General features: G+C 41.6%; 54 protein-coding genes and 1 other RNA gene. 28 read left to right on the top strand and 27 right to left on the bottom strand.

Translation table 11 applies throughout. The features are described from left to right. The 3 genes from FTU09_RS06100 to rimI form a co-directional block, all read left to right on the top strand. Positions 1-689: EF-Tu/IF-2/RF-3 family GTPase (locus FTU09_RS06100; protein WP_257226852.1), on the top strand; the 689-nt coding region annotated here is incomplete at its 5' end. 502 nt (positions 690-1191) lie between these two features. Then, entirely contained in the window at positions 1192-2073 is an 882-nt protein-coding gene (locus FTU09_RS06105) for a metal-dependent hydrolase (protein WP_180079819.1), read from the top strand. Between the two features lie 106 nt (positions 2074-2179). Further along, entirely contained in the window at positions 2180-2638 is a 459-nt protein-coding gene (gene rimI, locus FTU09_RS06110; RefSeq protein ID WP_004975283.1) for a ribosomal protein S18-alanine N-acetyltransferase, read from the top strand. 40 nt (positions 2639-2678) lie between these two features. Here the strand turns inward: rimI and FTU09_RS06115 are convergent, their stop codons facing one another. The 3 genes from FTU09_RS06115 to trxB all read right to left on the bottom strand — a co-directional run bounded on the left by FTU09_RS06115 (position 2679) and on the right by trxB (position 5311). Continuing rightward, on the bottom strand, positions 2679-3494 hold the full coding sequence (locus FTU09_RS06115) for an arginyltransferase (RefSeq protein WP_131261724.1): 816 nt from the start codon (positions 3492-3494) through the stop codon (positions 2679-2681). 24 nt (positions 3495-3518) lie between these two features. Next, complete coding sequence (aat, locus tag FTU09_RS06120) at positions 3519-4250, bottom strand: leucyl/phenylalanyl-tRNA--protein transferase (protein ID WP_131261723.1); 732 nt, start codon at positions 4248-4250, stop codon at positions 3519-3521. Positions 4251-4357: 107 nt separating this feature from the next. Further along, positions 4358-5311 carry a thioredoxin-disulfide reductase gene (gene trxB, locus FTU09_RS06125; RefSeq protein ID WP_180079821.1) on the bottom strand — a complete coding sequence of 318 codons (954 nt, stop codon included), beginning with the start codon at positions 5309-5311 and terminating at the stop codon, positions 4358-4360. Positions 5312-5652: 341 nt separating this feature from the next. On the opposite strand from trxB, the gene FTU09_RS06130 reads away from it, so the two are divergent. Next, positions 5653-8841, top strand: coding sequence for a DNA translocase FtsK (locus FTU09_RS06130; protein WP_104853253.1), 3189 nt, complete (start codon positions 5653-5655; stop codon positions 8839-8841). A gap of 130 nt (positions 8842-8971) precedes the next feature. On the opposite strand, the gene FTU09_RS06135 is transcribed toward FTU09_RS06130, so the two are convergent. The 6 genes from FTU09_RS06135 to FTU09_RS06160 all read right to left on the bottom strand — a co-directional run bounded on the left by FTU09_RS06135 (position 8972) and on the right by FTU09_RS06160 (position 13380). Further along, positions 8972-9259 (bottom strand): PA4642 family protein, encoded by a 288-nt coding sequence (locus tag FTU09_RS06135; protein WP_004975291.1) that lies wholly within the window; start codon positions 9257-9259, stop codon positions 8972-8974. Positions 9260-9353: 94 nt separating this feature from the next. After that, on the bottom strand, positions 9354-9626 hold the full coding sequence (minE, locus tag FTU09_RS06140) for a cell division topological specificity factor MinE (RefSeq protein ID WP_096902698.1): 273 nt from the start codon (positions 9624-9626) through the stop codon (positions 9354-9356). Between the two features lie 2 nt (positions 9627-9628). Further along, the gene (gene minD, locus FTU09_RS06145; RefSeq protein ID WP_004975294.1) at positions 9629-10441 is read right to left on the bottom strand and encodes a septum site-determining protein MinD; all 813 of its coding nucleotides are present in this window, start codon (positions 10439-10441) and stop codon (positions 9629-9631) included. Positions 10442-10510: 69 nt separating this feature from the next. After that, positions 10511-11236, bottom strand: a complete 726-nt coding sequence (gene minC / locus FTU09_RS06150) for a septum site-determining protein MinC (protein WP_096902696.1) — start codon at positions 11234-11236, stop codon at positions 10511-10513. A gap of 143 nt (positions 11237-11379) precedes the next feature. Further along, positions 11380-12438, bottom strand: coding sequence for a preprotein translocase subunit SecA (locus FTU09_RS06155; RefSeq protein ID WP_131261721.1), 1059 nt, complete (start codon positions 12436-12438; stop codon positions 11380-11382). A gap of 15 nt (positions 12439-12453) precedes the next feature. Continuing rightward, positions 12454-13380, bottom strand: coding sequence for an acyltransferase (locus FTU09_RS06160; RefSeq protein ID WP_180079823.1), 927 nt, complete (start codon positions 13378-13380; stop codon positions 12454-12456). A 256-nt stretch (positions 13381-13636) separates the two neighbouring features. Between FTU09_RS06160 and FTU09_RS06165 the strand changes: the two genes are divergently transcribed. The 10 genes from FTU09_RS06165 to FTU09_RS06210 all read left to right on the top strand — a co-directional run bounded on the left by FTU09_RS06165 (position 13637) and on the right by FTU09_RS06210 (position 23896). Further along, positions 13637-14290 carry an OmpA family protein gene (locus FTU09_RS06165; RefSeq protein WP_104852412.1) on the top strand — a complete coding sequence of 218 codons (654 nt, stop codon included), beginning with the start codon at positions 13637-13639 and terminating at the stop codon, positions 14288-14290. Between the two features lie 169 nt (positions 14291-14459). Beyond that, a complete protein-coding gene (locus FTU09_RS06170) occupies positions 14460-16499 on the top strand; it encodes a UvrD-helicase domain-containing protein (RefSeq protein ID WP_154320416.1) in 2040 nt (679 codons plus the stop codon). A gap of 91 nt (positions 16500-16590) precedes the next feature. Continuing rightward, complete coding sequence (gene dut / locus FTU09_RS06175; protein WP_004975307.1) at positions 16591-17043, top strand: dUTP diphosphatase; 453 nt, start codon at positions 16591-16593, stop codon at positions 17041-17043. A gap of 219 nt (positions 17044-17262) precedes the next feature. Then, positions 17263-18705: a phosphomannomutase/phosphoglucomutase gene (locus tag FTU09_RS06180; protein ID WP_004975308.1), complete on the top strand. Its 1443-nt coding sequence runs from the start codon at positions 17263-17265 to the stop codon at positions 18703-18705. Positions 18706-18715: 10 nt separating this feature from the next. Beyond that, positions 18716-19621, top strand: a complete 906-nt coding sequence (gene argB, locus FTU09_RS06185; protein WP_004975310.1) for an acetylglutamate kinase — start codon at positions 18716-18718, stop codon at positions 19619-19621. A gap of 209 nt (positions 19622-19830) precedes the next feature. Then, positions 19831-20631 (top strand): GNAT family N-acetyltransferase, encoded by an 801-nt coding sequence (locus FTU09_RS06190; RefSeq protein ID WP_168710353.1) that lies wholly within the window; start codon positions 19831-19833, stop codon positions 20629-20631. A gap of 149 nt (positions 20632-20780) precedes the next feature. Continuing rightward, on the top strand, positions 20781-21629 hold the full coding sequence (locus FTU09_RS06195) for a class II glutamine amidotransferase (RefSeq protein ID WP_004975313.1): 849 nt from the start codon (positions 20781-20783) through the stop codon (positions 21627-21629). Between the two features lie 263 nt (positions 21630-21892). Next, on the top strand, positions 21893-22348 hold the full coding sequence (locus tag FTU09_RS06200) for a bacteriohemerythrin (protein WP_154320417.1): 456 nt from the start codon (positions 21893-21895) through the stop codon (positions 22346-22348). A 145-nt stretch (positions 22349-22493) separates the two neighbouring features. After that, positions 22494-23579, top strand: a complete 1086-nt coding sequence (locus FTU09_RS06205) for a hypothetical protein (protein WP_004975316.1) — start codon at positions 22494-22496, stop codon at positions 23577-23579. After that, the gene (locus FTU09_RS06210; RefSeq protein WP_004975319.1) at positions 23576-23896 is read left to right on the top strand and encodes an RnfH family protein; all 321 of its coding nucleotides are present in this window, start codon (positions 23576-23578) and stop codon (positions 23894-23896) included. The genes FTU09_RS06205 and FTU09_RS06210 overlap by 4 nt, the downstream gene beginning before the upstream one ends. A gap of 56 nt (positions 23897-23952) precedes the next feature. On the opposite strand, the gene FTU09_RS06215 is transcribed toward FTU09_RS06210, so the two are convergent. Beyond that, positions 23953-24351: an outer membrane protein assembly factor BamE gene (locus FTU09_RS06215; RefSeq protein WP_004975323.1), complete on the bottom strand. Its 399-nt coding sequence runs from the start codon at positions 24349-24351 to the stop codon at positions 23953-23955. Between the two features lie 118 nt (positions 24352-24469). Between FTU09_RS06215 and fur the strand changes: the two genes are divergently transcribed. Then, positions 24470-24907 (top strand): ferric iron uptake transcriptional regulator, encoded by a 438-nt coding sequence (gene fur / locus FTU09_RS06220; protein ID WP_004975325.1) that lies wholly within the window; start codon positions 24470-24472, stop codon positions 24905-24907. A gap of 72 nt (positions 24908-24979) precedes the next feature. Here the strand turns inward: fur and FTU09_RS06225 are convergent, their stop codons facing one another. Both FTU09_RS06225 and FTU09_RS06230 read right to left on the bottom strand, forming a co-directional pair. Further along, on the bottom strand, positions 24980-26098 hold the full coding sequence (locus FTU09_RS06225; protein ID WP_104852406.1) for a PilT/PilU family type 4a pilus ATPase: 1119 nt from the start codon (positions 26096-26098) through the stop codon (positions 24980-24982). Between the two features lie 21 nt (positions 26099-26119). Beyond that, complete coding sequence (locus tag FTU09_RS06230) at positions 26120-27157, bottom strand: type IV pilus twitching motility protein PilT (protein ID WP_004975327.1); 1038 nt, start codon at positions 27155-27157, stop codon at positions 26120-26122. A 124-nt stretch (positions 27158-27281) separates the two neighbouring features. Here FTU09_RS06230 and FTU09_RS06235 point away from each other — a divergent pair, with 124 nt between their 5' ends. Next, entirely contained in the window at positions 27282-27971 is a 690-nt protein-coding gene (locus tag FTU09_RS06235) for a YggS family pyridoxal phosphate-dependent enzyme (RefSeq protein ID WP_167846204.1), read from the top strand. Between the two features lie 360 nt (positions 27972-28331). Here the strand turns inward: FTU09_RS06235 and FTU09_RS06240 are convergent, their stop codons facing one another. The 3 genes from FTU09_RS06240 to FTU09_RS06250 form a co-directional block, all read right to left on the bottom strand. Continuing rightward, positions 28332-28607, bottom strand: a complete 276-nt coding sequence (locus FTU09_RS06240; protein ID WP_004975329.1) for a hypothetical protein — start codon at positions 28605-28607, stop codon at positions 28332-28334. A gap of 139 nt (positions 28608-28746) precedes the next feature. Beyond that, the gene (locus tag FTU09_RS06245) at positions 28747-32358 is read right to left on the bottom strand and encodes an SbcC/MukB-like Walker B domain-containing protein (RefSeq protein WP_180064768.1); all 3612 of its coding nucleotides are present in this window, start codon (positions 32356-32358) and stop codon (positions 28747-28749) included. A 9-nt stretch (positions 32359-32367) separates the two neighbouring features. Beyond that, positions 32368-33618 (bottom strand): exonuclease SbcCD subunit D C-terminal domain-containing protein, encoded by a 1251-nt coding sequence (locus FTU09_RS06250; protein ID WP_180079825.1) that lies wholly within the window; start codon positions 33616-33618, stop codon positions 32368-32370. Positions 33619-34099: 481 nt separating this feature from the next. Here FTU09_RS06250 and FTU09_RS06255 point away from each other — a divergent pair, with 481 nt between their 5' ends. Together FTU09_RS06255 and FTU09_RS06260 are read left to right on the top strand one after the other, a co-directional pair. Continuing rightward, positions 34100-34546, top strand: a complete 447-nt coding sequence (locus FTU09_RS06255) for an ABZJ_00895 family protein (RefSeq protein ID WP_004975337.1) — start codon at positions 34100-34102, stop codon at positions 34544-34546. Positions 34547-34682: 136 nt separating this feature from the next. Next, a complete protein-coding gene (locus FTU09_RS06260; RefSeq protein WP_104852399.1) occupies positions 34683-35600 on the top strand; it encodes a TIGR01777 family oxidoreductase in 918 nt (305 codons plus the stop codon). A 20-nt stretch (positions 35601-35620) separates the two neighbouring features. Here FTU09_RS06260 and thiO read toward each other — a convergent pair whose 3' ends face one another. Further along, on the bottom strand, positions 35621-36739 hold the full coding sequence (thiO, locus tag FTU09_RS06265; protein WP_179993996.1) for a glycine oxidase ThiO: 1119 nt from the start codon (positions 36737-36739) through the stop codon (positions 35621-35623). Positions 36740-36752: 13 nt separating this feature from the next. Then, positions 36753-37766 (bottom strand): porphobilinogen synthase, encoded by a 1014-nt coding sequence (gene hemB / locus FTU09_RS06270; protein WP_004975342.1) that lies wholly within the window; start codon positions 37764-37766, stop codon positions 36753-36755. Between the two features lie 120 nt (positions 37767-37886). Between hemB and FTU09_RS06275 the strand changes: the two genes are divergently transcribed. The 5 genes from FTU09_RS06275 to FTU09_RS06295 all read left to right on the top strand — a co-directional run bounded on the left by FTU09_RS06275 (position 37887) and on the right by FTU09_RS06295 (position 42803). Then, a complete protein-coding gene (locus FTU09_RS06275) occupies positions 37887-38384 on the top strand; it encodes a thioesterase family protein (RefSeq protein WP_096902274.1) in 498 nt (165 codons plus the stop codon). 366 nt (positions 38385-38750) lie between these two features. Then, positions 38751-39401: a thermostable hemolysin gene (locus tag FTU09_RS06280; protein ID WP_180079827.1), complete on the top strand. Its 651-nt coding sequence runs from the start codon at positions 38751-38753 to the stop codon at positions 39399-39401. 28 nt (positions 39402-39429) lie between these two features. Then, positions 39430-41121: an AMP-binding protein gene (locus FTU09_RS06285; protein WP_180079828.1), complete on the top strand. Its 1692-nt coding sequence runs from the start codon at positions 39430-39432 to the stop codon at positions 41119-41121. Next, complete coding sequence (locus FTU09_RS06290; RefSeq protein ID WP_180061206.1) at positions 41075-41929, top strand: TauD/TfdA family dioxygenase; 855 nt, start codon at positions 41075-41077, stop codon at positions 41927-41929. Before FTU09_RS06285 ends, FTU09_RS06290 begins: the two co-directional genes overlap by 47 nt. A 40-nt stretch (positions 41930-41969) precedes the next feature. After that, on the top strand, positions 41970-42803 hold the full coding sequence (locus tag FTU09_RS06295) for an SDR family oxidoreductase (RefSeq protein ID WP_096902277.1): 834 nt from the start codon (positions 41970-41972) through the stop codon (positions 42801-42803). Here the strand turns inward: FTU09_RS06295 and FTU09_RS06300 are convergent. Continuing rightward, positions 42798-44135, bottom strand: coding sequence for a sigma-54-dependent Fis family transcriptional regulator (locus FTU09_RS06300; RefSeq protein ID WP_180079830.1), 1338 nt, complete (start codon positions 44133-44135; stop codon positions 42798-42800). The genes FTU09_RS06295 and FTU09_RS06300 overlap by 6 nt on opposite strands. Positions 44136-44328: 193 nt before the next feature. On the opposite strand from FTU09_RS06300, the gene FTU09_RS06305 reads away from it, so the two are divergent. The 3 genes from FTU09_RS06305 to FTU09_RS06315 all read left to right on the top strand — a co-directional run bounded on the left by FTU09_RS06305 (position 44329) and on the right by FTU09_RS06315 (position 46297). Then, the gene (locus FTU09_RS06305) at positions 44329-45012 is read left to right on the top strand and encodes an MBL fold metallo-hydrolase (RefSeq protein WP_180038309.1); all 684 of its coding nucleotides are present in this window, start codon (positions 44329-44331) and stop codon (positions 45010-45012) included. Positions 45013-45056: 44 nt separating this feature from the next. After that, on the top strand, positions 45057-45839 hold the full coding sequence (locus tag FTU09_RS06310; protein ID WP_179989626.1) for a sulfite exporter TauE/SafE family protein: 783 nt from the start codon (positions 45057-45059) through the stop codon (positions 45837-45839). Between the two features lie 140 nt (positions 45840-45979). Next, positions 45980-46297, top strand: a complete 318-nt coding sequence (locus tag FTU09_RS06315) for a hypothetical protein (protein WP_004975369.1) — start codon at positions 45980-45982, stop codon at positions 46295-46297. A gap of 94 nt (positions 46298-46391) precedes the next feature. Here the strand turns inward: FTU09_RS06315 and FTU09_RS06320 are convergent, their stop codons facing one another. The 7 genes from FTU09_RS06320 to ssrA all read right to left on the bottom strand — a co-directional run bounded on the left by FTU09_RS06320 (position 46392) and on the right by ssrA (position 51847). Continuing rightward, complete coding sequence (locus FTU09_RS06320) at positions 46392-47174, bottom strand: hypothetical protein (protein ID WP_228274505.1); 783 nt, start codon at positions 47172-47174, stop codon at positions 46392-46394. Between the two features lie 3 nt (positions 47175-47177). Next, the gene (locus FTU09_RS06325) at positions 47178-47435 is read right to left on the bottom strand and encodes a hypothetical protein (protein ID WP_004975373.1); all 258 of its coding nucleotides are present in this window, start codon (positions 47433-47435) and stop codon (positions 47178-47180) included. Positions 47436-47709: 274 nt separating this feature from the next. Then, positions 47710-48417 (bottom strand): ABC transporter ATP-binding protein, encoded by a 708-nt coding sequence (locus FTU09_RS06330; protein ID WP_180079832.1) that lies wholly within the window; start codon positions 48415-48417, stop codon positions 47710-47712. Between the two features lies 1 nt (position 48418). Further along, positions 48419-49627 (bottom strand): ABC transporter permease, encoded by a 1209-nt coding sequence (locus FTU09_RS06335; protein WP_136144179.1) that lies wholly within the window; start codon positions 49625-49627, stop codon positions 48419-48421. Next, entirely contained in the window at positions 49624-50775 is a 1152-nt protein-coding gene (locus tag FTU09_RS06340) for an efflux RND transporter periplasmic adaptor subunit (protein WP_179989355.1), read from the bottom strand. Before FTU09_RS06340 ends, FTU09_RS06335 begins: the two co-directional genes overlap by 4 nt. A 185-nt stretch (positions 50776-50960) precedes the next feature. Next, complete coding sequence (locus tag FTU09_RS06345; RefSeq protein ID WP_004975383.1) at positions 50961-51203, bottom strand: hypothetical protein; 243 nt, start codon at positions 51201-51203, stop codon at positions 50961-50963. A 284-nt stretch (positions 51204-51487) separates the two neighbouring features. Further along, positions 51488-51847, bottom strand: a transfer-messenger RNA (tmRNA) gene (gene ssrA / locus FTU09_RS06350). A 130-nt stretch (positions 51848-51977) separates the two neighbouring features. On the opposite strand from ssrA, the gene glpK reads away from it, so the two are divergent. After that, positions 51978-53462 (top strand): glycerol kinase GlpK, encoded by a 1485-nt coding sequence (glpK, locus tag FTU09_RS06355; RefSeq protein WP_180079834.1) that lies wholly within the window; start codon positions 51978-51980, stop codon positions 53460-53462. A 119-nt stretch (positions 53463-53581) separates the two neighbouring features. Here the strand turns inward: glpK and FTU09_RS06360 are convergent, their stop codons facing one another. After that, the gene (locus tag FTU09_RS06360) at positions 53582-54940 is read right to left on the bottom strand and encodes an NAD(P)-binding domain-containing protein (protein WP_104852384.1); all 1359 of its coding nucleotides are present in this window, start codon (positions 54938-54940) and stop codon (positions 53582-53584) included. A gap of 664 nt (positions 54941-55604) precedes the next feature. Next, complete coding sequence (locus FTU09_RS06365) at positions 55605-55811, bottom strand: hypothetical protein (protein WP_004975391.1); 207 nt, start codon at positions 55809-55811, stop codon at positions 55605-55607. Between the two features lie 395 nt (positions 55812-56206). Between FTU09_RS06365 and sbmA the strand changes: the two genes are divergently transcribed. Then, positions 56207-57403, top strand: a complete 1197-nt coding sequence (gene sbmA / locus FTU09_RS06370; protein WP_180079836.1) for a peptide antibiotic transporter SbmA — start codon at positions 56207-56209, stop codon at positions 57401-57403. Positions 57404-57671: the final 268 nt, after the last annotated feature.

The following is a 57671-nucleotide window of genomic DNA, read 5'->3' on the forward strand; positions in this document are numbered from 1 at the left end:
CTCCAGTAATCCGTGGTTCAGCACTTGCTGCACTTAACGGTGAATCAGGTCAATATGGCGAAGATGCTGTAGTTGCTCTTGTTGAAGCGCTTGATACTTACATCCCAGAGCCAGTACGTGCAATCGACCAAGCATTCTTAATGCCAATCGAAGACGTATTCTCTATTTCTGGTCGTGGTACAGTAGTAACTGGTCGTGTAGAAACTGGTATCGTGAAAGTAGGCGAAGAAGTTGAAATCGTGGGTATCAAAGACACAGTTAAAACAACTGTAACTGGCGTAGAAATGTTCCGTAAACTTCTTGACGAAGGTCGTGCGGGCGAGAACTGTGGTGTTCTTTTACGTGGTACTAAGCGTGAAGACGTACAACGTGGTCAAGTACTTGCTAAACCAGGTACAATCAAGCCACACACTAAATTCGATGCGGAAGTATACGTACTTTCTAAAGAAGAAGGTGGTCGTCACACTCCATTCCTTAACGGTTACCGTCCACAATTCTATTTCCGTACAACTGACGTAACTGGTGCAATCCAGTTGAAAGAAGGCGTAGAAATGGTAATGCCAGGTGACAACGTTGAAATGTCAGTAGAATTAATCCACCCAATCGCAATGGACCCAGGTCTACGTTTTGCGATCCGTGAAGGTGGTCGTACTGTAGGTGCTGGTGTTGTTGCTAAAGTAACAGCATAATCACTTTATAGTGTGAAAAAGCGCTCCCTTTGGGGCGCTTTTTTTATGGCTGTATTTTGTGTGCTAGTTTCCAGATGGATGAAAGCTTGTCCTACTGTATTGATGGATGAAATAGCTGTTCTTTAAAGCTTGAATCAATCTAAAACCATTTTATGAACATTCTTTTGCTGCGGTTTAGTTGCCTTTTTTTCTCTTACATCATAAAAATAATTTTGCTGTCTAATTATTCTTGCTCTTACGTCATAAAAAATCATCGTCTATTTTTTTACTCTTGCGTCGTAAAAATAATTTCATTGTCTATTTTTTACTCTTGCGTCACAAAAAATAATTTCACTTATCATTATTTTTTATTCCTCATGTCCCGAACTGACAACTCACTGTCCTTAACTGCACTTAAATACCGCACAGAAAACCGTAATATGAACTCATACCGAAAAATAAAAAATATAGCGGGTTACAGGAAATGAATGACTTCATTGTTGTAACCTCAGGAGTGAGCAACATGAATGCTAAAGTGAGTATTAGTGAACGTGCAGGGGCGAGTTTTCCTGTCCGTCGAATGAATTTCAACTTTGATGCTGTACCTGAATATTGGATGAATGGTAATGCAGGTCTAACGCATTTTATGACTGCATTATCTGCGTTATTTCCCGCAGGTGAGAAGTTCTTTATAGACAGTGTGCGTGCTGTGCGTTATCACCCAATGCTGAAAGACAATGCAGATTTACAGAAAGAAATCAGTGCATTTATTGGACAAGAAGCCATGCACACGCATGAGCATGTCGGTTTTAATGCCTCTGCACAGAAATTTGGGCATGATGTTGATACTTTGGATTGTTATACAGATACTGTGATTCAAACTACACGCAAATTTATGGCAAAGTTGGCTAAACCGATTGGCATTACACAGAAAATGGTAGATTTAACTGCGACCACTGCGCTAGAACATTTCACAGCTACGATTGCCTCACAATTATTGACCAATTCACATATTCAAGAATTGATGACCGATGACATCATGAAAACTATGTGGTTGTGGCATGCGATTGAAGAAAACGAACATAAAGCTGTTGCGTATGATGTATTTGAAGGTGTGTTTGGCAAAGGTCTGAAAGCCTATGCACTACGTACAAGTTCTTTGGTTATTTCGATGCTGACTTTATTTTTTGTACAAAACTATTTTTTGTTGCGTTTACTAAAACAAGACAAGCAGTTGAATTTGGAAAATTTACGCATGATTTATCGTTATGCCTATAGTCCATCTAAAGGGATTATTACAGGCATGGGCAAAGAAATGTTGTTCTATTTCAAACCGAATTTTCATCCTAACGATTTTGATACCACAACATTATTAAATACTTGGAAAGCTAAATTAGGCTTTTAAACTTTTCCCTTTGGTCAGGCAACGTAAGTTGCCTTTTTTTTTGCTCGATTTTTTTGTCGTGAAATCTATAATGCCTACATCTTAGAACAGCACAAGATCATTTCTTATGATTCGTTTAATGCAAGCCCATGATGTCGCCGATGTGGTTGCGATTGAAAATTTGGTACAAAGTCATCCGTGGAGTGCCAAACAATTTGCCGAAGCGGTAGAGAGTTATCACAGTACCGTGATTGAACATGCAGGGAGAGTGGTGGGTTTTTGTATTTTGCAACCTGTGTTGGATGAAGCAAATTTGTTGTTGATGGCGGTGCATCCAAGTCAGCAAGGCAAAGGTTTAGGTTATCAACTGCTAGAACATTCTATTGCAGGTTTGAAAAACCAACCTGTGCAGATTTTTTTAGAAGTACGTGAAAGTAATTTAGCTGCGATAGCCCTGTATGAAAAGTCAGGTTTTCATCAAATTGATTTACGTAAAAATTATTATCCTAAAACGGATGGCACACGGGAGCATGCCATTATTATGGTGAAATCTTGTAGCGATGATTTTGCCAGTTTGTTTAAGTGAATCTGATCGATGCAAAAATCAGTATTGCATCATTACATTTTTATTTGATGATGGAGTTATTCCAGCCTAAGGGCAGCGTGGTCATTAAGGAGTTTCCCAATTGCTGCACCTCATCGGTATTTAGGCTGCGGTTAATGCGTCGCCATTGACCATCAAGCAGTAGCTCAAGGGGCACATATTGCGATTTATAGTTCATTTTATTGGAATGTGGTACCCAATAACCTAAGTAAACATATTGCAGTCCCAAATGCTGTGCCTGTTCAATTTGTTTTAATACCGCAAATGTTCCGAGTGAGCGACGACTTTCGTCTGGGTCAAAAAAGGTATAGACCGCAGAAATACCATCATCTAAATAATCACAGGTCGATACTGCAATTAAGCGATCATCTTGCCAAACCTCTAAAAAGAAGCTGCTGGTACAACTGTGGATTAGGAATTTTTCAAATTGGTCACGGCTGGCAGGGAACATATCGCCATCGGCATGTCGTTCATTGATATAGCGTTCATACAGCGCATAATGCAAATCACCTGCATCTTGTGGCTTGGTGATTTTGATCTGTAAATCGTGATTGCGTTTCCAAGCTTTCTTTTGCGTGCTGTTCATTTTAAATTCAGCGACAGGAATACGTGAAGAAAGGCATTGGCGGCACAAATGGCATTCAGGACGATAGACAAAATCGCCACTGCGACGAAAACCGACCCGAGAGAGTTCAGACAAAGTCAGCACATCAATTTTATGTGCAGGATCTAAAAAAACCATCCGCGCAGATTTTTCAGGTAAATAGCTGCAATCATGCGGCGGAGTAATGTAATACTGCAAATCATTTAGCAGGGATTTTGGGTGATATGAATTCATTGTCAAGATCCCTCTCTGTTATTGTCATTCAAGTAGGCGCGCATACTGCGCTATTGTTTTACTTGAAAATACACTGTCCTGATATTTTTTCCAATTGATTGCAGGTTGTTTTACAACATCTTGTAACGATTTAAGATAGTCTTGGCGAGAAAGTGTACATGCTCCGAGACTGATTAAATGGTCATTGACCAATTGGCAGTCAATCCAAGGCAATTGTTGTTCTTGTCCGAGCAGCATCAAACTATAAAATGCCATTTTGGAGACATCGGTACGATGGCTAAACATGGACTCGCCAAAACAGCCTTTGCCAATACTGACTCCATATAAACCACCGACCAAACTATCTTGCTCCCAAACTTCTAAACTATAGCCATAACCTGCTGCAAAAAGCTGACAATAACCTTGAATGATCTCTTCAGAAATCCAAGTATCATTGGCGTAGCTACGGGGCAAGGCACAATTGCGAATCACTTGTTCAAAGGCATGATTGATAGTAATGCGATAATCTATTTTTTTCATGTTGCGGATTAAAGACTTACTCGGCTGATAATGTTGCGGAATAATTACGCAACGTGGCTCAGGACTCCACCAACAAATAGGATCACCTTCTGAAAACCATGGAAATAAGCCATGTGTATAGGCTTCATATAAGGTTGAAGGGGAAAGGTCTGCACCTACACAAATCAAGCCTTCACCCTCAGGATCAACTTCAATGGGATCGGGGAAAATGAATTGTGAAGCCGGGAGCGTGTGCATATCAATTGCCGTATGAAGTTTTACGATGAACTTGATTTCATCATACCTAAAAATGCCGTGATAAAAAAACCGCTCAAGGAGAGCGGTCTTTAAACTTGGACACTAAATTATTCACCAAGTGCATCTAAATATTTTTCTGCATCCAGTGCTGCCATACAGCCTGAACCTGCAGAAGTAATCGCTTGGCGATAAATGGAATCGGCTACATCACCCGCAGCAAATACGCCAGCCACAGAAGTTTGAGTCGCATTGCCTGAAGTGCCGCTTTGTACTTGGATATAACCATCACGCAAGTTCAATTGACCTTCGAACATGCCTGTATTCGGTTTGTGACCAATCGCAATGAATAAGCCAGACACATCAACAATTTGAGTAGAGCCATCAGTGGTTGATTTTAAACGTACTGAAGTTACGCCTGTGTTGTCGCCCAAGACTTCATCAACTTGGTTATTCCAAAGAATACTGATTTTGCCTTCTTTTTCTTTGGCAAATAAATGATCTTGCAAGATTTTTTCAGAGCGAAGTGAATCACGACGATGCACCAATGTCACGTGTGATGCAATGTTAGACAGGTATAATGCTTCTTCAACAGCCGTGTTACCACCACCAACGACCATCACTTTTTGGTTTTTGTAGAAGAAACCATCACAGGTAGCACAAGCACTTACGCCTTGACCCATAAATGCTGCTTCAGATTCTAAACCTAAATATTGTGCAGTCGCACCTGTGCAAATGATTAAAGCATCACAGGTAAATTCTTCCATATCACCTTTCAGTACAAATGGGCGCACATTCAGGTTTACTTCATTGATATGGTCATACACGATTTCTGTGCCAAAGCGTTCTGCATGAGCTTGCATACGTTCCATTAACGCTGGGCCTGTTAAACCGTCAGGATCACCCGGCCAGTTATCAACTTCCGTAGTTGTGGTGAGCTGACCACCCAATTGTAAGCCTGCAATTAAAGTCGGTTTTAAGTTGGCACGTGCAGCATATACTGCGGCACTATAACCTGCAGGGCCTGAACCTAAAATAATTAAACGTGAGTGACGAGCGCTCATGCACAGCATCCTTTTTTTATTTAGAAATTTATGGAATTATACGTGAAACAGGATGAGTTTGCTGTGTGATTAAAGTTGATATTACTGATCATGTAAATCGATTTGAGCTATATAGAAAAAGTTAACAACACACTTCAATAATCTTGCATCTTTTTCTAGGCAACACATGCATAATAGAAGGTCTGTTATAATTTATAGCTTGCTGTGTGGTGAAGCTTGCATCGTGAAATGCAACTTAAATGACACAGCTAAATGAAATACAGACGCTCCGAATCAGGTGGCTTTTTAAGACCATCGAACAAACAAAAAACATTGATGAAGAATTGGCGACAGGACAATATATGACTGCGGTGTCGGGTGCTTATGCACATCGCTTAATAGCGACATTATTTTTGGTCTCTTTTGGAATATATCTGTTCCTTGCAACGGTGACCTATACTCCATTTGACCCAGGTTGGATGCACATTTCCAGTGACACCCAACAGGTTTCAAATGCGAGTGGAATCGCAGGTGCGTGGATTGCCGATTTACTGTTTGGCTTTTTAGGTTGGGCGAGTCTGCTTCTTCCTGCTTATTTTTTTATTGAAGCCTTACAAGTCTGGTGGCCACGTAGTTTTTTAAACCGACCATTTCGTTATGCTGCACAATTCTTCATTTTATTGGCAACAGCAAGTTTGCTGTATTTATTTTGGCAAGTACCTGCCGATACGTTAGACAATGCCTCAGGCGGCATCATTGGTTTTGAACTTGGGAAAAGTTTATCGCAAATTTTAACCATTTATGGAGCAACACTTTTTTTAGTCGTCTTTTGGATTTTCTTATTTACCCTCGCATTTGGGGTGAAGTGGAACAGAACGTGGGCAACTTTAAAAGCTACACCTGCTTATCTGCAAGATTTGTTCTATCGCAATGTACCTGAAGCAGAATCTGACTTTGACCGTTCTACACCACAGGTGAAAAAGACCGTTGTCGCTGCTGCACCTGTGGTTGCTGTTGAAGTGGCATCAACTGATTTAGAAGCAGCAAGTGAACCCGTGGTTGCACAGGCGAAAGAAGCTGAAACAACTGCGCCACATCCTGCGGCAGAGCGTATGTTTAATCACATGCAGCAACGTGAAGAAGAAGAGCAACAGGCGCAGCAACAGCTATTGGTGCAAGATGAAATTGATGATGTTGAGTTAGAAAAAACCATCGAAAAGGCGCATCGCTTAGAACAAGACAGCCAGCGTATTGTTGCGACAGGCGAAGTGTGGCGTGCTTTACAAGAAAATACCGACAGTCAGCATAACCAAGACATTCATGCATTATTACGTGCTTCTGAAGAACCAGAGCCACATCTACAATCGAATCCTTTTGATGAAGTGCGTCCTGCATCTACGGCATCTCAAGCCACTGCAAAATCTTCGTTAGATTGGGATGATGATCAAATTTTTGATGAATTGCTCGCAGCAGTTCCGCAAGGCAAAGCTGCAAGTGATTTACACAGCCCATTCCAAAACAGCGGGGCAATGGATACTTTAGATGAGTCTGTGACCCAGCAAGAAACAGTGCATCCGCACTCGAATCCTACGGCTCACAATTTTAACGATGATCTCAGCAGATTTGAGTCAGATTTTAACCCGCCATCGTCAAGTGCTTCGAATACGCAAAATCATGCTGTACGCCAAGAGCGCCATTTGCAGCATGATTTAGACAGTTTAGATGACTTGTTGGTGGATGATCTTTTGGGTGATGAGTTACAGCAAGATGCATTTCAAGATCAAGCGCCTGTAGCGCGTAGTACCAGTAGCTATGCACAAAGTTCTGCTTTTGTTCAGGCACCTATTCAGACGGCAGCCACTGCCGCAGTGATGGCAAACGCAGCGACTGCTACACAGGCTGAACAAGCAGAAAAAGTGGCGTTATCCAAAGAAGCATTTATCGAAGCTTGGCAGGAAACCGCAGGCAAACCACTAGACGAAGATGACTTTGATTTTGATGCGCCGCTGACCGATGCACATGGTCGTCCGATGTCACGCGCCATGCAGGTTGCAGAAAAACGTCGTGATTTATCGCCATTACCGGGTTTGGATTTGCTTGATAAAGTCGATCCAAACAAAAAAGTGAACTTCACCGCAGAACAATTATCGCGCTTGTCGGAATTGCTGGAAATTAAATTACAGGAATTTAATGTCAAAGCCAAAGTGGTTGAAGCACAGCCTGGTCCTGTCGTGACCCGTTTTGAGCTGGATTTGGCACCTGGGGTCAAAGCTTCAAAAGTAACCAATATTTCTCGTGACTTGGCGCGTTCAATGTCGATGGCATCGGTACGTGTGGTCGAAGTGATTCCGGGCAAACCGTATATTGGCATTGAAGTACCGAATAGTTCACGTGAAATGGTACGTTTGATTGAGTTATTACAAACGCCTGCTTTTGAAGATCCAAACGGCATTTTATCTATGGCGATGGGGAAAGACATTTCAGGCAATCCTGTGATTACTGAATTGGGCAAAGCACCACACATGCTCGTAGCAGGGACAACGGGTTCAGGTAAATCAGTGGCAGTGAACTCGATGATTTTGTCGATGTTGCTGAAATACAAGCCTGATCAATTACGCTTAATTTTGATTGACCCGAAACAATTGGAACTCGCCAACTATAACGATATTCCACACTTATTGACGCCTGTAGTGACTGATATGAAAGATGCCGTCAGCGCTTTAAATTGGTGTGTCAATGAAATGGAACGTCGTTATAAGCTAATGTCTTTCCTGAAAATTCGTAAATTAAGCGACTATAACCGTAAGGTTGAAGAATCTATTGCCAATGGTGAAGATTTAATTGATCCAACTTGGAAGCCGGGAGATTCAGCAACGCAAGAACGTGCACCGCGTTTAACACCATTGCCATCTATTGTGATTGTGGCAGATGAGTTTGCCGACATGATCATGCAAGTGGGCAAGAAAGCGGAAGAAATGATTACCCGTTTGGCACAAAAATCACGTGCAGCAGGGATTCACTTACTCTTAGCAACTCAGCGTCCATCGGTGGATGTGATCACAGGTCTAATTAAAGCCAACATTCCAACCCGTGTAGCTTTGCGTGTGAACTCGAAAATTGACTCACGTACTATCTTGGATGCGGGCGGTGCAGAAGACCTGCTTGGTCATGGTGATATGCTATTTTTAGGGCCAGGTAAAATTGAGCCAGAACGTGTGCATGGCGCATTTATTTCGGATGATGAAGTCAACCGTATTTGTGATGCGTGGCGTGAGCGTGGCGATCCTGACTATGTCGATGAAATCTTGACGCCATTTGATGAAGAACCATCTTCACGTGGTTTTGAAGATGGTGAAGGCAGTCCAGACCGTGATGTGTTGTATGATCAGTGTGTAGCATTTGTTTTGGAAACACGTAAAGTGTCGACCTCATCTTTACAGCGCAAATTTAGCTTGGGCTATAACCGTGCGGCACGTATTGTCGATCAGATGCAAGAGCAAGGCATTGTGAGCGAGCAAGGAGCAAATGGGAAACGTGAAATTTTAGTGTAAAGCTTTCACTTTCTGTTTGATTTTGAATCAAGTAGTGCTATAAAAAAATCCCGCAATTCAATTGCGGGATTTTTTCTTTTTACACTCAATCTTTTTGGCTGAATTTAGCCAGAGATTGTGTTTAAACAGTTTAAGCAAACTTGGCTAAAACTGCTAAAAAACCATCTTTTTGACGTGGAAATTCAGCAATCACATCGTGAATACGCTGACCTTCAGGATTAGTGGCATTGACATCGCGACCATCGGCAACAAATTGTGTCAATAGACGTTCATAGTCGCTTGGACGCATGTGTTTAAATGCGTGATAGAGTACGTGAAAATCTGCATTCACACCTGCAGGTGGAAGTTGATTCAAATAGGCAAATACACGTTCATCCGACCATGCTTCGTTAAAGGTCGCAGGTTGAGATAATGCCATGGCAATCTCCTTTATATTCTTTTGAAAAAAATAGGGCAAAATAACTAGTGTTATTTTGCCCTGATTCAATTTGCTTGACTAATCAGTATTCAGATTATCGCTCTTCAGGCAAATTGATATTCATTTCCAACATTTCAATATTGGCTTCTGAACGCACAGACATTTGAATATGTTGTTCATCGACACCACGCACGTAGCGATTTACCACTTGCATGATTTCTTTTTTCATCTGATCAATTTTGTCTTGGCTTAAGCGTTTACCAAGACCTTGTTCAGAAGCAACAATCACTTTTAAGCGATCTTTTGCTGTTTGTGCGCTAGATGGCTTATCTTCACCGCTAAATAATTTGCTCCAAAATCCTGCCATGTCTACGCTCCAAATAATCGTGCTAACCAGCCCTTAGGTTTCGCTTCAATATGGCGAAACGGACGTTCTTCACCTAAGAATCGTGCAACCAAGTCATCATAAGCCTGACCTGCAGCAGCATCGCTATACAGAATGACAGGTTTACCTTCGTTTGATGCTTGAAGTACGCTCTTACATTCAGGAATTACGCCTAAAGTAGGTACACGTAAAATATCTTTAGAAATGTCATCAATCGTCAGCATTTCTTGTTTATCGGCACGTTCTGGGTTGTAACGTGTAATACACAGGTGCTTACGGATACGACCTTCGTTTTGTTCTACTTTTTTAGTTTTGCTGTCTAGCATACCAATAATACGGTCAGAGTCACGTACTGAAGAAATTTCAGGGTTAGTCACAATAATCGCTTCATCGGCATGATACATCGCTAAAATAGCGCCGCGCTCAATCCCAGCAGGTGAGTCACAAATAATGTAATCAAACTCTTGTGCAAGCTCATCCATAATACGTGCCACGCCTTCATCGGTCAGGGCATCTTTATCACGGGTTTGAGAGGCTGGAAGAATATAAAGGTTTTCAATATCTTTATCGCGAATTAATGCTTGTTGTAAACGCGCTTCATTATTTAATACATTCACAAAATCATAAACAACGCGACGTTCACAACCCATAATTAAGTCAAGGTTACGTAAACCCACGTCAAAATCGATAACAACAGTTTTGTGACCACGTAGGGCTAAACCTGTTGCAAAAGATGCACTTGTAGTGGTTTTACCTACGCCACCTTTGCCTGATGTTACGACAACAATTTTCGCCACCGAATCCACTCCTGTTATGGTTTAAATTCCCCTATATTTTTTCGGGGATTTTTGGTGATTATTTATACATTAAAATTGTAGAGCTTCAAATACAAGCTCTTGGTTATCATTTAAGTAAATATGCACAGGTTTTTTAGTCACATGCTGAGGAATATCGTCCGCCACGCAATACGTGCCTGCAATAGATACCAATTCTGCTTCTAGGGAATGACAGAAAATTCGTGCTGCAATATTCCCGCCCGCGCCGGCAATGACTCTACCACGTACACTACCATAAATATGTATATTTCCTGAAGCAATCACTTCAGAACCGCTGTTAATGCCTGCGGTTAAAATAATGTCGCCCTGATGTTGTACCAAGCATTGGCCTGTACGCAAAATTTCATCGTGATAAGACGTAATATGCGCCACAGCAGGTGCAGTTTCAGCGACTTGATTTTCCGTCTGTTGCTGTTCTGCCGCAGGTTCAGGTTTTACTTCAACCACTTGTTCTTTGGTGGCTTTCACTTCCTGCAATGGACGGTCTTGCGGGATGACAGGGAACTGAATAGCACGTGCCTGATCTGCCATAATGCCTTCAGTCACAGCAATTGGCTGTGCTTCTAGGCTAATTAGCAATTGAATTAGCGCAATCAATTCTTGTTCGACTGAACTTTCAATGACCACCAAAACCCCTGGTGGAAATGATTTTTGCAACATTGGGCTTAGTTGCTGGCGGATCGCATCATGATCATTGGTGTCTAAGCTAATGCGAATCGCATTGACCAATCTGCCTTTTATCCGTATGTCAGCCATAATAATTCCTTAACACTTCTAACTTTGCTGGTTGTTGAAGTCATCTTATAAATAGAGCAAATCCTAGAACAAATTGGGTGAATTCTCTAGTTCAGTTACTAAAAATATTTCACATTGTTTTAGCTGAAATTATCGAAAGACCTTTATGAAATATCGTGTTGTTGTCCTTCATTTAAAATTTGTTGCCATTGTTTAACTTTTACTTGTTTGCGAATCGCTTCTAAACTTTCAAATATTGCCGATTCCACTAATTTATCAATATGCTGATTATGTTCAATCTCAATCTGACTAATTTTTTCAGCAATCATTTGATAAGTTGGATTTTGTACTTGTTGATTCTGCTGTGCAAAAGGTTCAATTAAACCTTGGGTGATATTTTCACCCAATCGCTGTCCGATACTTTGAATTTGCTGTTCAATACGTCCACCGACCAATGGAATCAGGCGCAGCAATTGCGTCAGTTCAGGCGTATCTTCAATGGCTTGATTCACCACCAACCCGACATTTTTCGCAATCATGTGACGCTGCATTTGTAATTCTTTGCCTAAGGATTCCTGCAAAATATCGGCTAGGGCAATCGCGAGTAATTGACGATGATGCTCGACCAAATCATCAATAAATTGTTTGTGAGTGGTACTGGTGGTCAATTCACGTTGCACACCATTAAGTACCGTGAGCACCACACGGCTACTCAGTTCTTCCATTAGCAAGTTGTAGTAAAAGTTGCCGCGTTTATACCAACTGTCTGGAATGACTTTATAGCCATGGCTATGCAGGTTGTAACCAATCGCGATGGCACGTAATAAACGTAAAAAACGCAATTGCGGAATAATTGCAAGAATTTCATACCAGTGAATAAACGGGAAAAACCACCAACGCTGATGATGTTTGAAAATAATTGCAATACCCCAACGCACGCCCAACTCTACAATTAAAAACGTGGTAAACCAGCCTTCGGTAATCACCACCCAAGGGCGCAATTCTGTTCGATAAAACTGTAAAATTTCAGGTAGACGAATAAAATCGAACAACCATTCGCCAAAATCACTCATTAAAATGGCATTGGCACTTAAACAGAACAAGTTAAAGATGATTAAACCCATCAAAAACAAGTCATAAGCCAAGGCAATTTTCCATCCCCATGAATCTTTACGCAGGGGATGAAAAGAGGATTTGATGACAGGTTCTTCAGACTTTTTCATGGCGTACCTGAATGGTTATGCAGTCGGAGCTGCAAGTTTTTGTTGCATGCTTTCAATCAATTGATCTTTTTCCAGCCACAGTTCATGCACCCATTGCTGAAAACGCTCACGATATTCAGCATCATCTTCGTAATTGCCGCCCAACACCCAATCTGGAATATTAATTTTGCGTAAATTCACCTCAATGCGCGGCACCTCACCTAACCAAAACTCGCTATAGCCCGGCACGCCATCTGGGTACACAATGGTCATATCTACCAAGGCATCAATTTGATCACCCAAAATATTCAATGCCAAAGCTAAACCACCAGCTTTTGGCTTTAATAAATGTTGATAAGGCGATTGTTGTTGATCATGTTTTTCTTGGGTAAAGCGTGTGCCTTCTAAATAATTCAGCAGGGTAAAGGGCTGACTTAATAACTGTTGGCAGGCTTTACGCGCTTCTTCCATATCGTGGTCTTTCAGCTCAGGTTTTTTGGCAATTTGTGCTTTGCTGTGACGCTTCATCATTGGGAAGCCTAAAATTTTAAAGGCTTGTCCTACAAAGGGAATAAAGATCAGTTCCCACTTGGTAAAAAAGCGGGTCAATGGCATACGGGTTAAGCCAAAATACTGATTTACTGTGGTATCGACCCAACTTTGATGGTTACAGGTCATGAGATAACGACCTTGCATGCTCAGTTGCAAATCTTCATCAATGCTGATATCCCATTGGGTATTGGGTAATACATGATCAATCAGCCAGTTGTTTACACTGAGCCAACTGTTGGTAATTTGAATATTGGTTTCATCGACCTTACGTGACTGCTTTAACAGTTTGGTTAAGCCCAAAGCCAACACAGGAGGGCCGTGAAAAAATGTACTGCCAGTGATGACTGTACCCACGGTGAGACCTTTTGTGATTTTTTTTAATAAAGGGTGTTTCTTTGCTTGCGATGACATATAAATCAATCCTGAAGATAAATCGTCCAATGCGTCACGTGTTTGTAGATGACTCCAATATAAATGTTGTTTTTAAAATAAAAAAGTGTTGAAGTGAAAGTGTGTAGAAATTGTGATGAAGTTATACCAAGATTTGTACATGATCATGTATATTTGTAAGTAAAAGTTTTTTTATTAACAAAAAATCAATGGTCTAAGTATATTTTTTCATTCAATATTCAGCATATACAACAAAACACAAGTAAGGAGGCATGCCATGCGTGCATTAGCAATTTCGGCAGCAGTCGTAGGGGCAATGGTTTTAACTGGTTGTCAAACGACTGGTAACAACCTTGGTGGTATGGAATATGACAAAACTGCGTTAGGCACAGTAATTGGTGCTGCTGCGGGTTATGGCATCTCTAAAGGTAACGCAAATACAAGCGCACAAAACAACCGTGCTGCAGCGATTGGTGCTGTAGTGGGTGCTGCTGCGGGTGTTTATCTTGACAATAAAGAAAAACAACTTCGTCAACAAATGGCTGGTACAGGCGTAGAAGTAAACCGTAATGCCGATGGTTCTGTTGGCTTGATCATGCCGGGTAACATCACGTTTGATACTAACAAATCAAACATCAAACCAAACTTCTATTCTACCTTGGACAAAGTAGCGCAAACGCTAACCCAAGATAACAAGAGCGGTATTTTGGTAACAGGTTATACTGACAGCACTGGTAACGACGCAATCAACATTCCATTGTCACAAGCACGTGCACAATCGGTTGCAAACTACTTGGCTAGCCGTGGTGTATCAACTTCACGTATTAATGCACAAGGTCACGGTGCTGCAAACCCAATCGCATCGAATGCTACTGCAGAAGGTCGTGAGCAAAACCGTCGTGTAGAAATCAGCATTTATGCAATCCAATAATCTGGCATTGTATAGATTGTAAAGAACCGCCTTCGGGCGGTTTTTTTATGCAAGCAATTTCTAGGGTCTACTCAGCAAATAGACAATGACGTCTAAAGTAGCATTTTAGATTAGTCATCTTTGGCGGAGATGACTATAATCGAGCTCGAACCGAAATAGAGGAAATACTATGACACTGGCAAGTCAGTTAAACGACAAGCAACTTGAAGCGATGAAATACACTCAAGGACCCTTGTTAGTGCTTGCAGGTGCAGGTTCAGGCAAAACTTCGGTGATTACCCGAAAAATTGCCTATTTGGTTAAGCATTGCGGGATTCCTGCGCATCGTATTACAGCGATGACTTTTACCAACAAAGCAGCACGAGAAATGAAAGAGCGTGTGACCAAATTGTTGTCACGTGAAGAAGCTAAAGGATTATCGGTTTCGACTTTCCACACCTTTGGTCTGAATTTATTACGTCTTGAATTAAAACACACGCCGTTAAAAGCCAACTTCTCTATTTTAGATGCCGATGACTGCAAACGTATTCTGATGGATTTAATGCACCGCGATAATTTGTCGGGTGCAGAAAGCAAAGAATTGATTGCCAAAGCCATGAAGATGATTTCAGACTGGAAAAATGATCTGATTGCACCAGAGCAGGCGCATACCACCTGCGAAACGCCAGAAGACATCCAGTTTGCACATTTATATCAACTTTATGAACGTAATTTACGTGCCTATAACGCGGTAGATTTTGATGATTTAATTGTAATGCCGACACGACTTTTGCAAGAAAATGCCGAAGTGCGTGACAAGTGGCAAAACCGTGTTCGTTATTTATTGGTCGATGAGTATCAGGACACCAACACCGCACAATATATCTTGGTGAAATTACTTGTGGGCGTAATGGGGCAGTTCACTGCGGTAGGTGACGACGACCAATCGATTTACGCTTGGCGCGGTGCGAAGCCTGAAAATATGGCCTTGCTGAAAGATGATTTCCCGAATTTAAAAGTGATTAAACTTGAGCAAAACTATCGCTCGACCAGTCGCATTTTAAAAGCGGCCAACACCGTCATTGGCAATAATCCACATATTTTTGACAAAAAACTGTGGTCAGATAAAGGTCATGGTGAAGTGATTCGGGTAATTACATGCCGCAATGATGATGATGAATCAGAACGCGTGGTTAAAGACTTACTCACGCATAAACTGATGAATGGTAAAAGCTGGAAAGATTATGCAATTTTGTACCGAGGGAACTTTCAGGCACGTATTCTGGAAACCCAATTACGTCAAATGCAAATTCCTTACAAGCTTTCGGGGGGGCAGTCATTCTTCGCACGTGCTGAAATCAAAGACATCATGAGTTATTTGCGTTTGATTATTAATCCTGAAGATGACAGCGCATTCTTGCGCATTATTAATACGCCTAAACGTGCGATTGGTCCTGTGACTTTGGAAAAACTAGGGCTGTTTGCACAGGAAAACCATTTGTCATTATTGGCTGCTGCAGGTGATCAGCGCCTAACCATGGCAATTCCGAAAAAAGCCACGACGCAGTTGGCAGAGTTTTCAGATTTTATTAGCAATTTTACGCGTAACTTATTGGAAGATGATGAACCTGTGCCAATCATCCGTCAAATGATGCTCGAAGCAGGTTATATCGACTACATTAAAGAGCAAGCAGCTACCCCTGCGCAGGAAAAAACCAAGCTAGATAATATCGAAGTTCTATATAGCAGCATCCAAAGTTTGATTAACCGTGCTGAAGATGTCGATGAAAAGAATATTGAAAGCGTGATTCGTAAAATGGTGCTGCTCGATATGCTCGAACAGCAACAGGAAGAAGAAGACACTGATAAAGTCAATTTACTCACCCTGCATGCGTCCAAAGGCTTGGAATTTCCGTACGTGTATTTGATTGGTTTGGAAGAAGAGCTTTTACCGCATAAAAACTCAATTGTGGCAGATACTGTCGAGGAAGAACGCCGTTTGATGTACGTGGGGATTACTCGTGCACGTCAGGGCTTAACCATTACTTTGGCAGAGCAGCGCAAAGCGGGCGGGCAAATGAAACAAATGACCCCAAGTCGTTTTTTGGATGAATTACCACAAGATGAATTGGAATGGCTCGGACGTAAGAAAAAGTTAGCCGGTGATGTCGATCCGAAATTACAGGCACAGCATTATTTGGAAAATTTACGTGCTCTGATTAAGCGCTGAAAAACATTCAGCGGTGTTGATGCAAGTACAGCATCAAAGGGCATAATTTATATCGAAATTACATTGAAAATTTAAAAACAGGATAAACTTCATGAAAGTTCAAGTTAAAGTCTTAGATTCACGTTTAGGCACAGAATGGCCAATGCCAACTTATGCAACCGCAGGTTCGGCAGGGTTGGACTTACGTGCTTGTGTAGACAGCAGCACCGTGATTGAGCCGGGTCAAACAGTATTGGTCAAAACAGGTTTAGCGATTTATATTCAAGATACAGGTTTTGCAGGCATGATTTTGCCGCGTTCAGGCTTGGGTCACAAACATGGCATCGTGTTGGGGAACTTGGTGGGTTTGATTGATTCAGATTATCAGGGTGAATTGATGGTTTCGGTGTGGAACCGTAGCCAAACAGCATTTAGCTTAGAACCTGGTGAGCGTTTAGCGCAATACGTTTTGGTTCCTGTGGTACAGGCCAAGTTTGAACAAGTAGATGAATTTGTTGCCACCGAACGTGGTGCAGGTGGTTTTGGGCATACGGGCAAAAACTAAGTTACTTAGGTTTCAGCCTATATCGTTTGGTAAAGTTTTATCTGAAACTTTACCAACAATTCTTGAAAAGTAACGAAAGATGTACTAATAATGACAAGTAAATCACTAGCTCTGATGAGACCATTGCACATCTATTAAAAAATCTAATTAGAATTTTCAAAATATCTCGAGCCAAGATTTATTCACTTTATGTTGGCTCATCTTTGTAGTTGTAAGCCTATGAACAATCCACAAACACTTTTTCCTCAGCATATTTTTCGCGCTTACGACATTCGTGGCAAAGAAACTGTGCTGACCGCGAAATTGGTACACGCCATTGCACAAGGATTGGTGCAACAATATCAACAAGAAAAGCAAACTCAAATTAGTATTGGTTATGATGCGCGTTTAAATAGCCCCGCTTATGCTGAAATTATGCGCCAAGTCTTTCTTGCCCATCAATTTCAAGTGACGATGGTGGGTTGTTGTTCTAGCCCGATGTTGTATTTTATGGCACGACACACGGCAGGCAATGGCATTATGCTTACGGCCAGTCATAATCCAAAATCAGACAACGGCATTAAATGGATTGTGCAGGGCGAACCGCCAACCCCTGAAATGATTCAACACGTGGCACACGATGCAGCGCCATATTATTTAAATACCGATGCAGCACCATCCATCGCCTCACAACACGCCACCAACATTTCACATGAATTTATTGAAGATGCGTGTCAGCAATATCAGCAGGCAATGTTGAACGATATTCAACTGGCGGGCACTTTTAAAGTGGTTTTAGATGGGATGTATGGTTCGGCAGGTCATTGCGCTGCTTTGGTTTTGCAAAAAATGGGCTGTGAGGTGATTGCTTTACGCTGCGAAGCCAATGGTCATTTTCCAGAACATGCACCCGATCCATCACAAGAAAAACACTTACAACATTTAAAAGCTGCGGTGCGTGAACATCAGGCGGACATTGGCATTGCTTTAGATGGCGATGGTGATCGTGTCGTCCTCTTGGATGAACATGCCAATGTGCTTTCAGCAGATCGTTTGCTGTCTTTATTTGCAGAAATGTGTTTAAAAACTCATCCTCAGCATCAAGTGGTGTTTGATGTAAAATGCTCCACTATGGTGCGCAATACCGTGCGTGATTTGGGTGGCGAAGCGGTGATGATTCGCACGGGCAGTACCTTCTTGCGGCGTTATTTGGCGCAGTCGCAAGGCAAGGCTGTGTTCGGTGGCGAATACGCAGGACATTATGTATTCAATGATGGACGTGGTTTTGGCTATGACGATGGTATTTACGCAGCGCTGCGCGTGTTGGAATATTTAAGCCACAGTAATTACAGCAGCCTTTCGGCATTGATGCAGAAATACCCTGAGCGTTGCTGCACTGAAGACACGTATATCAGCACACGGAATATTGAACCGAGTGCGGTTTTAAATGATGTTGAAAGTTCTAGCCATCGCAGTGGTGCAGAATTAAGTAAAATAGATGGTGTAAGACTTGATTTTGAAGATGGATTTGGCATTATTCGAGCATCCAATACAGGCGAATATTTTACGGTGCGTTTTGATGCCGATAATCCATCACGACTGAATGATATTCGCGATACATTTGTTTCCATGTTAAGTGAGCGATACCCTGAAATCGCCCAAGACATTTTAGATGCTCAATAAGGAGAGGCGAATGCCACATCAACAGACTGGTATCGACAAAGCGCAAATTTTGACTGAAGCTTTGCCGTATATTCAACGTTTTGCGGGCAAGACCCTTGTTGTGAAATATGGCGGCAATGCCATGACCGATCCTGAGCTGGAAAGTTCTTTTGCTCGTGATATCGTGTTGTTAAAGACTGTAGGCTTAAACCCGATTGTGGTGCATGGCGGTGGCCCACAAGTGGATTCTATGCTCAAGCAATTGGGACGTGAGTCTGACCGTATTGATGGCATGCGTGTCACCGATCCTACGACTATGGAAGTCGTAGAAATGGTCTTGGGTGGTAGCGTCAACAAATCTATCGTCAATCTGATTAACCAACATGGCGGTCGTGCCATTGGTTTGACGGGTAAAGATGGTAACTTGATTCGCGCACAAAAATTATTGATGCAAAAAACTACTGAAACAGGCGAAGTACAACAAATTGACCTTGGTTTGGTGGGTGAAGTGGTGGGTGTCAAAACCGACGTGTTGGAAATGTTTACCAGCAGCGACTTTATTCCAGTGATTGCACCTTTAGGTGTCGATGATGCAGGCAATACCTATAACATTAATGCCGATTTAGTCGCAGGTAAAGTTGCCGAAGCATTGGGTGCGGAAAAGTTAATTTTGCTGACCAATATTACGGGTGTATTAGACGAAAATAAAAACCTGTTAACTGGTTTGACTACGCAGGAAGTAGATCGTTTAATTGATACAGGCGTGATTTACGGTGGCATGATTCCAAAAGTGGGTTGTGCATTGGATGCAGTTAAAGGCGGTGTAATCAGTGCACATATTGTAGATGGTCGTGTGCCACATGCTACTTTATTGGAAATCTTTACTGATCATGGTGTGGGAACATTAATTACCAACCGTGTCCAAACGCGTAAATAAAACTCTATAAGATGATCCCTAAAAGAGCTTCACAATTGAAGCTCTTTTTTATGTCAAATTTACGGCAAGAAACTGAAATTTTGTTGATTCAGCATCCTTGAAATTGCTTTGCACCTATCCTGCAATCTTAAAATTGTAGTCGCTAAAATCGCGGTCATCATAGTGTCATGCTGCTGTCCTAGTGTAGGAGAAAACATGAGGTATCTATGATGCTACAAAAATTAAATCAGTATCGTCAGCAGTTTAGCTTTCCTATGGTTAAAGTGGGTAAAGCACAGAAAAAAAACAGCAAAGCTACGCAATATGCGTTTGAATGGGTTGAAAATTTAAAGCAACTACAAGAAGTACAGCGCTTTCGTGCACAGCAATTTTCCAAGCAATTTGGCATTGAATTTGAATCGGCTTTAGATCAGGACTTGTACGATTTTGGCTGTGAACACGCCGTACTCAGAGATAAATCTACGGGTGAAATTGTTGCTTATACTCGTTTAAAACTTTGGCAAGGGCATGAGCTAGCCAACAGTTATAGTGCGCACGAGTTTAAAATTATAGATGAGTTAGGGCATCTCTCGAATATTGTCGAAATGGGGCGTACTTGTGTGCATCCACGTTATCGTTCAGGCAAAACACTCTCTATTTTATGGCTGAATTTAGTGCCTAAAGTGTTATGGGAAATGCGTGCCAAACACATGATTGGCTGTGTCAGTATTCGTTTGGAAGGTAATGAAGCACGCGCGTATCATACCCATCAAGCGATTCAACAATTGGCAGAAAATCAACGCTGCGATATTCAGTCACAGCAGCCGTTTGAGCCAAGTTGTCCAAGTCATAGCTTTAGCCAAGATGAACGAATACCTAAACTGTTTGATGTTTATCTGAAAATGAATGCTAAGCTGTCTGAGCAAGCATTTTATGACCGTGAGTTTAACTGTCTAGATTATTTTGTTTTGTTAGATGTGAAACAAATGGCGAAACATTTTATTCGCCAAAAGAAAGTGAAAGCATCTTAACTAGAATAATTAAGCAGAGATTTCTACAGCACTGCATATCTATGAAGTGGTACTGTAGAAATCTATTTATATTTTTCAGATTTGAATTATCCACATGGCTGATGCACAATAATCAGATAATTTCATTATTTGTATAAAGATAAGGCCTTATGTGTCAGTTGCTTGGAATGAATTGTGCGACACCTACCGATATTACCTTTTCATTTCGGGGATTTTCGCAGCGCGCAGGAATCACCTCAGATCATTCTGATGGCTTTGGCATTGCTTTTTTTGAAGATAAAGCTTGCCGTTTATTTGTCGATAACCAGTCTGCAGTGGAGTCACCCATTGCAGAATTGATCCGTAACTATCCCATCAAATCGCGTAATGTGATTGCCCATATTCGTAAAGCGACACAAGGCAAAATTAATTTAGAAAATTCACATCCGTTTAGTCGTGAGTTGTGGGGACGCCAGTGGATTTTTGCCCATAATGGTGATTTACATGACTTTCATCCACGTTTATCAGGTCGTTTTACCCCTGTGGGCAATACCGACAGTGAACGTGCATTTTGTTATTTGTTAGATCAATTGGTAAATCATTTTGGTTATGATGAACCGAGCCTGACGCAAATTTTTGACTTGTTAGCCGAAATTTCTCCTAAAATTGCAGAACATGGCACTTTTAATTTTTGTTTGTCCAATGGTCAGGCATTATTTAGTTATGCGGTGACCAAATTACATTGGTTGGTGCGTGCTTATCCATTTCAGCCTGCACAATTAATTGATTTAGATGTTGAGGTTGATTTTAGCCAAGTCACCACAGCAGAGGATTGTGTGGCAGTGATTACCACTGAACCCTTGACTCAAAATGAAACATGGACAGCATTTCAGCCAGGTGAAATGATTTTATTTCAACATGGACGCCCAATTAAAACCCAAATGACACATATTGCGCGTTTGGAACGTGAGCGTTTAAATCCTGAATTAAGACGGATCACCAAAGCGGATCAATACTAATTTATACGGGTATGTGTGGTTGAAAAATATTCATTTTATTATTGTATAATTCAATTAAATCAAGAATGAAAATGTATAAATTGGTTAATTAATAATTGATTCTTTTAGTCGGGTATTTTTGTTAAAATTTATTTAAATCAATGTCTTGTGTTGTTTTTGTGCGATTTAAACCAATCCCTACCAATTCGCTTCATTTTTATTTATGGGAAATACGGCTACCATTCCGCAATGTGATTAATCATTTATTTCTGTAAGGTGGTCGTATGAAGATGAAATGGGTTCCAGAATACAACACTGGTATCGATGTGATTGACGATCAGCATAAACGTATCCTCGATTATATTAATGAAATTGTTGAAATTAGCGATGGTACAGATCGAGCACGTGTAAAGCAGATTTTAGATAATATTATTGATTACACCCAGTCGCATTTTACGTTTGAAGAATCATTACAAGAAGAAGCAGGTTATAAATACCGCGTACCACATAAACGTGTACATGATTTATTCATTAAAAAAATTGAGTTTTATCGTGATCGTTTTGAAATGGGACAATCCATTGAAGGCGAATTGCATGAAGTTTTATCAAAATGGTTAATTAATCATATTCAACACGATGACGCCGATTATGTCGGTGCAGTGAAAGAGAATATGATGGGTATTATTAAGGAAAATGAGAAGAAGAAAGGTAAAGGCTGGTTCGCTCGTTTCTTCTCATAAGTCTGAAGCCATAAAAATGAAAGAATAAAAATTATAAATTTGCGCAGCAAGCTATCTAACGATAGTTTGCTTTTTCTTTTTTGAGGTTTTGCTTTTCCTTGATGACAAAGGCAAAATAGCCGTAGATTTTTATTAGGACAGCGTCATGCAGGACAATGCTATGTCACGATGGTTATCGCCGCTGATGGCATTTGGTTTATCATTCATTATTATTGCCACACTCGCACCAATGACAGGTATTCAGGTTGAGCGTCAGCTCGACTTTTGGTTGTTGTGGTTAGCAACCATGCTGATTTTGGCATTACCGATTACTTATTTGGAAATTGCCTTAGCCAAACGCTCAAAAACGACAGCATTACAAGCACTTTTAAGTTTAACCCGTGATGCCGATGCTTCTCAAAAATGGCGTTTGGTGGGCTGGCTTGCAGTGGTGTTCATTCCATTTTTAGCAGGCGGTTTGTTGTCTAATGCTGCGCAAATTTTAAATCAATATGCCGCTGCAGACTTGGCTAGTCATGTCTTGTTTGTGATTGTGGCTATTTTCGCACTGGCATTGTCATTAGTGCCGCGTCAAATTTTATTGCTATGTACCGCTGTTGCTGTTGTGGCGGCTTTGGTTTTATCGATGGTGATGGGTTCAGAACTCCCTGCATGGCAAGTCACCTCAATTGAGTTTAGCGAATGGGGCAGTGCAACCGTTTTGGCTTTGGTGGCCAGTGGTTTAGGCATGGGCTTGTACTGGCAAACTAGTTTGCCGCAAGTACAGCAACAATCTGCAGCAACTTCAACGGTATTGCCAATTTGGATTGCTCAGCTATTGGCAGTCGTTGCTTTTGCATTCTTTGCCGTGCAAGCACAAATTCCAGCATTGGCTTTGGTGGTGGCAACTGTTGCAGCAGCAGCGGTTTTATTACAATTGGCACGTGAACAATTGGCACAACGTCAAATGGTGGTTGCGATTCAGTGGGTTGTATTGATTGCAGCAACTTTGGCTTGGGCAATTCCTGCCATTAGTCCTGTATTTAATTTTGCCTTATTGCTTTGGGGCTTAGTTATTTGTTTGATTTACGCTATTTTTGCAGGCTGGATTATGAAAATCAGCCATTTGCGTAAAGCCATGAACTTTAGCAGTGAAGCCTTTTATAACATTTGGCGTATTGCGGTACGTGTGGTGTTACCTGTATCTATCGTAGTGGCGATGGTGGCGTTAATTGGACAGTGGATCGCATGAGTCAAATGGCGCAGGTTTGGGTGGCGTATGCCACACCCGAACAACAATGGCATGTGGCTGTCGCATTTCAGCAGGGCATGACTGTACTGGATGCAATTCAGCAGAGTGGACTTGTGACAGCAACGACTTTACCTGAACCGTTGATGCTGGGTATTTTTGGTGTACGGGTTGAGCCGCAGCATGTATTACAAGCAGGTGATAGGGTTGAGATTTATCGTGCTTTGACCATTAACCCGAAAGATATTCGTCGTAAACGTGCCGCAAAGAACCCAGTAGGGCGTTATGCCAAAAGCAATCGCTTGAGACAATTGCAATGATTTAAAAAACCCCTCAGATGAATTTCAGTGAGGGGTTTCTTTTTATTCTAAAGCGGCTATAGTGGTGGCGCGTTGAGAATCGCTTCTTTCGATCCTGGTAGGCCTGGTTGAGATTCTGGAATCGTTTCCAATCCTTCAACTTTTTCTACAATACCATTTTGATTGAAAAAGATTTTCAAATGCTGACCATGCGCGGCAGGGATCTTGGCTTTTTTAGCATAAGTTCCTGGGATATAGTTGTAAATGTAGTCCCAACGTAATGGATTCATCGGGTCGGCGATGGTAGGACTGCCCAGCAAAAAGCGGACTTGTTGATGACTCATACCGACTTGGACTTTAGACGCTTGAGCTTGGGTTAAAGGTGTACCCTGTGGAATATCGACTTTATAAACGCCCAAGGTCGAACAGCCTGCGAGCAGTGAAGTGACCAATAACGTCAACATGATTTTTTGCATTTTGCTACACTATCCCAAATTAATTATGATGCATTTGATCTTGATCCAGTGTTAGATCATACTGCATCTTAACTTTGTTGCATATTCCAACTTTAATTTTGTTGAGAGACCTTTTTTCATGCCTATTTCAAATCAAGAATTACGCAAAGCTGGACTTAAAGTTACCCTTCCACGAATTAAAATCTTAGAATTATTAGAAAATTCAAAACAACATCATTTAAGTGCAGAAGATATCTATAAAACTTTACTCGATCAGGGTGAAGATGTGGGTTTAGCAACTGTGTATCGTGTGTTAACACAGTTTGAAGCTGCAGGCATTATTGAGCGTCATAATTTTGAGAACAATCATTCTGTGTTTGAAATTATGCAGGAAGATCACCACGACCACTTGGTTTGCTTGAACTGTAGCAAAGTGGTTGAATTTATTAACGATACCATTGAAAAAGAACAGCATGATGTGGCAGAGAAATTTGGTTTTGAGCTCACAGGGCACTCGCTGAATTTATATGGTTATTGTGATGCGCCAGAATGTCGTGAAGCCTTACGCAAGAAATAATTTGCTGTAAGCATAAAAAATAGGCTTCCGTATGGAAGCCTATTTTGTTTGTGTTTAAGCATTGTTGCGAAGTTATTGCCCATCGAAGGTAATATTCGAAGTTGCATGTAACAAGCGCTCGCCACCTTCTTCTGCAAGTTTGATTTGTAGACGCAAATCGTTTGGCGAGTCGGCGTGTTTAAGTGCATCTTTGTAGCTAATTTGCTTGGCTTTATAGAGGTCGTATAAAGCTTGGTCAAAGGTTTGCATACCCAACTCACGTGAACGCTTCATCAGGTCTTTAATTTCGTGCACATCACCTTTACGGATTAAATCTGCAATCAGTGGTGAGTTAATTAAAATTTCAATCGCAGCACGACGTGAGTTGCCATCAATGGTTGGAATTAACTGCTGTGCCACAATCGCTTTCAGGTTTAGCGATAAATCCATGAACAACTGGTTATGACGGTCTGCTTCAAAGAAGTGAATAATACGGTCAATTGCTTGGTTAGCGTTGTTGGCGTGTAGGGTGGCAAATACCAAGTGACCTGTTTCGGCAAAGGCAATTGCATAATCCATGGTTTCGCGGGAACGAATCTCACCAATCAGAATTACATCAGGCGCTTGACGCAAGGTATTTTTTAATGCGATTTCAAAGGAGTCGGTATCAATCCCGACTTCACGCTGGGTAATAATACAGCCTGCATGTTCATGCACAAATTCAATCGGGTCTTCAATGGTAATGATATGACCTTTGGAATTTTGGTTGCGGTAACCAATAATAGACGCTAAAGAGGTCGATTTACCTGTACCTGTCGCACCTACAAAAATGATGATGCCACGTTTGGTCATCGCCAAATCTTTGAGAATAGGTGGCAGTTTCAAGTCATCCATGGTCGGGATTTTGGTTTCAATCCGACGCAGTACCATGCCCGGCTCATCACGTTGTTGGAATGCGCTGACACGGAAACGTGCTGTTTTTTCACGGTTGGTAATCGCAAAGTTACATTCACGGGTTTCGGCAAATTCCTTGCGCTGTTTTTCACTCATAATTGAGTTAAGCAGCTGACCGACAATTTCACCTGTAAGTTTACTTTTGGCTACAGGCACAATTTGTCCATGAATTTTCATGGAAGGTTCAACATCGGCTGTAATAAACAAGTCAGACGCTTTTTGCTGAATCATTAAATTCAGTAAATCATTAAAGTCCATCGCGTATCTCGAATTTTAAACTTATAAGAATGATTCAGGCTGTTTTGCAACCGTACGAGCCGTTTGTGGGCTAATCACACCGCGCGATACCAAGTTTTTCAAACTCTGGTCAAGGGTGGTCATACCGTAGTTGGCACCAGTCTGAATTGCCGAGTACATTTGAGCTACTTTGTTTTCACGAATCAGGTTACGCACTGCAGGAATACCAATCATGATTTCATGCGCAGCTACACGACCACCACCATTTTTCTTGAGCAGGGATTGTGAAATGACGGCTTGTAAAGATTCAGACAACATGGCACGTACCATGTCTTTTTCTTCGGCAGGGAATACGTCAATCACACGGTCAATGGTTTTTGCTGCAGAGGTGGTGTGTAGCGTACCAAATACCAAGTGACCCGTTTCAGCAGCAGTCAGTGCCAAACGAATGGTTTCTAAGTCACGCATCTCACCAACTAGAATAATGTCAGGGTCTTCACGCAGTGCCGAACGTAATGCTTCGTTAAAGCCATGCGTATCACGGTGTACTTCTCGTTGGTTAACCAAACATTTTTTAGATTGGTGTACAAATTCGATTGGGTCTTCGACGGTCAGAATATGGTCGTAGCGATTGTCATTAATAAAGTCAATCATCGCGGCAAGTGTGGTTGATTTACCTGAACCTGTTGGGCCTGTCACCAATACCAAACCACGTGGATATTCACAAATATCTTTAAAGATTTGTCCCATGCCTAAATCTTCAAGGGTCAAAACTTTAGAAGGAATGGTACGGAATACTGCACCTGCACCACGGTTTTGGTTAAATGCGTTCACACGGAAACGAGCCACGCCTGGGACTTCAAAAGAAAAGTCCGTTTCTAGATTTTCTTCATAATCACGACGTTGTTTATCATTCATAATGTCGTACACTAATTTGTGTACTTCTTTATGTTCTAATGCTGGTAAGTTAATTCGACGAATTTCACCATCCACACGAATCAGTGGTGGCATGCCCGCAGATAAGTGTAAATCCGAAGCGCCGTTTTTAGCGGAGAACGCCAATAATTCTGTAATATCCATGAAAGTCCCCGAGATCAATTAAATCTTAATTATTTTGATAGAATAATACGGCTTTCCATCAGCTTAACCAACTGTTAGTTGCTGGACAAGGTAAAAAAAGATGAATGAAATGAGAAATGCATCAATGAATAATCTGCAGCTTATGCGCACTCAGGTTTTGCAACAAATTCAACAGGCATGCCAGTTGGCACAGCGCGAGCCAAATACGGTGCAATTGTTGGCAGTGTCTAAGACTCATCCGAGTGAAGCCTTGCGTGAAATGTATGTGACAGGGCAGCGCGCTTTTGGCGAAAATTATTTGCAAGAAGCTTTGGATAAAATGCAGGCCCTGAGTGATTTAGAAATTGAATGGCACTTTATTGGGCATGTGCAGCGCAATAAAACCAAACATTTGGCAGAAAAATTTGCATGGGTGCATGGGGTAGATCGTTTGATTATTGCCGAGCGTTTATCGAATCAGCGCGATGCTCAACAAGTGCCCCTGAATATTTGTTTACAAGTAAATATTGATGCGCAAGACACGAAGGATGGTTGTCAGCCGAGCGAAGTTGCAGAATTAGTCCGACAGATCAGCCAATTACCGCATTTAAAACTACGCGGTTTGATGGTGATTCCTGCACCTGATCATCCTCAAGCTTTTCAAGATGCCAAACAATTGTTTGATGCAGTGAAAGCACAACATGCACAACCTGAAGATTGGGATACTTTGAGTATGGGGATGTCGGGCGATTTAAATGCCGCAATTGCAGCAGGTTCAACTATGGTACGGATTGGTACAGCATTGTTTGGCGCACGTGACTATTCCAAGGCTTAATTGCTAGATGAACAAAGAATCTGCCAAGATTTTGCAAACATTATCTTGTACGTTTTGGCTGACATGAAATGCGGAATTTTGCGGCTAGTGCTGAAGGTTGGATTTTCTTAATATGAACTTATCGGGAATCAGGGAGTTTCCTAAATAAGAAGAATAAGAAATAGAACAACACGGAAGTGCTTGGTACGACAGGAGTTATACCAAAAAATGAATCTAGAAAGCCTCGACAGGATGTCGAGGCTTTTTTAGTTATGTATGCTGTAAAGCTGTCAAAGTTTTGGCTTGTGTAGATTATTTTTAATGACCTTCACTATTTTTAGAAAGCGCCACTTCCGTCCAGTAAATAGGTGAAGTAGACATTCAAGATTTATTTTCTATCCAGATTCGAATACGGGCAATCAGTAAAAATAGCAAAAAACAGAACTGAAAGAAGCCTGTGAAAATGATGGTCCAACCGCTATTTCCAGGTGTTTTTCTTGCATCCAACTCAATGACTAAAGTGCAGACGGTGAGAATGATTTCAAAAATTAAAACCGCTTTAAAAACCCAAGGTTTAGGGAAACGTATTAACCATGTGAGAAAAATAATACTTAAACTGGGCAATACAGCAAAGAGAATAATCGTTTTTATATCCATAAAATTAAGTACTTAAAGTGTGTGTGATTTTAAAATAAATTCAATACAACTTCATGGAAGCCTAAAATCTGAAATCTCACAGTCATCTCAATAATTCTTCAATCGACAAATAATCTTCAGATTTTAGGCAGTATTGGCTTTAACCCACCACATTGACTTCACTTGCCCCTGCACCCACTGGTTTGACTTGAATTTGCACAGGAATTCGTTCGTGCATTTCCTGAATATGCGAAATCAGCACCACTTTACGTCCCTGACTTTGCAGATGGTCTAAGGCATTCATCACCATGTGCAAGGAAGTCGGGTCGAGAGTGCCAAAGCCTTCATCAATAAATAGCGATTCCAGTTTCATTGAGCCAGATGCCATATTGGCAATTGCCAGTGCCAAAGCTAAAGAAACCAAAAAGGTTTCGCCACCCGATAAAGACAGAACAGGGCGAATTTCACTGTTCATATCTAAATCAATAATCGCCAACCCCAAACTGTCAGGAATACGATGCAACTGATAACGCGAACTCAGTGGCAGCAATTGCTGATTGGCGTATTCCACCAAAATATCCAAGTGATGTTCTTGAGCAATTTTCTTAAATTTCGTACCTTCTTTATGCCCAATTAAATCGTAAATACGTCCCCAGCGGTATTCTTCAGCTTTGATACTTTCAATTTGAGTTTGATAGGTAGCAAAAATCCCTTGATTGGTGCTATTCAGGCGTAGCTGTGCCTCAATCTCATTATAGTTTTGCTGTTGTTTGGCTTTGTCTGTTTGCAGCGCTGCCAGTTGCGTGGTGACCTCGTCAAAACTCAGTTGTGGCTGTTGCTTTAAGTGTTTTTGATATTGCTCTTCCAATGTTTGCCAAGCCGTTTTAGCACTCTCCAAACTGTTTTGTTGTTGCTGCAGCATGTTGCGTATTTGCTGATGTTCGGCATAAGAAATCTGTAAACATTTATCAATGATGCTGGCTTGAAAATGCGTGTGTGTCGCTTGCCACGTTGCAATGTGTTGCTGACATTCAGTGTGTTGCTGCATGCGCTGTTGAATTCTACTATCCAAACCATGTTTTTGCAGTTGTAAGTCTTTTAACACCTGTTCTGCTTGATTAAGTACAGTTCGTTGTGTGCTAAGTGCAAGATTGAGTTGCTGTTGTTGCTGATCTAAAGCCTGCTGCCATTCTTGATAGGTCTGATATTCACATCCCGCATGAGTTCTTGTAAGCTGCTTAATTTGATCACGCAGCTCACTTCCTGCAGTTTTAATCTGCTGCAGTTGTAGGGTTTTCTCTGCATGTTGCTGTTGTAAAAATAGCAACTTTTCTTGCACTTGCTGCTGTTGTTGAGTCAGTTGTTCAATCGTTTTGCTCAGTTGAACTTGCTGCTGCTGCAAGTGATGACGTTGCTCTAACTGTTGTAAGGCATTTTGATAGTATTCAATCGGTTGATTGAGCCAAGCGTGTCTTTGTTCTGCATCTAAAAGCGACAAAATAGGCTGTAAACGCTGAGCGAGGTCTTGGCGTTGTTGAATAGCATATTTGAGTTGTTCTGCCTGCTGTGCAGCATTGCGCCATTGTTTCAGGGTATCGTTTGCTTGTTGAATACTCTGCTGCAAGTGTTGAGTGGATTGATGTGTTGTTGCCCAATGTTGCTGTACGTGTTCAATTTGCTTTGCAACAGGCAGCGCTGCATCCAAATCTAAAGATAAGGATGTTGCAAGCTGTTGCACCAATGTCTGTTGTTGTTCAAGTTGCTGTTGCAGTTCAAGACTGCGTTGTTGTTGTTGATGATAAGTTGCATCGTATTGACTGCGAGCACGCTCCAATTGTTGTAGCTGTTTTTGCGCATGCTCAAATTCAGTTTTGGCCTGCTGCAATTGCTGATCCTGCAATTGGTTTAAAGCGTCACTGAGTAAATTTTCATGCTGAATAAACGGATGTTCATGGCTGCCGCAGACCATACAGGCTTCATTCGGTTTTAATTGGGCACGTAAATCCTGCACACTTTGATGCTGCAATAAACGCTGCTGTTCAAAAATCTGCTGTAATTGTTGCAAGGCTTGTTCAGTAATTTGCACTTGCTGCTGTTGGGTTTGAATTTGAGTCTGTGTCTGCTGTTGCAGACTTAAAGTTTCTTGCTGACGCTGTTGTAACTGCTCAAATAGGGTGGTCTGTTGTTGCCATTGTTCAAGTGCCTGTCGCAAGCGCTCTAAAACATGCACACTCTTTAAAGCATGTTGTAATTGCTGTTGCTCTGCCGTGAGTTGCTGCTCAAGTTGTTCAGGATGTTGATATTGTTTTTCCCAAACCAACAGTTGTTGCTGTGTATGTTGTTGTTGCTCAATTAAAGTATCTAATGCAGATTGGAACAGCGTAGGGTTTTGCTGACGTAGTTGCTGTTCAAGCTGCAAATAATCTTGCAGACGTTGCAACGTAAGGGCTAAATTATCATCAAAATTTGCCCATGCCGCAGTCTGTTTGAATTGCTGTTGTAAATGTTGCTGTTGTTGTTGCTCGGTTGCAAGTTGAGTCGTCAGTTGCTTCAAATGATTTTGCACAGGCTGAATTTGCTGCTCTGCAAATAATTTTTGTGCAGCATCCAAAGCGGTATATTGTTGAAGTTTGCTAGAAATTTCATGTTGTAACTGTGCCGCAATTTCAAGTTGTGGTTTCAATTGTTCAACATGCTGCTGCCATGCCTGAAGGTCTTTTTCCGCTTGCTGTTGCTGACTAATCGCTTGCTGTTGTGCGTATTCCGCTTGTTGCAAGTTTGGTTCAAATTTCAAAAGCTGCTGATTCAGATTTTTTAGCTCGGTATCTGCTTGCTGACGCAAGACAAATTGCTCGCGGATGGTTTGAAATTCATCTAAATGTTTGAGCAATTGTTTTTGAGAGGCGAGTTTAAGATCGGCATCGACTTGAACATCATATATTTCTTTTTTAGCTTGGGTGCTGGCATAGAGTTCATGGCAATCTTTGTGCCATTTCACATCATTTTCATACAGTTTTTCGGTTTGGGTCAGCAAAGCTAATTGTTGACTTAGGTCATGTTGTTGGGTTTCTAAGTCTTTTAGTGCTTCATCGCTGAGGAGCACCACATGCCCCATGACATTTTCAAGATCTGTTCGCTTTTGTTTAATTTCACTAAATTTAACGGCTGCACGTTTACTGACTTCGGTAAAAATTTGCGAATTGGTTAAATATTCAAGTAAATCTGCCCGTTCATGGTCTTTGGCTTTTAAAAATGCCCCAACTTCCGATTGTGCCAATAATACTGCGCGTGTGAATTGCTCAAAACTAAGGCCAATCAACTGCTCTACAATTGGCGTAGCTTCAGAAATTCTTTGATTTAAAACCCGTTGTTCATCTAAGCAGGTGATGGCACGTTCAACTTTTAAATTCCCATCCACTTTATTGTGCGCACGGCGAATTTGCCAACGTGCCGAATAGCGTTTTTGATCAAGCGCGATAAATTCAAGTTCTGCAAAGCCAGAAGTCGTACCACGACGTAAAATATGTTTAGAATCTTTTAAGGAAATTTCTTTGCCTGCGGTATCGGTCAGGCTGCCTGTTGCACCTCTCAAACGTGGAATTTCGTCATAAAGTGCCAAACACATGGCATCCAGCAAAGTCGATTTGCCTGCACCAGTTTTGCCCGTAATTGCAATTAAACCTGCCTGTGCCAGTGGCTCATCTTCAAAATTGATGACATGCGTGCCTGCCAAAGATGCCAAATTATTTAAACTTAAACGTAAAATTTTCATGGCAAATCCTTAAGCTTTATTCTGATCAAGTTCTTGTTGGGCTTCGGCCAAAAGCTGTAAAAAATCTTGGCTCACTTCTGGGTCAGGTTGATAGCCCATTTTTTCCCATAAATCTAAAAATAATTTTTCAGGCGTAGGCGGCTCTAAATCAATTTTTGATTGTTGCACGTTCGAGTTTTCACAGTTTTGAAAGCGTCGTGCAATGCGCAGTAAACGATAGCGGTTGGCAGGCAGTGCTTGTTCAATTTGTTGGCGTAAATCAATGGGTGGCGGGGCATCGCTGATATATTCAATTTCTAAAAAATGCCGTGCGCAAACTTCTGCAATTTCATCTTTTGGCAATTTATTCAGTTCGGTGATTAATTCAGAAAGTTCACAGCGAATCCGAAGCAGCTCTACCGTACGTGGAATAAGCAAGCTTTCATATTGGAAACGCTGTGCATCTGCCTGTAATGGATCAATCCTAACTTCAAGGACTTGGTGTTTATAATTCAGCTCGCTAAATGATAAAGGGATGGGTGAGCCGCTATAGCGAATGTGTGGCTGTCCGACCTGTTGCGGTTTGTGTAAGTGTCCGAGTGCGACATAGTCAATCACCTCATCAAACAGCGCAGTCGATAAGGCTTCTTCATTCCCCACTACAATTGGGCGTTCTGAGTCGGAAGTTTCGCCACCTTGCATGTGTGCATGTGACATTAAAATCAGGGCTTGATCGGGTTGTTTACGGGCTTTGGCTTCTGCAATCAGTTGTTGAAGTAAGTAAGCAACCGCAGATTGATTGTCACTGCTATGTTCATTTAAACCTGTAATTTCTGCACTGCGTAAATAGGGCAGGGTCAGACACCATGCCACAATATTTTGCGCAGCGTCATAAATAGGCACTAGGAGTTTATCTAAATCTAATTTTTGCTCGGCTGTTTTACCAATCACGCCCACAGCTTTGGCGTTGAAGCGGTCTAAAAAGGGTTCAACTTGCTCAATGCGATACCCAGAGTCATGATTGCCTGCAATCATTAAGGTTTGCATGTGTGGAGCAAGCACATGCGCATCGGTAAGGAATTGATAGAGTTGTTTCTGAGCGCTCGAAGCAGGATTGACCACATCAAAAATATCGCCTGCTATGAGCAGGGCATTCGGCTGTTTGCTTTTAATTTGAGTTAAGAGCCAATTTAAAAATTCAGTATGTTCATATTCACGTTCATGGTGATGGAAAAATTGCCCCAAATGCCAATCAGACGTATGTAAAAAATGAACAGCCATGCGTGTTCCAATCTTGATGTTGAATTATGGGATAACTTAACATAACTGAGCGCAACACTGCGGCAAAAAACCAGTTTTCTGCTTTTAAAGCGACAATTTAGGTCGCAGAGATTTTAAAGAGAAGGGAAAGTAAAATCTGTCGTGATCTGTATAGAAAAATATAGAGAGTTAAAATACTGATGTTAGAAAGGCTAAAAAAAGACCTTAAAAAATAAAGACCGACGATTCGAGTGATGATGAAATCGTCGGTCAAAGAAAAACTTGCGATACAGTAAAGCTTTGGCTGCTGTTCAAAGCATGACTGTATGCGATTTATTGCTTTAGTCAGGTCACCGAAAATATTGTGGATGCCATACACATTAACGGTTGTTGTGACCTTGTAGCCTATATAACGTCAGGCTTTTGTATTCGGTTGACAATTTCATGAAAAAAAAATCAATTTTTTTTATACTAGGCTGAATCTTTTGTCTGAGTCATCTTTATGGTATCGCTAAGCCGTTATTTTATCTGGTTTTTCTTGTATTGCTTTGTGATGACCTGTATTTGTGGCGTATTGGCTGCATTATTACCTGCGGGTGTAGGCGGGATTTTAACTGCGGTGCCTTATTTGGTTGCCATGATTTTAGTGCTGTATAAGTTTTTAAAACAACAACGCCGTGCGCCGAATGACAAGGAACGCAAGACATTTACTTTAGGATTTAGCCTGATTTTTTGGGGCTATAACTTGGCGTTTTTATTATTAGGTTTGGCGATATTTTCTCGCCAAAACCCAAGCATTTGGCAAGATTTTTTACAGTATTTGCAACAGCCGCAATTTATGAGTGTGGTGGTGATCATGTTCTTGTTGATCGCAATTCCATTGTATCTGCTGACCTATTGGTTTTATGGTAAACAGGCACAGCGTATGGCAGTTAAAATGTTTGGCTGATAAAAGAAGTTGTTAATATCTGATTTTCTTCAAATATACATGATCAGTTATGTGATGATGATTTGCTTAGACTTGAACATTCAGTCTAAATCACGTATAGCTAAAACTATATTTTTCATCATGCTGAGATTGGAAGATGCATAAACCTTTGGTACTGGTAACAGGGGCAAGTGGTTTTATTGGTTCACAATTGTTGCCGTTTTTATTGCAACAGGATTATCGGGTGGTGGGGCTAACCCGACAGCCCAATCGAGTATCCAAACATCCACAATTACGCTGGATTCAGCAGTTAGATGAACTCGACACCGACCAAATTGATTATGTGATTAATTTGGCGGGAGAAAGTATTGGGCAGGGCAGATGGACAGCAGCACGCAAACAAAAATTGCTTGATAGTCGAGTTCAGACCACACTGCACTTATATCAATATCTTGAAAAGCGCCGTATTTTCCCCAAGTGTATTATTTCAGGCTCGGCAGTGGGGTATTACGGAATTGACCCGCAGGAACAATGGTCAGCAGTATGTACCGAACACAGTGCAGCACAAGATATTTTTATGTCGCAGTTGTGCCAGCAATGGGAACAGGCTGCGTTAAGCTTCAGCCAGCAAAATACTAAAATTATGCGCTTGGGCGTGGTGTTTGGGCGCGGTGGTGGCATTTTACCGCAAATGTTATTACCAATTCGTTTAAATGCCGTCGGGCGGATTGGGCATGGACGGCAGCCTGTTGCATGGGTGCATATACAAGATGTTTTACAGGCCATTCACTGGTTAATGACGCAACCTGTAGACGCCAAAATTTTGAATGTGGTTGCACCTGAAAAAACCAGTCAGCAAGACTTTGCCGAAACCGCAGCTCGGCTTTTAAGACGTCGTCCATTTTTGGTGTTACCTGCTTTTGTCTTGCGTTGGTTATTGGGCGAGCAATCGCAATTGGTGCTGAATGGGCAATATGTTAAACCACAAGCGTTAGAACAAGCAGGCTATTGCTTTCAATATCCAAAACTTGAACAGGCGCTAGCGGCTTGTCTGGGTGCATCATCCTCTACTTAAACAGAGGATGCTGCTGAGTGTTATGCACAGATTGAGGTGGGCTGTAACTGCTTTGGATCATAAGCAGTAGGATCAACAATCGTTTCTTGCCCAAGCATCAACTGTCTTAATAGCTGTGCCGAGGCTGTGCCCATACATAAGCCATTACGGAAGTGTCCGAAATTCATCCATACATTATTCAGGTTTGGTACTTTGCCGATATACGGCACACCTGTAGGCGAGCCTGGACGTAAACCCGCCCATTGTTTCACAATGGGGAACTGTGCCAATTCAGGCACCATTTCAAAACAAGCCGTTAAAATATCTTGTTGGGTTTGCGGGTTTGGTGTGGTGTCAAAACCAACGTGACGCATACTGGAACCGCATAGCACATGCCCATCTTGACGTGGAATCAAGTACATCACCTTGTTCATGCACATGCTTGGCAACCATTGTGCAGGGGTTTTAAATAACACAATTTGCCCTTGTACAGGCTGTACAGGAATCTCTAAACCCAGTTGTGCCGCCCACTGCTGTGACCATGCACCTGTCGCAAGCACGATATGATCTGCACGATGCAAGCGACCATCGGCAGATTGAATGGCTTGAATACGATCTTCAGTGATCTGAAATTGCTGAATTGGGCAGTGTTCAAAAAATCGCACGCGCGGATGTTGTTTCAAATATTGCGTGAGCGATTGTAATAAACGCGGATTGCGCACATTGGCAAGTTGTGAGAAATACAGGGCTTGTTTAAATTTGGGATGGATATGCGGGTTAATTTGTTCGAGTTGTTCCCGATTCAGATATTCAGCTTGCTGCATCGGTTCATGATGACGTTCGGCATAATTTAAACCAATCTCAAAATCATCTTCATCAAAAATCAACATGCCTGTTTCATGGATTTCAAAATCAATGCCTGTAATAGGTTTGAGTTTTTCATTCCATGCTTGGTACTGCGGTTTGGCAAATTGGGCTAAGTCATTGACCGCTTGAGGATAACGCCACGGATACATGGGAGAAAGAATTCCACCACCTGCCCATGATGCCGCTTGTGCTGCTTGTTGTTGATCAAAAATACTGATAGAGCAGCCCTGCTCTACCAGTTCGAGTGCAGACAACAAACCGCTGATGCCTGCACCAATGATTGCGATGTGCATGAAAGTCGCCTGTTTATGCCATATCTTTAAGTTTGAGTGCTGCTTCTTCGGCAAAATATGTCCAAATACCATCTGCACCTGCACGGCGGCAACTCATTAGCGATTCAATAATCACACTGTCCGACAACCAGCCATTTTGAATCGCGGCAGCAAGCATGGCGTATTCACCACTCACTTGATAGACAAAGGTTGGCACACCAAAGTTATCTTTCACTTCACGTACGATGTCTAAATAAGGCATACCTGGTTTTACAATCACCATGTCTGCACCTTCTTGAATATCCAGTGCAATTTCATGCAAGGCTTCGGCACGGTTGCCAATATCCATTTGATAATTGTATTTGTTGCCGCCTTTGAGGTTGCTGGCAGAACCGACTGCATCACGGAATGGGCCGTAAAAGCTAGAGGCGTATTTGGCTGAATAAGCCATGATAGAGGTATAGATGTGCCCGTTGCTTTCCAACGCCTGACGAATCGCACCAATACGGCCATCCATCATGTCACTTGGCGCAACCACATCTGCACCCGCTTCGGCATGGCTTAAAGCCTGTTTAATTAGACATTCAACGGTTTCATCATTCAGTACATAGCCTGTGTCATCAATAATGCCATCTTGACCATGAGTAGTGTACGGGTCGAGTGCGCCATCGGTAATAAGTACCATCTCTGGTAATTCTTTTTTCAGCAGGCGTAGCGTGTTTTGCACCAAGCCATCTTCACGCCATGCTGCTTCTGCGGTCAGGCTTTTATCTTCTTGTGGCGTGACTGGAAACAATGCCAGTTTAGACACACCCAGCTGCATTAAACGCTCGGCTTTTTTGAGTAATAAGTCTGCCGATAAACGCTGAATATTGGGCATGCTTGGAATATCTTGGGTTTGATTTTGTCCCGGTAAAACAAATACAGGATAAATCAAGTGATCTGTGGTTAAGTGAGTTTCGCGAACCATGGCGCGTAATTGATCATTTTTACGGATACGACGCATACGAGTGGCAGGAAATGCAGGACGATTGAACGTATAGGTCATAAAAATCTCACTGATCAGTATTAAACTAGACGACTATTGTAGCCCCTTAAATTTCATTTGGGCATACATTGGCTGTTTTTATTGTTGGTAAATTGAGTTGTTTGGACTTTTGGGCACGTTATGAGTAATGCAGAGAAAAATTGGACTGGGAATATACATTTAGGCGCGAAAGTCGATATTGATGTCGTGCTAAGACAATTGGTCAATGCATTTAATGGATCGCCATTTTTTCAACACAATGGCATGAGCATGCGTGTGGTCGATGGTCAAATTGAAGCCTATATTGAGATGCAACCGTATATGGTGGGCAACGTGGCTTTCCAAATTTTACATGGTGGTGTTGCTGCAACCATTTTGGACAGTGTGGGCGGTATTGTGGCGATGGGTGAGTTATATAAAAGAACTGAACCTGACGACTTGCCCGATACCATAAAAAAAGTCACCCGTTTGGCTACGGTAGATATGCGGGTGGATTACTTAGCACCGGGACGCGGTAAGTATTTTATTGCCCGTGCGGAAACTTTACGTTTAGGGCGTAAAGGCTGCACCATGCGCATGACGATGGTCAATGATGAAGATAAACCAATTGCAACGGCAATTGCGTCTTATGCCTATTAAAATCTAAGGTAGGGCGCGAACAATTGTGTTTTGCATAATTGGATGACTGTTTATTTTTGATTAGTTTATTGTTTTAAACATATAAGGAGTTGAGTGATCATCTCCTTTTTTTGTGTGCATGAAGAGTTTTTTGAATTGTGACAGTTTGTAGCGACTTAAGTTTTCTTTAAGTTTAGATTTCTATCTTGAGCATTGAGTTATTTTCTATCCAATGTGATGCACATGATCAAATTTAATTTTGATGCTCAATCATCCAGTCAAACGCATTTTCTGGATGCAAATTTCCATCAGCAAAAAAATAAAAAATAATTCAACGGGTATGCATCTGTAGCGCAGCCGTATAAACAACAAGCGAACCCAAAACAGTTGAACCTAGAACAGCCACATTTAGATGTATTACACAGCTATGCCTCGGTGATTCAAGCACAGACAACAGCACAACATTTAAATGTGACAACTGTAACCCGAGATGCTAGCGAACAACGCTTGGCACTAGAGCTTTTTATTCGAGATAAATATCAAAAAGTCCATCAGGCATCCATAAATACTTTTTCAGATACCTTGTTTGCAGGCTATGTAAACCACGACATGCAAGTGGTGATTGGCATGCAACCATTGGGCGCAAACCAAGCCTTTTTGGAACAGTATTTAGGTGCACCCATTGAAACCATTTTAACCCAATTGAGCCAAGTGCCTGTAACGCGCGCGCAGATTGTTGAAATTGGCAACTTGGCAGCGCAAGACATGAGCAAAGCCAAATTGATGGTGGCTTTTTTGGTCTTTCACTTATCGCAGAACAATGTGTCGTGGGCAGTTTGCACAGGAACAGCAGCAGTGCGCTATGTGTTACAGCAAATGGGTTTGCATTTTCAGGTACTAGAAAAAGCCAACCCCGAAGCCTTGGGCGATGCACAGCATCAATGGGGCAGTTATTACCAACAGAAGCCTTATGTACTGGCGATTGACGTTGCAGCAGCGTTGGCGGTCACGCAACAGCAATATTGTTTTTATGCCTAAGGTCATGCAGAAAGGCGGAAATTGAAAGATGAATGAGTTATTTGAAAACCTGAATCACTATGCCCAAACAGACCCTGAGCGTGAAGCAATTGTGACGGCACAAACCACACTGAGTTATGCCACATTACAGCAACGGGTTGAGTTGCTCAGTGCAGAATTGGCAACTTATCAAGTACAGCGTTTGGCGTTGTGGGGTGTGAATCAGGCCGATTGGATTGTGGTCGATTTAGCCGCACGTAAAGCTGCAATGACAGTCATTCCTGTGCCTTTATTTTTTACTGCTGCACAAGTGCAACATTTACTGCAAGACAGCCAAGCGGAGTTGCTGTGTATTTTGACGGATACTGCACAAAGCGATACTCCGTCCAATGTTAACTCGGCTATTGGAAATACTGCTATTCCAGAAGCTTTGTTGGAGATGATTGATGCAGTTCAGGCACAGGTTTTGGCACCATCAGATTTATATCAAGGGCAGTTGTTTCGTCTAAGCGTTGAAACAGCACAACCGCATTTATCCCCAAATTCTGCTGAGCAGCCTAGAAAAATTACTTATACCTCGGGCAGTACGGGTACTCCCAAAGGTGTGTGTTTGGCAGAAGCCACCATTAATTCAATTACGTACTCTTTAAGTCAGGCATTGCAAAGCAGCCAGCTTGGGCGGCATTTGTGTCTAATTCCATTTGCAACATTGCTTGAAAATATCGCAGGCGTGTATGTGCCTTTTCACATGGGGCGTGCAGTGGTGGTGGCTGAAGTCAGTCAGTTTGGTTTGCTGTCCAACCATGAGTTTGATGTTTCACGCTTTGTCGATGCCGTGCAGCAATATCATATTGAAAGCGTGATTTTATTGCCACAAATGCTCAAAGCGATTGTGGAATATATCCATCAACATGGCGATGCAGGCTTGCGTACTTTGAAGTTTATTGCCGTGGGTGGTGGCAAGGTGTCTGCAGATTTACTCAAGCAGTGTCAGCAATTCAATTTACCTGTTTATGAAGGTTATGGTCTGTCTGAATGTGCATTGGTCGTGAGTTTAAACCTGCCTGAAGCTCGCAGAATTGGCAGTGTTGGCCGCGTATTACCGCATGTTCAAGTCGAAATTGCTGCCAATCAAGAAGTGGTGGTCAAGGGCAATGCCATGTTGGGATATATGCATGAACTTGGGCGTGAGCAGGATGCGGTATCAGCCGATATTCACACAGGCGATGCAGGTTATTTTGATGAAGATGGCTATTTATATATCACGGGGCGTATCAAGCAAATTATTGTCAGCAGTTTTGGGCGCAATATTTCACCAGAATGGGTTGAATCGAACAGTTTGAGTGAGCCTGAAATTCAACAGATTGCCGTGTTTGGTGAAGCGCAGCCGTCATTATCTGCAGTGATTTATGCCGAGGAACATCGTTCAGATGCGCAATTGGCAGCCGCGATTTATCGTGCCAATACCCGTATGCCTGATTATGCCCAAATTAAACACTGGTGCCGTGCTGAACAACCTTTTTCTTTAAATAATCAGATGTTAACCGATAACGGAAAATTGCGTAGAGCAGTCATTCAGCAACAGTATCAGACAGCTTTGGCACATCCTACAACGTATTTAATGGCTGATCTTGGAGATGTTTCACAGATAGACATCAACCTGTCAGTCATCAATAGAGATAGAGAGAAATCACATGAATATTGCACAACAGCAATTCAAACATTCCCCACAACAAATTAAAGATCGTTTGGTGGAGCACGGTTGGGTTTTACTTAGAAATGAACATTATGATGTGAATGCGTTTAGTGGGCTGATGAGCAATATTTGCCAAAAGCTGACCTATGACCCTGCACGTGAAAATGTGACCCGACAATCGCAAAAAGTAGATGCAGGTACGCAGGCAATGGGACTGCATATAGAAAATGGTTCAACCCCAATGCCGCCTGATATTATTGCTTTTTTTAGTGAAAAAAGTGCTTCGCGTGGTTCGCAGACTACTTTATGTGATGGACATGAGGTATGGCAAAAACTGCCTGACACACTGAAGCAGAAATTTGCTGAACCGATGACCATCAGCCGTTACTTACCCAAAGCGATGTGGCAAAAGTATGTGGCGACAGCACTCAATATTGCCGATGCCGTACAGGTCGGGCAGCAGGAACTCGCTCATTTTATTGAGATGATTCCTAGACAACGGATTCGCCCTGCGCATGATGAAGGCGTACAGTACGATTTAAGCATGCCGATGATTCGCCATGACAATTTAAAAGCTGTGCCTGCCTTTGCCAACACCTTGTTGGGGCCTTCTTATAATTACGAAAAGCAGCGTTTTTACTTTGCCGATGGCAGCGAAATCCAAGCAGAATTATTGGAAGAATTGGCAGAGCGATGCGAGCGTGAAACCTCAGAAATTGACTGGCAAGATGGTGATGTGGTGCTCATTGATAACAAGCGCTTTATGCATGGCAGACGTGAAATATTGGTGCCATTAGAAGATCGTAAACTCTATATTTGTATGGGCTTGGGACTGAATCCTGCATTTTTATAATTGAGTTGTATCGAATATCTTAAAATTGAGAGTATCTTTTATGTCAAATTTAACTGCGGTGATTTTCGGGGCAACAGGCGGGATTGGTCATGCGATTGCGCATCATTTTGCTGAAAAAGGCTTAAACTTAATTTTGGTTGGGCGTAAGCAAGACACCTTGCAACAACTAGAGCAAAGTCTGGCGCAGCAGTATCCTCAGTTGCAATTACACAGTCTGCGTTGTGATTTAATTGATGCCAGCAGTCGTCATGATTTTATTCAGGCACTTGCCGCATTAAAACAGCCGATTCATTACTATATTAACAATGCAGGCATGAATGATTTTCGTCTGTTTGCGCAGCAATCACAGGATACCATTGAGCAAATGATGTTGGTCAATGTGGCTTATCCGCTGCAACTGATTCAGGATGTGATTCCATATATGTCGGACAGTCAGCCGAGTCAGATCATCAATATTGGCTCGACTTTTGGCAGCATCGGCTATCCTGGCTATGTGAGTTATTGCGCCAGTAAGTTTGCCTTGCGTGGTGCAACTGAAGCGTTGGCGCGAGAGTATTGTCAGACTGCCATTCGTTTTAGATATTTCTCCCCACGCGCGACCAATACCAGTATGAACAATCCCGATGTGATTGAAATGAATATCAAAATGGGTACAAAAGTGGATTCACCTGAATTTGTGGCACAAGAACTGTATCAATTTTTACAAACAGACCGTCAATCCTATCAGGTCGGTTATCCTGAAAAAGTCTTTGTCAAACTGAATCAGTTGATGCCTAGCCGAGTCGCAGCTGCCATTCAAAAAGATTTAGACACCATTTATGAATATGCAGATCAAAGCAAAGCGTCCTTTATTCAGCAAACTTCCGCCTCATAAATGATATTTTTTTCGATAACGCCATAAGGTGGTTCGGCTAATGCCCAAGGCTTGTGCCACCAATTCAGTTTGCCCCTGATATTTTTCCAGTAAATCCTGCAGTGTGTCTTTATCTACTTTATTGTTGGTTTTGATGGGCAGCTCAATAGGTTGTGGCGTTGGGGTAGCTGTGGCGAGTTTCAAACTAGCATGCACAATTTCATCGGGTAAATCGTGTTGATCAATTTCCGTTTTACCTGCTGACATGGTCAATGCATACAGCAAGGTATTCTTTAATTCACGCACGTTGCCCGGCCAGTCGTAATTGATTAATACCTTCAGTGCTTGCTCGGTCAAATGTGGCGTGACCTGAAACTGGGCTTGTTGTTGCAAAATAAATGCTGCAATTTTAGGGATATCTTGTTTACGTTCACGTAGTGGTGGCACAAAAATTGGAATCACCCGTAAACGATAAAGTAAATCTTGGCGAAATCTGCCTAAACGCGCTTCTTCACGTAAAGCGCGATGGGTTGCGGTAATAATTCTGACATTCGATTTAATCGCTTTTTCACCGCCCAAAGGGGTGAATTCGCCCGTTTCTAATACTCGCAATAATTTGGCTTGCAGTTCCAGTGGAATTTCTGCAATTTCATCTAAAAATAAAGTACCACCTGCAGCACGTTCAAACACACCTTTATGCTCACGAATTGCCCCTGTAAATGCACCTTTCACATGCCCAAACAATTCACTTTCTAAAATATTGGCATTTAAAGCCGCGCAGTTAATCGCAATAAAGACTTGTGCATGCCGTTGGCTGCGTGCATGTACTGCTTGCGCCACCAACTCTTTACCACTACCAGATTCACCACGCACCAAAACAGGAAACTCAGTAATCGCTACCCGTTCAATAATGGAATACATATGCTGCATTTGTGGCGAATCACTATGGAAAAACTCCGCCAAACTATTTTGTGCTTGGGCAGATGGGGTGAGTGTTTGTGATGACACTGTTGCAACGCTAGGCTGCAGAAAGAATAAACATCCTGTGAAATCGGCTGTATGGACACGAATATTTAAGCTGTGGTAGTGCCATGCCTTAGCACTATTCGGGAGTTGCAGCAGACCTGTCTGTGGTTGTGATGCTGATTGTGATTGTAGTTTTAATTTCAATAATTGGTTTTTTAATGTTTTACCCGTAGCTGCAGAAACAGAAGCATCTTGTGCATATTCATAAATCCATGTTTGAGCAATGTCGTCATAAACATAGAGCAAACTGTCTGGACAAAGTTGTTGTAAATGAAACAAAAAGCTTTCAAGACTGGCTTGTTGTTCAAAGTCATGTATCGAATTCATGATGTTTCATCTTTTGTTTCATTATTGATTCAATTGAAACACAAAATGCAACAGATGTGAAACATGGAGGATGATCTAAATTAAATAATATCTCTTAATATATTGTATTTTATTAATATATTTAAAAGAGATTAAGTTGGCACTATATTTGCAAAATTAAGAATAACAAAATATAAAACTTGGTGTATATTTCATGATCTTTCATCAATTTTTTGAAGCTGACAGCTCGACCTATACTTACTTATTGGCATCTGAACAAACCCGTGAAGCGGTGCTGATTGACCCTGTAATTTCAGAGGTTGAGCAATATACTGCTTTTCTAGAACAGCATGATTTGCAATTGGTGTATAGCTTAGATACGCACGTACACGCTGACCATATTACTGCTGCCAACGAACTCAGAACACGTTTTGGTTGTAAAACTGTATTACATCGTAATTCAGGTGTGGTGTGTGGCGATATTTTCATTACCGATGGCAGCGCCATTCGTGTGGGTGAATTATTGATTGAAGCACGTTATACCCCGGGTCATACCAACGCCTGTACCAGCTATGTGGTCAATGGCATGGTATTCACTGGCGATGCGTTGTTAATTGATGGTTGTGGTCGTACTGACTTTCAGGAAGGCAACCCGGCGACTTTATATGACAGCATTCATCTACAAATTTTTAGCTTACCTGATGACACTTTGGTGTACCCAGGGCATGACTACAAAGGGCGTGTGTCTTCTACCGTTGGGCAGGAAAAACGCAATAACTCGCGTTTAGGACAAGGGCGCACCAAAGCGGAATTTATTACCCTCATGCAGAATTTAAAACTGCCTTATCCAAAACATATTGATGTGGCTTTGCCTGCCAATAAAGTTTGCGGCAAGTAATGCTTGCACAGCACAACACAGTGATGGAATAGGGGAAAATACGCATGTGGATGTTAATCCTAGAAGGCTTGGCGATTGGTACTTTGCTGGGTTTGACAGGGGCAGGGGGCGGTATTCTTGCCGTTCCTGCTCTTATGGCAAGCCAAGGCTGGACTGTGGTGCAGGCTGCACCCGTGGGTTTATTGGCAGTCACTTTGGCAGCTTTGGTTGGCACAGTTGAAGGCTTGTTCAAACGTATTGTGCGTTATCGTGCTGCATTGTGGATTGCCTTAATCAGTATTCCATCTGCACGTTATGGGGTGCATTTGGCAGGTATTGTCCCGCCCATTTGGTTAACACTGGCGTTCAGTCTGGTCATGTTTATTGTGGCGTATCGTATTTTCTTTAATAAAGTCAACGACCAAATTAATCCACCGTGTAAGGTAAACCAAAACACAGGACGCTTAATTTGGAATGTTAAAACGGCGTCTTTGCTTGGTGGTGTTGGTGTAATTGCAGGCTTGTTGACGGGTTTGTTGGGTGTGGGCGGTGGTTTTATTATTGTGCCGTTATTGCGTAAATTTACCGATTTGGATATGCGCAGTATCGTCGCAACCTCTTTGATGATTATTTTCCTGATTGGTGGCGTGAGTATTTCAGCACACGTTTTAGATGGCTTTCAGTACCCAATGGCAGTCACCATCACCTTTGTTCTGGCGTGTATTGTCGGGATGTTACTTGGACGTACTTTGGTACATCGCATGAATAGCAATACTGTACAAAAGGTATTTGCTACAACAGTCATTGGTGTTGCGCTCTACCTCATTTATACAGCGATTATGGCTTAAGTCTAATATTTGGATACTATGTTTTTACTTTGAACTGCAGTATTGTGAATAGGTAACGTATTGTTAAGTGTAAGAAAAAGCACTAGACCTAGACCAAATTAAAGATTAGTTTAGCTGTATAAGATGACAAGGAGCCAAGAATGAAAAAACATTTATTTTGTGTGGGTGTCGAGTTCCGCAAAGCATCCGATGAAACAGGCTCTTATGCGTATTTGACCGCATATTTAGGCGCAGATGACTTACATGAAGCGATTGATCGCGTTCAGAAACAACTGGAGCAAGAAGGCAATAAAGTATTGTTCGTTCGTGGTTGCTGGGTTGTCGATGCCGATTGTGATGATGGTTTCTGCCCAACTGAAGAAAGTAATGCTGCCTCTAAAGCAGACCTACTGTTCAACGATGAAATCTATTATGGCAAATTGCAGCAATGGTCAATCAACAATGGCTATGAATACTGAGTAAAATGTTGGCTGAGTAAGATGCCGATGGGTTCAGTTTACTGACCTGTGAATATTTAAAAAACCGCGTTTGAATGATTCAAGCGCGGTTTTTTTATTCTTCATCAACCAAATGAACAAGTACATATTTTTCAAACCAGATCGGAAACTCTCCTTTAAAATCTGGATTAATGATCAATGTATCTCCGTTAGTCACTTCACAGATATAAGAAGCCATATTCTTGGTCGCATTACTTGAGTTATCAAATAAATACGCTCGGTCAGATACTTCAATCGCATCAATCAACATGTGCATAGTGCGGAAATAGCGTTCACGGATTTTAATTTCTTCGACTGGATGACCACCATTTTTCACACGTTGTTTAACTCGGTCCACATTAATATCAGGGTCCTCAGTCGTCACAAAGTATAAATAGGTACGATAGCCTTGCGTTTTAGCATCTCGCAAAAACTCGATTTTACTCTCATGAGACATTACGGTTTCAAATGTAAATCCAACCTTAAGCGTAAGTAACTCTTTACGGATGACATCAAGAATTCGGGCTGCGAGGTAGGAATCAATCGTGTTCCCGCTTAAGTCGATTAAGCTTCCATTAATCACAGGATCTACTGAGAGGAGAGGACTTTTGCTTAGAGTACCATCTGCATTTTTTAGTGGTCGACTTGCTTGAGTAAGATAATCAACCAATATGTTTGCATTAATGCGTATATCAAATTGACTTAGATCAAGAATGGGTGTGGCTTTAAGATCGCGCTCAAGGTTGTCAGCATTCAAAAACAATTTAGATAAACGGCTATCTAAACCATTAATCATCGTACTTTTGCCCGATCCATTTGGACCCGCAAACATTCTGATTCGAGGTGTTTTTGGCAACATAAATTATTCTGCAGTAGCCTCTATGTTACGTTTTCTAATTTTAAAGGTTCTGCGACCATTAAACTGGCGGGCTAGATCAGGGTTCCGACCAGATAACTGTTTGATTAAAACTGGTTTGCCATTCGGGGTTTTGCTGACTAAGGCATCATTTTCCACATAAAGTACTCGATCACTGTGAGCTACTGCAATGAAGCGTTCACGCAAAACGTCAGCTGCAGCTGTAGCGATTTCACTTTCATTGGTTCGGTTTCTAGTTGACATATCTAAAACCTCTAGGTGATTAAGTTTCATGGTTAGCGCGTCAATTCTTGGATTAAGAATAAATTGCTCTATTTAATCAATATATGCGTATTTTGATTAAATTCCAAGAACAGTATGAAGCTAGTAAGTATTATATTTTTGCATTTCTGATGCTATCAGAATACCACATCAACCGTTTTTTAGCATTGTGTCGCATGTAACTTGAAATGCAGATATTTTATTGCTTTTGATATTGAGCTAAAACATCAGTTTCCAGCGCTGAAAACTTTAGAGCCTACTTAAAAGGACGTCCTTCGCCTTGTTCTTCATAAGTCACACCATCTCGAATGTGGTACAAGCGTTTAAAGGTAGGGATGATTTTATCGTCATGTGTGACTACAATAATTGCAGTTTGAAATTTTTCTGCCATTTCGTGTAATAAGCGAATCACGGTCATCGCGCGTACACTATCCAATGGTGCAGTGGGTTCATCGGCTAAAATCACAGGCGGTTGATTAATCAAACCACGTGCAATGGCGACACGCTGTTGTTCACCACCAGACAATTGCCCAGGCATGGCATGTACCCGATGCTGCACATCGAGCGCCGTTAAAATTTCCAATGCGCGGGCGCGGGCAATGTCATTGGCTACGCCTGCTAACATCGGCAGCAGCGCTACATTATCCAAAACATTTAAAAAAGGAATTAAGTACGGGGTTTGGAACATAAAACCAATTTTATCGCGGCGTAAGGCACTTAAGTCTTTGACTAACCAACGTTGATCAAAAATCACCTCATCGCTCAAAGTCATGCGTCCTTCGGTAGGATCAATCACGGCACCTAAACATTTGAGCAAGGTGCTTTTACCCGAACCTGAGGGGCCAATCAGCCCAACCACTTCACCGGGTGCAACCTGCATTTTGACATCTTTTAAGGCATAAAAGGCATTGTCACCTTGTCCAAAACGCTTTTTTAAACCTTCAATTAAAATGCCGTGTGTCATGTTATCCCCCAATTGCTTCGGCAGGGTCAATGCGCAGTGCCATCCGAATTGCAACCAAACTGGCTAACATGCAAATCAGCATCACCGCAATAAATCCAAAAATAGAATCTTGCGGAACCAATAAGACATATTTCGGGAAATATGGTGCGGCAAAGGTTGAACTGATTTTACCAACAGCAAACCCAATTAATCCAAGCGCGAGTGCTTGTTGCAAGATCATCCAAGCGATTGTGCGATTGCGTGTGCCAATTAATTTTAAGACCGCAATTTCACGAATTTTGTCCATAGTCAGGGTATAAATAATAAATGCCACAATCGCGGCGCTGACCAAGGCCAAAATCACCAAAAACATGGCAATTTGTTTGGCGGATGTGGCAATCATTTTGCTGATTAAAATGTGTTCCATCTGCGGGCGGGTATAGACTGTTAGTTGTTGCCAACGCTGAATATGTGCTGCTGTTTCTTCAGCTGAAGCACCTGCATTTAAACGGACTAAAATAGCATTCACATAACGGTTGCTACTTTGTGCATTGAGTACGCTTTCAAGCAAGTCAGGATAAGCAGGGCGGTTATAAATTGGGTTTACTGCAATTCGTCTACGGTCTTGTAAAATGGCAGCATTGTCCTTTTGGAATTGCGCCTGTTGTGCATCTTTCAGCGGAATAAAAATCATCGGGTCACCACCCGAAGACACCATGCGTCGGGTTAAACCCACCACGGTAAAGGTGTTACGACGGATTTTAATACGATCACCCAACTTTAATCCCGTACTCATGTCGGCTACGGCTTCATAGTGCCCGCGGGTCAATTGACGTCCTGCCAATAAATGTGGCGGCCACCCCAAGTTATTCCACGCATGTTCACCTGTTTGAATCCCGACCACCATCGAGCGAATATCTTTATCTTGATGATGCACTTGCATGGTTAAATAAGTAATATTTGAAGCATGCGCCACCCCGGGCATATTCATCACGCTGCGATATAAATCATCACGCACACTTGAAGGTTCTGCATAAGGGCCAAGTGTATCTTGCTGCACTACCCATAGGTCAGCACCACTGTTATTCAGCAGGGCTTTGGCATCATCTACCATGCCGCGATACACGCCAGCCATAATTAAGGTCACACCAATCAGCAAGCCGAGTCCAAAGCCAGTAAATACAAATTTACCCCATGAATGGAAAATATCACGACCTGCCAGACTAATCATTTAGCTGCTCCTGCAAGTTGCTTGACAACCCGTAAACGGTTTTTGGCATGTAGGGGTTTTTCACTATACAGCACCACTTGATCATTTTCGGATAAGCCTGCGAGCACTTGCACATCGCCCGCTAAATTTGAACGTCCTAATTGAACTTCAACAAATTGCGGCTTTTCGGCCACAACTTTCCACACGCCTACTTGGTTATTGATACGGTGAACTGCCGCATTGGGAATGGTTAAGCTGCGTGCCAATGGTGCGAGGCTGATGGTGACTTCTGCTAACTCACCCAAAGGCGGAAGAGGCGTTGGAGGTTGATTAAAAACCACTTTAGCTAAAATTTCTTCGGTAATGGCATCGGCACGAGGTTCTACCCATAACACATGACCTGCCAAAGCATTATTTTGCCGTGAACGTAAATGAATTTGAGCTGGTAAGTCAGCAGCTAAACCAATCGCACTGGATTGATCGAAACGGGCATTCATCCAAATGGAGTTAGGATCGACAATTTCTAGTACGGTTTGACCTGCTACCACCGTTGAACCCGGTTCTGCATAACGTGCAGTGACGACACCTGCAGCTGTGGCCACTAAATTTAAATTATCACGCTGTGCTTGTAAGGTATTCAGGTCTGCACGTGCTTTATTGAGTTCTTGTTGCATCGCGCTGAGTGCCGCCGTTGCCAAATCGAGCTCTTGTTGTTTAATGGCTAAAGATTCTTGGCTGGTGGCATTGATTTTGGCCAGTTGTTGATAACGCTTGACTTGTTGCTGCGCAAAATTTTGACGGATTTGAGTGTCTTGTTGCTGAGCGGTAATTTTTTGGATTATCGCACGTTGAGCCAATAAACGATCTTCCAAATCGACAGGATCCATTTCGCCTAACAGTTGTTCTGCTTGTACGTTATCGCCAATATCTACTTTTAAGTTTTTTAAGCGACCTGCTGCAGTTGGGCCAATTTTATAGTTATAACGCGCTTCAACGGTAGCTATGCCAAACAGGCTAGGTTGAATGGATTGGTATTTGGCTTGCGTGAGGGTGACGTTGACAGGGGCAAATGGGCCTGTGCGTAAGACTACGTAAATTAACAATAAAACCAAAGCTACAATGACCACAATCACGGAAATCGTTCGCTTGCCTAAGGGAAATACCTGCATGTGTACTCCGCATAATTTTTTATCAATTAAGGAGAATATAATCTATTTTGTTATTGTGCGGGAGAGTTATTCGGTTTGGGGGATGAAAGCGAAAAATGTTTGGAGATGAATAAACCGTCCAATAAAAAGGCTTAAATCCTAAAAGTGGATTTGAACCTGTATTGTGCAAAAGTGAGCAATCCTGATCATTTTTCGTGAAGTTTTACCTCAATTTGATAGTCGTCTTGGGTCACTTTAATTTTATGGTCTTTATATTTACGTTTGCTTGGCGAGAGTGCAGAGCTAGTCACTGCCTTATGGAAATCACTATCTGACATGAAAAAATAATAAGCCTTATAGCCCAATAATATTTTCTCAATTTTATTGCCTTTAGTCTGAGCATCACTGATCAATGAATTTAGATACTTTAAGCTGATGTTTGCTGACATTCCTGAACCTTAAAATATAAAGTTGAAATTTCTAAGAATTTATAAGCAACAAACATTACAAATTTATGACAAGGGTTGTTTGAGAGATGTACTTCGCTTCAGGTCATTATAGATCTAAAAGTTGTGGGTCAAATTGACGCAATTTTGACCCAATTTATTCAAATTTGGGTCAATTTGTTCTGGATAGCATTGGACGCAAAACCCATAGAAAAAGCCTTAAACACTGATGTTTAAGGCTTTTTTAGTCATATTTAGTTATGTAACTTCATATGAATTTAAGAATTTGGTGGAGGTGGCGGGAGTTGAACCCGCGTCCGCCAACACTACACTCGAGAATACTACATGCTTAGATATCGTCTATTGTTTTAACACTCTAAGACCCGACGAACAGGGTTCAAAGTGCGATCCTCTAAGTTTGGTATAAAGTCCCGAGGCTCAACTCTATACGGACTTGTGTGCGTGCGCTTCAGTCGGGTTCACTGACCACAAGTATTCAGTGAAGCGGACAAGCGGCCCTTAGGCAGCTAGAGCGTAAGATTCGTCGTTTGCGACTATTTTAATGCAAATTTGATTTACGAGAGAAAATGCGCTCTCGGCATGCATCTATGAGCTTCATCATCAGCGTCGAAGCCAATAACACCCCCATATCACAGCGCAATCATAGCATAGCTGGCAAAAATTACGATGTATTTTCTGCACAATTACACATTTCGATGCGCTTAGTTACATAATTGCGCTAATATTTTATTTTTCAAGTCAAACACAATAAAAAATATGAGTTATTTACTAGCACTCGACCAAGGCACAACTTCTAGTCGTGCCATCATCTTTAATGAACACGGACAAGTTCAGGCAACGGCACAACGAGAAACCCATATCCAGACCCCATATTCAGGTTGGGTGGAGCAAGATGCTCAAGAAATCTGGTCAAATCAAATTGCTGTGGTGCAACAGGCTCTGGCGACTGCAGGTGTTTTGGCTAAAGACATTCACGCGATTGGCGTGACCAATCAACGTGAAACCACAGTGGTGTGGGATAAACGCACAGGCAAACCACTGGCACCTGCCATAATTTGGCAAGATCGTCGTGCGGCTGATTGGTGTCATCAGTTGATTCAAAATAACCAGATGCAATTGATTCAGGAAAAAACAGGTCTGCGTATCGATCCGTATTTTAGTGCAGGCAAACTGGTGTGGTTGCTTGAGCATGTCGATGGGTTAAAAGCATTGGCACAACAGGGGCACGTGGCTTTTGGCACCATCGACAGTTGGTTAATTTGGAATTTGACCCAAGGCGCAGAGCATGTCATTGAAGCGAGTAATGCTTCAAGAACGATGTTGATGAATTTACATCGCCAAACTTGGGATGAAGAATTACTGGAATTATTTCAAATTCCCGCATCGGTCTTACCCAAAATTATTGCATCCGACAGCTATATTGCAGATACCGCAACGGGTTTATTGGGCGCGAATATCCCAATTACAGGTATTTTAGGCGATCAGCAGGCGGCGTTGTTTGGGCAATCGTGCTTTGAAGTTGGAACAGCAAAAAACACCTATGGTACAGGCTGTTTTATGTTGTTTAATACAGGCAATCAGGTGCAATTTAGCCAAAATAAGTTACTTACCACTTTGGCGTGGCAATGTCAAAATCAAACCCATTTTGCCCTTGAAGGCAGTGTTTTTATGGCAGGTGCTGTAGTGCAATGGCTGCGCGATGGTTTGGGTATTATCCAAAAAAGCAGCGATGTGGAACAACTTGCCAATAGTGTAACTTCTAGCGATGGTGTAGTGCTAGTTCCTGCATTTACAGGGCTTGGTGCGCCACATTGGGACAGTGAAGCGCGAGCGCTTTTATGTGGAATGTCACGTGGCACCAACAAGGCACATATTGCCCGTGCTGCCTTGGAATCCATTGCATTTCAGGTGTCGGATGTACTCACTGCGATGCAATCCGATTTAGATCATCCACTGAAAGAGCTTCGAGTCGATGGTGGTGCTAGTCAAAATGATATGTTGATGCAATTCCAAGCCGATATTTTAAATGTGCCTGTGTTACGTCCTAAAATGTTGGAATCAACCGCTTGGGGAGCAGCAGCTATGGCAGGTTTAAAGGCGGGTGTATTTTCTGACTTATCTGAAATTTCAGCATCTTGGCTGTTAGATCGGGTATTTGAACCCCAAATGAATGAAGCAGAGCGTGCAGAACATTTAGCGCGCTGGCAACAAGCCTTAAAACGTGCTAAGTCAGACTTATAATCAGCGCTATTTCTAAAATAACGCTAAGTTGAAATAAATCTTTAAACCACAAGCCTCATCAGCAAAACTTTTGAGGCTTGTAGCGGTTTTTTCGTTACTTTGATCTTTTAGATTACGCCTTACATTGCCTCACGTTGAGCTTCATCTTCTAGATAACTTTCCAAAGAATCATCTAGTGCATAAAGCCATGGTGTGTGATGCGGTTTAGCCATTTTTCCTGTCATCACTGAGCGATAAACTTTATCTCTAAAGCCCATAATATTTTCTTTTTTATGCTTTTTCCATTGCATGAAAATATCGTGTACTGCATCAATATTGAAAGATGGATAGTCGGTCTGCGCAATCAGGCGTTTGATGTAATCCCCTTGAAAACGTGCAGATTGTTCATCGCTCATTAAGCGTTGTTCTTTTTCATGCAAGGTTTGGGTATGGCTTTGCATTTCGTCTATGCTTGGCAACGCAATTTTGCCCAAAATCACATCGCGGACAAACCATGCCTGCGCATCGAACATATTGAAGGTGTACCATTGATCTTGCATACCCAAATAGAACAAACGTGGATTCTTTTCCCAAACCACACCTTGATATAAACCTAGTGGATAAAGGCAGTTATGCGTTCTGAGGCGCAAGCCATCTTCAATAAACGGGAAGTGGTGTAAATAGCCCGTACATAAAATAATGGCATCAATTTTGGCCGATGTTCCATCACCAAAATAAGCAGTATTTTCATCTACACGCAGTAATTGTGGTTTTTCAGACCAGTTTTTGGGCCACTTAAAGCCCATGGCTTTACTGCGATAGCAACTGTAAATTTGTTTGGCGCCGTATTTATAACATTGCGAACCAATGTCTTCGGCAGAGTAGCTGCTGCCCACCAACAGCACTGATTTACCTTTAAATTCCAGTGCATCACGGAAATCATGCGCGTGTAAAATACGACCATGGAATTGATCAAAGCCTTCATAAACAGGGACACGCGGGGTAGAAAAGTGCCCAGAGGCCACCACAACATAATCAAACTGTTCTGAATAATGACGTTGCTGTGCGTAATCTTCGACATCAACCGTAAATTTTTGCGTCGCATCATCATAATGAATATGCTGAACGGCGGTATTAAAGCGGACTAAGTCTTTCACCTGTGCTTTTTCTGCACGACCTTGAATATAATCCCACAACACTGCGCGTGGCGGATAAGACGCGATTGGTTTTTTGAAGTGTTCATCAAAAGTATAATCGGCAAATTCTAGCGCTTCTTTAGGGCCATTTGACCATAAATAACGGTACATACTGCCGTGGACAGGTTCGCCATGTTCATCTATACCTGTGCGCCAAGTATAGTTCCAGAGTCCACCCCAATCATTTTGTTTTTCGAAACATACAATTTCAGGAACTTGTAGACCTTTGGCCTTTGCTGACTGAAACGCTCTTAATTGGGCCATGCCGCTTGGGCCAGCGCCAATAATTGCAATTCGATCCATTGCTATCTCCATTAGTTTTTGAGTTCTTAATTACTTCTCCAATTTTGAGTGACACAATTCAGGATTTTAAATATCCGCATTATAAAAATAAGCAAATACAATCCTAAATTTAGAGATCAAGTAGATCTTGTCAAAATAGGATGTGAATTAAAAAAATAGAAAAAATAAAACACACTAAAGACAGTAAAAATTGCTTAAGCAACTCATCTTTATAAAAAAATGTGTTTTACAAGAAGCATGATCTTATCATAATTTTTGATTAATTTTGGTTTTGCTTAGTTGTAAAAGTGAATTTAAAGTCATTGCTGTTGTTGTTTTGGTTTGATCAATTGGTATATTTTATTGATTTTTATAGAGAAAATAAGATGAAAATTTAAAGCTAATTTTTATCTCATTTTGCCCAATATAAAGGTGATTTTGATGAGATTGTTGCAAAATCTACAATGATATACAGAGGATTGAAAACTGAATCTTAGGCAACATTTTCAGAGAGCCATACCCGAAGTGGACTTCTGAAAAATTAAAAGGATGCTGTGATTGATAGGTGTAATGAAAGTTTAGTTTTTATAAGCCATGAAAGCAGTAGCGTATTTATCAAGCTTTATCTAATGATTGAATGTGCTTTGCGTACATTCAATCATTAAAGTTTGTGGCGACTCAGTAATTAAAGTTTACGCCACACCTTATTTTCATCTTCTAAAGAGACAGTAAAGTTAAATTCGTCGTCTACGGTAACCAAGTAGGAGTTAGGATTAACCAATAAAACTTTTAAAATTGTACCTTGCTCGAATTCAATTGGTGCGCAGTTTTCTTTACGTAGAACAATAGGTTCAAGTAGCTCAATAGCAATGTTTTCTGTTGGAGATTCCATACCGCACCCTAAATGAGTTATTTTTAATCAACTGTATTATATAGTAAATTGATGAATAATCTACACAAAATCGTAAATTTGTGTCGGGTTTAAATATTTTGTACTTGAATTGTTGGTCAAAAAATCGCAATAAATTTGCCCAATACTTCATAATTTGACATTTTAAAAATATAAGAAATTGAAATTTGATGTAATTTCTTAGATGAATGGCAAATGAACAGCGCAGTAAAATATAGCCGATTGATGAAATTTACAGTTTTCAGTATAAAAATAAAATTATTGCTGAAAAAACAGCGTATAAAGTATAAAAGTTAAAGTATCCATTCACGCTTTTTTAAGTGGTGAAGGCACTGGGTTTTACATTCCAATTTAAAAAATAAAGGCTTTTTGTCTGCATGTTTAAGTCATTTTTTCCAAATCCAAAGTGGTTTTTTATTTCATTGCTTGTTTGGTTCGCCATTAATCTGGCTTTGTGGTATTCAGGCGGTAGCGCATGGGGCAGTTGGATTGGCTTCCCACAAGGTTATGCCGAAGCAACATTACCCATTGATGTCAGTCGTTTTTGGTCACCTGCATTTTTATGGTTTTATTTCTGGTTTTTTGTATCAACCACTATTTTTGCCACCTTTTGGAAATTTAAATCTAATAACCCGTGGCAGCGTTGGTCGGTATGGGGATCGGCATTCATCCTGTTCAATATTTGGTTTGGGGTACAAGTCAATGTTGTGGTGAATGCTTGGTACAACCCATTTTATGACCTGATTCAAAAAATGCTCAGTAGTGGTGGTGGAGATGTCAATGAGCTCTATACAGGCGTGCTGACCTTTTTATACATCGCCATGGTGGCTGTGACCTTAATGGTTTTGAACTTGTTTTTTGTCAGTCACTATGTCTTCCGTTGGCGTACGGCAATGAATAATTATTACACCGCACATTGGGAAAAACTCAGACATATTGAAGGTGCATCACAGCGTATTCAAGAAGATACCATGCGTTTTGCCAGAACCATGGAAACTTTAGGGGTGAATTTAGTCGAAGCCCTAATGACTTTGTTGGCATTTTTACCTGTGCTGTTTAGTTTGTCTGTGCATGTCAAAGCCTTGCCTATAATTGGGGAAATTCCGTATGCCTTAGTGTGGGCGGCTGTTGGCTGGGCAGTATTTGGTACGGTGGTGTTGATGGTGGTGGGTGCAAAACTTCCAGGTTTGGAATTTAACAACCAAAAAGTCGAAGCTGCATATCGTAAAGAACTGGTTTATGGTGAAGATCATCCAGAACGTGCCGATCCGCTGAGTTTAAAAGAACTGTTTAGCAAGGTGCGCTTTAATTATTTCCGTCTATATTTCCACTACGCCTATTTTAACTTGGTGCGTATTTGGTATATGCAATTAGACAATATTTACGGCTTATTTGTGTTATTCCCAAGCATTGCCGCAGGGGCAATTACCTTGGGCTTGATGATGCAAATCGCCAACGTATTTGGCAAAGTCCGTGAGTCGTTCCAGTACCTCATCGCGTCTTGGCCGACTATTATTGAGCTCTTGTCTATTCATAAGCGTTTAAAAGCATTTGAATCGACATTGGATCACTAGTTGTGGTGGCGACATCCATGATTTGTTGTGGATGTCGCGTTCACATGTTCAGAGCCATGATTGCTAAATATAAATAGATCTGAACAGTTGTATAAAAAATAATATGAGTGTTAGTATTCAAAATCATAAAAAACTGTGATGAATTGGATTGTTTTATAAAAATATCAAACGCGATTCAAATAAAGCGATGATTATTTAACTATAAAATCAAGGTGTTAGATTTGTTATTTTCCGCTAATTCATATATTTTCATTCCTATAAAAACAAT

Source organism: Acinetobacter sp. YH12058, from assembly GCF_013419805.1.
In the GTDB taxonomy this organism is placed as follows: domain Bacteria; phylum Pseudomonadota; class Gammaproteobacteria; order Pseudomonadales; family Moraxellaceae; genus Acinetobacter; species Acinetobacter towneri.

What these genes read in the sequence shown, in the direction of transcription:
- FTU09_RS06105 (WP_180079819.1), top strand. Translation starts at nt 1,192, where the DNA reads ATGAATGCTAAAGTGAGTATTAGTGAACGTGCAGGGGCGAGTTTTCCT.
- rimI (WP_004975283.1), top strand. Translation starts at nt 2,180, where the DNA reads ATGATTCGTTTAATGCAAGCCCATGATGTCGCCGATGTGGTTGCGATT.
- FTU09_RS06115 (WP_131261724.1), bottom strand. Translation starts at nt 3,494, where the DNA reads ATGAATTCATATCACCCAAAATCCCTGCTAAATGATTTGCAGTATTAC.
- aat (WP_131261723.1), bottom strand. Translation starts at nt 4,250, where the DNA reads ATGCACACGCTCCCGGCTTCACAATTCATTTTCCCCGATCCCATTGAA.
- trxB (WP_180079821.1), bottom strand. Translation starts at nt 5,311, where the DNA reads ATGAGCGCTCGTCACTCACGTTTAATTATTTTAGGTTCAGGCCCTGCA.
- FTU09_RS06130 (WP_104853253.1), top strand. Translation starts at nt 5,653, where the DNA reads ATGACTGCGGTGTCGGGTGCTTATGCACATCGCTTAATAGCGACATTA.
- FTU09_RS06135 (WP_004975291.1), bottom strand. Translation starts at nt 9,259, where the DNA reads ATGGCATTATCTCAACCTGCGACCTTTAACGAAGCATGGTCGGATGAA.
- minE (WP_096902698.1), bottom strand. Translation starts at nt 9,626, where the DNA reads ATGGCAGGATTTTGGAGCAAATTATTTAGCGGTGAAGATAAGCCATCT.
- minC (WP_096902696.1), bottom strand. Translation starts at nt 11,236, where the DNA reads ATGGCTGACATACGGATAAAAGGCAGATTGGTCAATGCGATTCGCATT.
- FTU09_RS06155 (WP_131261721.1), bottom strand. Translation starts at nt 12,438, where the DNA reads ATGAAAAAGTCTGAAGAACCTGTCATCAAATCCTCTTTTCATCCCCTG.
- FTU09_RS06160 (WP_180079823.1), bottom strand. Translation starts at nt 13,380, where the DNA reads ATGTCATCGCAAGCAAAGAAACACCCTTTATTAAAAAAAATCACAAAA.
- FTU09_RS06165 (WP_104852412.1), top strand. Translation starts at nt 13,637, where the DNA reads ATGCGTGCATTAGCAATTTCGGCAGCAGTCGTAGGGGCAATGGTTTTA.
- FTU09_RS06170 (WP_154320416.1), top strand. Translation starts at nt 14,460, where the DNA reads ATGACACTGGCAAGTCAGTTAAACGACAAGCAACTTGAAGCGATGAAA.
- dut (WP_004975307.1), top strand. Translation starts at nt 16,591, where the DNA reads ATGAAAGTTCAAGTTAAAGTCTTAGATTCACGTTTAGGCACAGAATGG.
- FTU09_RS06180 (WP_004975308.1), top strand. Translation starts at nt 17,263, where the DNA reads ATGAACAATCCACAAACACTTTTTCCTCAGCATATTTTTCGCGCTTAC.
- argB (WP_004975310.1), top strand. Translation starts at nt 18,716, where the DNA reads ATGCCACATCAACAGACTGGTATCGACAAAGCGCAAATTTTGACTGAA.
- FTU09_RS06190 (WP_168710353.1), top strand. Translation starts at nt 19,831, where the DNA reads ATGCTACAAAAATTAAATCAGTATCGTCAGCAGTTTAGCTTTCCTATG.
- FTU09_RS06195 (WP_004975313.1), top strand. Translation starts at nt 20,781, where the DNA reads ATGTGTCAGTTGCTTGGAATGAATTGTGCGACACCTACCGATATTACC.
- FTU09_RS06200 (WP_154320417.1), top strand. Translation starts at nt 21,893, where the DNA reads ATGAAGATGAAATGGGTTCCAGAATACAACACTGGTATCGATGTGATT.
- FTU09_RS06205 (WP_004975316.1), top strand. Translation starts at nt 22,494, where the DNA reads ATGCAGGACAATGCTATGTCACGATGGTTATCGCCGCTGATGGCATTT.
- FTU09_RS06210 (WP_004975319.1), top strand. Translation starts at nt 23,576, where the DNA reads ATGAGTCAAATGGCGCAGGTTTGGGTGGCGTATGCCACACCCGAACAA.
- FTU09_RS06215 (WP_004975323.1), bottom strand. Translation starts at nt 24,351, where the DNA reads ATGCAAAAAATCATGTTGACGTTATTGGTCACTTCACTGCTCGCAGGC.
- fur (WP_004975325.1), top strand. Translation starts at nt 24,470, where the DNA reads ATGCCTATTTCAAATCAAGAATTACGCAAAGCTGGACTTAAAGTTACC.
- FTU09_RS06225 (WP_104852406.1), bottom strand. Translation starts at nt 26,098, where the DNA reads ATGGACTTTAATGATTTACTGAATTTAATGATTCAGCAAAAAGCGTCT.
- FTU09_RS06230 (WP_004975327.1), bottom strand. Translation starts at nt 27,157, where the DNA reads ATGGATATTACAGAATTATTGGCGTTCTCCGCTAAAAACGGCGCTTCG.
- FTU09_RS06235 (WP_167846204.1), top strand. Translation starts at nt 27,282, where the DNA reads ATGAATAATCTGCAGCTTATGCGCACTCAGGTTTTGCAACAAATTCAA.
- FTU09_RS06240 (WP_004975329.1), bottom strand. Translation starts at nt 28,607, where the DNA reads ATGGATATAAAAACGATTATTCTCTTTGCTGTATTGCCCAGTTTAAGT.
- FTU09_RS06245 (WP_180064768.1), bottom strand. Translation starts at nt 32,358, where the DNA reads ATGAAAATTTTACGTTTAAGTTTAAATAATTTGGCATCTTTGGCAGGC.
- FTU09_RS06250 (WP_180079825.1), bottom strand. Translation starts at nt 33,618, where the DNA reads ATGGCTGTTCATTTTTTACATACGTCTGATTGGCATTTGGGGCAATTT.
- FTU09_RS06255 (WP_004975337.1), top strand. Translation starts at nt 34,100, where the DNA reads ATGGTATCGCTAAGCCGTTATTTTATCTGGTTTTTCTTGTATTGCTTT.
- FTU09_RS06260 (WP_104852399.1), top strand. Translation starts at nt 34,683, where the DNA reads ATGCATAAACCTTTGGTACTGGTAACAGGGGCAAGTGGTTTTATTGGT.
- thiO (WP_179993996.1), bottom strand. Translation starts at nt 36,739, where the DNA reads ATGCACATCGCAATCATTGGTGCAGGCATCAGCGGTTTGTTGTCTGCA.
- hemB (WP_004975342.1), bottom strand. Translation starts at nt 37,766, where the DNA reads ATGACCTATACGTTCAATCGTCCTGCATTTCCTGCCACTCGTATGCGT.
- FTU09_RS06275 (WP_096902274.1), top strand. Translation starts at nt 37,887, where the DNA reads ATGAGTAATGCAGAGAAAAATTGGACTGGGAATATACATTTAGGCGCG.
- FTU09_RS06285 (WP_180079828.1), top strand. Translation starts at nt 39,430, where the DNA reads ATGAATGAGTTATTTGAAAACCTGAATCACTATGCCCAAACAGACCCT.
- FTU09_RS06290 (WP_180061206.1), top strand. Translation starts at nt 41,075, where the DNA reads ATGAATATTGCACAACAGCAATTCAAACATTCCCCACAACAAATTAAA.
- FTU09_RS06295 (WP_096902277.1), top strand. Translation starts at nt 41,970, where the DNA reads ATGTCAAATTTAACTGCGGTGATTTTCGGGGCAACAGGCGGGATTGGT.
- FTU09_RS06300 (WP_180079830.1), bottom strand. Translation starts at nt 44,135, where the DNA reads ATGAATTCGATACATGACTTTGAACAACAAGCCAGTCTTGAAAGCTTT.
- FTU09_RS06305 (WP_180038309.1), top strand. Translation starts at nt 44,329, where the DNA reads ATGATCTTTCATCAATTTTTTGAAGCTGACAGCTCGACCTATACTTAC.
- FTU09_RS06310 (WP_179989626.1), top strand. Translation starts at nt 45,057, where the DNA reads ATGTGGATGTTAATCCTAGAAGGCTTGGCGATTGGTACTTTGCTGGGT.
- FTU09_RS06315 (WP_004975369.1), top strand. Translation starts at nt 45,980, where the DNA reads ATGAAAAAACATTTATTTTGTGTGGGTGTCGAGTTCCGCAAAGCATCC.
- FTU09_RS06320 (WP_228274505.1), bottom strand. Translation starts at nt 47,174, where the DNA reads ATGTTGCCAAAAACACCTCGAATCAGAATGTTTGCGGGTCCAAATGGA.
- FTU09_RS06325 (WP_004975373.1), bottom strand. Translation starts at nt 47,435, where the DNA reads ATGTCAACTAGAAACCGAACCAATGAAAGTGAAATCGCTACAGCTGCA.
- FTU09_RS06330 (WP_180079832.1), bottom strand. Translation starts at nt 48,417, where the DNA reads ATGACACACGGCATTTTAATTGAAGGTTTAAAAAAGCGTTTTGGACAA.
- FTU09_RS06335 (WP_136144179.1), bottom strand. Translation starts at nt 49,627, where the DNA reads ATGATTAGTCTGGCAGGTCGTGATATTTTCCATTCATGGGGTAAATTT.
- FTU09_RS06340 (WP_179989355.1), bottom strand. Translation starts at nt 50,775, where the DNA reads ATGCAGGTATTTCCCTTAGGCAAGCGAACGATTTCCGTGATTGTGGTC.
- FTU09_RS06345 (WP_004975383.1), bottom strand. Translation starts at nt 51,203, where the DNA reads ATGTCAGCAAACATCAGCTTAAAGTATCTAAATTCATTGATCAGTGAT.
- glpK (WP_180079834.1), top strand. Translation starts at nt 51,978, where the DNA reads ATGAGTTATTTACTAGCACTCGACCAAGGCACAACTTCTAGTCGTGCC.
- FTU09_RS06360 (WP_104852384.1), bottom strand. Translation starts at nt 54,940, where the DNA reads ATGGATCGAATTGCAATTATTGGCGCTGGCCCAAGCGGCATGGCCCAA.
- FTU09_RS06365 (WP_004975391.1), bottom strand. Translation starts at nt 55,811, where the DNA reads ATGGAATCTCCAACAGAAAACATTGCTATTGAGCTACTTGAACCTATT.
- sbmA (WP_180079836.1), top strand. Translation starts at nt 56,207, where the DNA reads ATGTTTAAGTCATTTTTTCCAAATCCAAAGTGGTTTTTTATTTCATTG.